Here is a 57,671-nt window from a genome sequence, read left to right on the forward strand (position 1 = left end):
ACGGGCCTGCCGGCGGGTACGACCTACTCGTACGCGTTGTTTGCCACTGACGGGCAAGGCAACTACGCCCCCGCAGCAACCGTCACCGTCACCACCGCCAAAGCGGTTGTCGCGGGGAGTCCGTTGTCGGCGGTGACGAATGTGACTGCGGTGCCGGAGGGCTCTTCAGGGGTGGCGTTGTCCTGGTCGAATCCAGCGACGTCGCTTTATAAAGGGGTGATGGTCCGGCGGAATAACGGGACGGTCGCGCCGAAGTCGGTCACGGAGGGCAGGATCGTGACGAACGCGTGGGCTCCGCGGACCACGGTGACCAATACGGGCCTGCCGGCGGGTACGACCTACTCGTACGCGTTGTTTGCCACTGACGGGCAAGGCAACTACGCCCCCGCAGCAACCGTCACCGTCACCACGACGGCAGATCCCAACGCGGTGCCCACGCTGAGTGATCAGAGAACCGTTCTCAGTGACAGAATTTCCGTCGCTAACCAGCAGTATGTCGATTCCCGTCCTTATGTCTCACTTCTTGCCCGCGCGGATGGATTGCAAGTAAAAGATGCAATTGCCGCTGGAATTGTCTCGCTGGAAGGGACTGCCGCGCTGGTAACTGCAGCGTCAACGCAGACTCTGATGACTGCTGCCGCGCAGGCGGTTAAAACCGAGAGCCTTCGTGCGGCTACCGTCAAGACCAGCGCAGAACAGCTCAAAATGACTAAGGACCTCAGGGGCATCCAGCAAGGAATAGCGACGACGGCTCTCACGGATTTGAATGCCGGACGAATCCCGCGAAGCACTTTTGAGGCGATTGAAACCCGCACTGCAGCGTTCACCACTCTGCTGGCCGCAGACACGGCAAGCCAGCTGAAGACGATCGGTGAAGCATTACCTGCTTCGGGGTTGCAAGCGCCGCAGTGGCGCGATGAGATGGAGACAGGCTCCGCGGCGGTTCCGGCTGCCCAAGGTTGGGTTGGCTTCTCAGGCGGCTGTGCGCTGCCGGTCGCAGAGGAAAAGTTCCTCCCGAAGTTACCGATCAGCGGGCCAGGAATCGCGACCAATAGCTCGCTGGTCGCCAGCGCCAACTCCCGCGGAGTTTCGAATCCCACGCTGTCAGGTATCCATGGGCAGATGTTGCGCGGCGCGACGGCGCAGGCAGCTGAGGTACTGACCCTTGAGCAGTTGCAAGGTAATTTCTCACCACGCGTCGCACGGCTAGGCTACGGCTGGCTCGAAGCGGCTGACACTAAAGCAGGCGATGCTTTGCGCGCCGACACCCATCGTGTGCTCGAAGCTGGTCCCGAATCCATGAACACCCTGACAGCTTCGCATCTGTTGCTCGCTGCAGCCACAGCAGCCGACTGGACGTCGTCGGAGGGTATGAAGGAAACGGTGCTAATCCGCTGGGTGGGTCCCCAAACCTGCCTTCAGGCGGATCGCGAAAATTTCGTAGATGCCCCTACCAACATTGCTGCGCTTCATAACTCGGCAACTTTCGTTGCCTCGGCGGTCTTCCTCGAGGATTCACCGGAGCAGGCAGCTGCACTCGCCAAGGAGTCCCTCGTTTCGATTCAGCCCGCACTCAACCTCATCACCGCTGATGGGGGGACAGGGGAGGGACCTGGCTACTGGACCTACCAGAGCCGCGCAATTGCTACTCTCTATTCAACGCTACCGAACGTCTATGAGACCAACCCGCTTCCCATGCCATCGCTGGCCGAAACGTCTGACTACGCGCTGAACAGTACTGGCCCTGACGGTCTGCCTACACCCTTTGCCGATGCCGAACCTAACGCCTTAAGCCCACTTATGCCTGCTTGGGACGCCTACGCGCGGAAGGACCCGGCTGTAGCCGCCTGGGTCTCGGACGAGCTGCAGAAAAAGCCCGATGCGTATCTGATGTGGTGGTGGACCGAGCCGGGCGCCCTGCCCGCCAAGCGCGACAGCCTGTACCCGCAGACGGGGCTTGCCGCCTTGCACTTGCCGAACGGAACGGCCACATTGAAGGGTGGGGACAACAGTGTCAACCACGCCCATCTGGATTTGGGCACAGTTTCCTTCTTCCGACGCGGCGTGCAGTGGGCGGTGGACCCCGGCGCGGAACTCAAAGCGCCAAGCGCGTACTACGGAGCCGCTACGCGTTGGAACTACTGGAAGCCCGGCACCAGCGCGCACTCCACGCTGACGGTGAATGGGGCCAATCAGCCGCTCACGGCGAAAGCGGCGACAACCTTGCCGTCGTCGTCGACCGCCGCCGTGAACATGGTCCAGGCGCTGCCGGGGGCAACTTCCGCCACCAGGACGGTCACCCACAACAGCGCAGACCTGATCGTCAAGGACTCCGTTCGTTCCAGTTCCGGTATGCAGCTGACCTGGCAATGGGTCACCGATGCCCGGGTGACAGTAGATGCCTCAACGAACCGGGCCGTCATGACGAAGAACGGGCAGACTGCAAATATGCGGTTCGACGGGGTTCCGCCAGGCTCCGTGCTTTCGGCTGTGACAGCCCCAGGAACAGGACCTGATGGCAGTGAGTTGACGGTCATCAAGCTGACCATGCCCGCAGTGACAAGTCTGGACCTTACCGCCACGATCCAGTAGCGGCCCGCTGCGTTGCTGTGCTCCCGTGCGGATTACAGCAACGCAGCATTTGTCAAGGTTTTCCTTCCCCCTGGCAATCAATAGGCTTAGTCTTGTGCCCAGTTGTCCGTGCCAGCGGACAGCTCCGCGGAGCCGCGCCACCGCACCGTACCAGCTACTGGCTTTGACCGAAGGATAAGACGATGTCGCCGCAGAACTCTCTTGATGCCCCACGGATGAAACGAATCGCCGCACTAGCACTCGCTGCGTCGATCAGCGTGGGTGCTGGCGTGGCGCCGGCCTATGCGAACCATGAAGATGGTGGCGCTGTACAAGAGCCGGGCGGCAACCAGTCCACCACGGATCCGCAGGCGGTCGAGGATGCAGTTGAGGACGCTGAGGAGGTGGTGGAAGAAGCGTTGGAGGAAACAGAAGAGCTACGGGACGAGCAAATAACTCCAGGACCAATCCCTTCGGAGACGCCTCCACCCCAGACTGAAGAGCCCGTCGAGGTGACCGTTCCCCCCACGGAGGCACCGGTTCCCGAGGTTGTACCAGCGGTTCCCGTTGAGCCTGCCCCTCCGTCCGAGCCGCCAGCACCGCCGCCACCAGCTCCCGTCGAGAACATTCCACCGCCCGCGCCCGTCCGGAACATCCCCGCCCCGCCGCCCGCGCCGGTGGTCAAGGCACCGCGACCGGTACCGGCAGTGGTACCGCAGAACGTCCTTCCTGCGCCGGCTCCCATCCCCGAGCCCCGCACGCCGCTTCCCGAACCTGTTCAACCCAAACCCCTTCTCGGCACCCTCTACGATCAGCCCCTGTTCGCGAGCCAGCCGGGGTTGGCCAACCAGGTGGTGCCGCAGGTAACGGGGGAGGCCGCACCGGAGGCGCAGGCCGGGCAGGTTCAGGCACAGGGGCAGTTGGAGCAGACATCCGGTCTGCAGCGGGGAACGCAGCTCATCCTCCTGGCAGCGGGTCTCATGCTGGCCAGCGCTGCTGGCGTCATCGGAGTTTCGCTGGCACGACGCCGGGCAGCGGGCAGCCGACAACATTAGGGCCGGCTTTCGGCGTGGTGCAACACTGTAACGCCTCCGCACGGAATGTCACCCTTACGCCCTACGGTGGAGGAATGCCCCTCACCGTCGGAGAACTCAGCGAATCCGCGCTGCTCAAGCGCATCTTCCCGCGCCTGCCGTCAGCTGCGAACACCCTCGTGGGGCCCGGTGACGACGCGGCCGTCGTCGCCGCCCCCGACGGGCGGACCGTCATTTCGATCGACACCCTCGTCCAGGACAAGGACTTCCGGCTGACACGGCCCAATGGATTCGTCACTACCGGGTACGACGTCGGCTGGAAGTCCGCGGCGCAGAACCTCAGCGACATCAATGCGATGGGCGGCAGGGCGACGGCAATGGTCGTGAGCCTTACACTGCCCTCCGAAACGCCGGTCGGCTGGGTTGAATCGCTTGCCGACGGGCTGGCCGCGGCGTGTTCCTACCTCGGCGCGGACGGTTGCGGCGTCGTTGGCGGCGATCTTGGCGGCGGCACCGAAATCGTCGTCACGGCGGCCGTTACCGGAAGCCTCGAGAGCCGGGCACCGATGCTGCGCTCGGGTGCTCGACCCGGCGACGTCGTCGCACTCGCCGGCACGGTGGGTTTCGCCGCTGCGGGGCTGGCCCTGCTGGAAGCGGTCGAGAACCTTGAGTCACTGGGCGACGGAGAGCTGGCGCTCATTGGAATCCAGTGCCGTCCTGAGCCGCCGCTTGAGGCAGGGCCGGCCGCGGCGGAAGCCGGAGCGACCGCGATGCTCGACGTTTCCGACGGCCTGGTACGTGATGCGGGGCGGATTGCCGAAGCCAGCGGCGTGCACGTCGACCTCGATCCCGAAGCGCTGCAGGCCTTCGCCGTTCCGCTGGAACAGGCCGCCCGTCTGCTCGACGCGGATCCGCTGCACTGGGTGCTCGGCGGCGGCGAGGACCACGGGCTGCTTGCCACGTTCGACCGAACCATTACCCTCCCGAACGGGTTTACTGCGATAGGCTCGGTAGCGGCAGGGACGCCTCACGTGACGCTTGGGTCACAGGCTCCGGCGTCCATTGGATGGGATCACTTTGCACATTAAGATCACCGCGAACGCAGCGGCGATGAAGCGGTGGTTGAGCAAAGCCGAAGAGTCCCTCGGCAACCATAGCGACCGCCTCAACGCCATCAACATCTTCCCCGTGGCCGACGGCGATACCGGAACCAACCTCTACCTGACCATGTGTGCTGCCTCCCGCGCGGCCCAGGAAGTGGAAAGCACCGACCTCGGGGAGCTCCTCGCAGTCGCCGGCCGCGCCGCAATGGAAGATGCCCGGGGCAACTCGGGAACGCTGTGCGCTGTGTTCCTCTCGGCACTCGCCGAGCCCCTGCACGGCGCCAACCGCCTCACCGCCAGGCTGCTGGCGTCGGCGCTGCACCGGGCCCAGATCCGCAGCTGGTCGGCCCTCAGCGACCCGGTACCCGGTACCATGCTCTCGGTCCTCGAGGCAGCCGCCAGGGGAGCGGGGGAAACCGCGGGCGCCCCGGAGAGCGATGACAGCAACCACGCCCTCGCGGAAACTCTGCACGCCGCAGTGGAGCACGCGCTCCAGGCCGTTATCCAGACCGAGAGCCAACTGGGTGCCCTGACGAAGGCGAAGATTGTGGACGCCGGCGGCGTGGGGTTCCTGCTCATCATGGACGCACTGCGTGCCTCATCACTGGGGGAGGAGCTCCAGGATGAACTGCTCGACGGGCTGCACGGCTACGACATCCAGGCCCCCCACCTCCACAACGGCGGTGACGCCGACGGCGTCGAGATCATGTGCACCATCGTCCTGAGTCCCCTCGACGCCGCGACCCTGCGTCTGCACCTCGACGAGCTGGGCGATTCGGTGATCATGAGCGCCGTCACCGAGGTCCCGGAAGGCTACCGCTGGCGGGTCCACGTCCATGTTCCGGACCCCGAGCCCGCGCTGAGACTCATCCACGAGGCCGGAGAACCGGTGAACATTTCGGTGACCCAGCTCGCCGCGCGCTTCCCGCAGGCGGAATCCGTCGGGGCGGGGGCACCCGCGCCTGAACGCTCCGGCGACCAGCGTGGCTGACAGCGCAGTGGCCGGCGTTTCGACGTCGGAGCTCGACGTGTCTCTCGAGCGGCACCTCGGACCTCCCGCCAAGCTCCTGGCGAAGCACCTGAACCTCCATACGGTGGGCCAGCTGCTCAACCACTTCCCGCGCAACTACCTGAAGCGTGGCGAGCTGACCCCCATCGCCGATGTGCCCGTGGACGAGGAGGTCACGCTGATCGCCCGGGTGCAGTCGGCCAACGCGCGCCGCATGCGCACCCGCAAGGGCATGCTCCTCGAGGTGATCATCACCGATGACGCCGCCGGCGGGATCGGACAGATGAACCTCACCTACTTCAACGGGTACGGCGCGGAGCGGGAGCTCCTGCCCGGAGTGCGCGCCATGTTCTCCGGCAAGGTCACCATGTACCGGGGGAAGCTCACGCTCACCAATCCGAAGTATGTGCTCCTCGACGACGACGATGACAACCCCGACTACGTGAACAAGCCGATCCCCGTGTACCCGGCGGTGGACAAGGTCAGCAGCGAGCGGATAGCCATGGCCGTGGGCATCATCCTCGACACCCTCGACCCCGCACACCTGATCGACCCGGTGCCCGAGGCCGTCGCCCGCCGGGACAAGCTGATGAGTCTCGCCCAGGCCTACGAACTCGTGCACCGCCCCGCCGTCGTGGAGGACGCCTACCGCGCGCAGCACCGGTTCCGCTACCAGGAAGCCTTCGTGCTTCAAGCCGCGCTCGCCCGCCGTCGGGCACTGACCGCGCGCGAGGAAGCGACGGCGCGTCCACCGCACCACGGCGGCCTGCTGGACCAGTTCGACGCCCGGCTACCCTTCACCCTGACGAACGGACAGCGGGAGGTCGGCGACGTCCTGGCCGCGGACCTGGCCGGGGACCATCCCATGAACCGGTTGCTGCAGGGCGAAGTTGGTTCCGGCAAAACCTTGGTGGCACTGCGCGCCATGCTGCAGGTGATCGACGCCGGGGGACAGGCGGCCCTGCTCGCACCCACGGAGGTGCTGGCTCTGCAGCACCACCAGTCGCTCACCCGCACCCTCGGCCCCCTCGCTGAGGGCGGGATGCTGGGAGGCGCGCTCGACGGCACACGGGTGGTGCTCCTCACCGGATCCATGAACACCGCCCAGCGCAAGAAGGCGTTGCTGGAGGCTGCCTCGGGCGACGCCGGCATCGTCATCGGCACCCACGCGCTGCTGTCCGAGAACGTCCGGTTCTTCGACCTCGGCCTGATCGTGGTGGACGAGCAGCACCGCTTCGGCGTCGAGCAGCGCGACCTGCTCCGCTCGAAAGCCGCCGCCTCACCGCACGTGCTGGTCATGACCGCGACACCGATTCCCCGGACCGTTGCCATGACGGTGTTCGGGGACCTCGAAATCTCGACCCTGACGGAACTCCCCGCCGGCAGGTCCCCCATCAGCACGCACGAAGTGGGGCTGGCCGAGCATCCCGCCTGGATCCAGCGCGTGTGGTCGCGGGCCCGGGAGGAGATCGACACCGGCCGGCAGGTGTACGTGGTGTGTCCGAAGATCGGCGACGAAGCGGGGACCGGAGGCGAGGACGGTTCGGCGCTGGAGCTGTACTCGCCGGACGTCCAGGCGGCGCCGTCGAAGCAGGAACTGACGAGCGTCGTCGAGCTCTACGGTTCCCTTGCTGAGGTTCCGCAGCTCGAGTCCGTGACGGCCGGGATGCTGCACGGGCGCATGGACCCGGCGGAGAAGGCATCGGTCATGGGCCGCTTCAACGACGGCGACCTCCAGCTCCTCGTTGCCACCACGGTGATCGAGGTGGGCGTGGACGTCCCGAACGCCACCCTGATGGTCATCATGGACGCCGACCGCTTCGGCATCTCGCAGCTGCACCAGTTGCGCGGGAGGGTGGGCCGCGGCGGTCATGCCGGCACCTGCCTGCTCGTCACCAGCCTCGAGGCCGACCACCCGAGCAGGGAACGGCTGGCCGCCGTCGCTTCCACCACCGACGGCTTCGAGCTCTCGCAGAAGGACCTCGAGCTGCGCCGCGAGGGCAACATCCTCGGCGCGTCGCAGTCCGGCGGCCGGTCGGCGCTGCGCTTCCTGAGGATCACCCAGCACGGCAAGATCATCGAGAAGGCGCGCAGCGACGCACAGGAGATCGTGGCGGGAGACCCGGAACTGGTCGGGTACCCCGGGTTGGTCAACGCCATCGAGCTGTACCTCAATCCCGAGAAGGAAGCCTTCCTGGAACGCGGCTGACTCCTCCGCGATCCGGCAGGTTCCTCCCCGATACAGTGGGAGGATGACGCGCATCATTGCCGGGGCTGCCGGCGGCACGACCCTGACGAGCGTTCCGGGATCAGGAACTCGACCCACCACCGACCGCGTCAAGGAAGCGTTGTTCTCGAGGCTCGACGCCTACAACGTGGTGCACGGTGCGCACGTTCTCGACCTCTTCGCCGGCTCCGGCTCGCTCGGCATCGAAAGCGCCAGCCGGGGAGCGGCCACCGTGGACCTCGTTGAGTCGGCGGACAAAGCCGCCGGGGTGGTCCAGAAAAACGCCGACGTGGTCAACAAGGTTCTCGGGTGGACCGCCGCACGGGTGCACCGTGCCAAGGTGGAGACCTACCTCACCCGTGCGGCGGACGACCTGAAATGGGACCTCGTCTTCCTTGATCCGCCCTACGACTTCGAAGAGACGCCGCTGATCGAGATCCTCGCGGCCCTCGTCCCGCGCCTTGCACCGGGCGCCGTCGTCGTTCTGGAGCGCTCGTCGCGGTCCGCCGAACCGCACTGGCCCGAGGGGCTGGAGCGGTTCGGTGACAAGAAGTACGGCGAGACGCGGCTGTGGTTCGCGGAGCCCTCAGCCCACTGACCACCGGCCGGCCGAACGCAGGAATGCGCTCGGCGTTTCGGCCCCGACGACGGACCCGCCGGACCCGGCGGGTCCGCTACGCCCGACGGGTCCGGACGAGCGCAGTGACGCCCGCGGCAAATCCGAGGAGTCCGGCCGCCAGGCCGGCCCAGCCTGCGGCGTTCGATCCGCCCGACACGGTGGATGGTGCCGGTTCGGAGCTGACGGCTTCGGCGCTTTCCCCGTCGGATGCTTCCTCCTCGGTGCCGTCCGCTGCGGCGGGTGCCGCCGCAGTGCCCCCGTGGTCGCTTTCTCCCTCTGCCGCCGTCGTCGTGGTGAAGGCCGGGGCGGGGCTCTCCGGTTCCTCCCCACCCTCCACCGTCGGCTCATCCCACGCGCGGACGGAGCCGTCCGTGTAGGACTGCACTGCCGGAAGGGTGACGACGGTGCCCGACTCGGGCAGGCGCCCCACGGAGATGGCGAACGTCTGGTACTCCTGCTGCGAGATCTCGGCTCCCTCTTCGGCGGTCCACACCACCGACAGCGGCGCGACGGTGACGGTGGCGCCGTCGGGCGTGGTGACGGGCTCGGGCAGGTCACCCGACACCACCTCGGCGGTCCATCCCTCGACCGGCTTGACGCGCACCGACGTGAACGGCGTCTCGGTCGGAAGCTGGACCTCGAGCTTGTTGGTGCCTGCCGTCTCCGACTCGTTGGGGACGCTGAAGGTGAGCTGCGAGTAGCTGTCCTCGGTGGTGGAGGCCGGAGCCACCGACACGTGTGCCGAGGCCGCGCCGACGCCGAGGGCCAGCAGGCCGACGGTGGTGATGCCGACCGCGCAGGTCGAGAGGGCGCGGCGGGCTGGGGTGTTCGAATTCATGGGATTGCCTTTCCGGGTGCGGCTCAGCTCCAGGAGGCTGAGCGCGCGAAATGATGGGTGGGTGCAGGAGATGCCCGCTGCACACCCCACCCTCGGACCGGTGTCCTCAGATCGGCAGTGCGCGCGGAAAGGAACGCTGCGGCGGCCCACGGAGCGCGGGTACAGCCGCATAGTGCCGGGGGAGGGGGATGAACACGGATCGTGACACCGTGCTGATGCGCGGAACGGGAACGACGACGGCGGGAGCCAGGCGCTGCGACAGCGGCCGGAGCCAGGCGCACAACAGCCCCAGTGCCGCTTCGCCGCGGGCCAGCATCAGGACCAGCACTGCGGTGGCGAGGAGGTGGGCAAGGAGCATCAGCAGCACGGTGGGCTCGTCGGCATGGATCGGAGCGGCCGCCGACGTCTGGCAGCTGATGGGTGCTGCTCCGTAGTGGCCCGTGTGCACGGGTCCGCTGGAGCAGACTGCGGCGGAGGAGAATGCGCTCAACCCTTCATGGAGGGCGAGCTGTCCTCCTCCCATCAGGGCGGCAAGCGAGGCGATGGGGCGGCGTCGAGTGGTGAGCGCGGCAACCGGGAGGAGGAGCAGTGCGCCCATCAGCAGCAGGATCGGCAGTGCGGGAAGGGTGCCCCCGGCAAGGACGTGAGACCCGATCCCCAGACACAGGATGATCGACGACACGGTGGTGCTGCGGAGAAAATGGGGAAGTCCCGGAGTGGACACGGAACCTCCTGAGGCTGGCTGATGGATGCCGGACCCGGTGAGTGGATCCCTATCAGGTTACTGCCAGGAGATGATCCTCGGGAGTGACCGCTGGTTATTCGCGGTGTGCCGCGGATCGGATTGCCCGATGGGCTGATGATTTTGCTGCGTTTCTTTCGGAATTCGTTCTGAGGCTGACATCGGAGCCGCTCCTTGACCCTGATGTCCTGCCCGTCCCCGCAGAGGGCTTTTCCCGCTTAGAGGCTTGCTGCCCGGTTGTCCGCGATCAGGACCGGAGCCTGAGCTCCGGCTGTTTCGTCATCCCGGCGGTCGAGTTCTTCCGTCAGTTCGGCCAGACGCGCCTCCGTTTCAGGATCGGGGAGCCCGTACTCGACGTATTCGACGTCCAGTTCGCGGTGGACCTTGCTGTTGAGAACTTCCACTTCAGTGCTGTCAAGGACGGTGAGGTCTTCCGGAAACTCTTCATCCGGCGTCAGGCAGCTCGATCTATTCATAGGTAACCCCTCTACTTCGACCCGTCACCGGAACCGCTTCACCCGCTCGTGCAGGCACCAGGATCCCGATGGCAGCGGCGATGGCCGCTTGTCCAATCAAACCATTTAGAAGTGGTTCCTGCCACCATTCCGGCCTCCATCCCTCAGGCGCCGGCCTGGAAGATTCTCAGGTCCGCGCCGGTCAGCACCGCGGCGGGGTGCGGACCCGCGGCGAGGAGCCGGTCCGTCCACTCGGCGGGCCATTCCCTGTTCGTCGCGGCGAGGACGATGTTCCCTGGGTGACTTCCCGAGAACATTTCGCGGTCCGCGAGCGCGGCGCCGTCGGCCGCAACGCTCGAGAGCTCGCTGCTCTGCTGCCGCGCGAAAGCCAGGGGAGGGTCGTCCCCCACATTGACCAGCACCACGCCGTCCGGACCGACCGTCCTCAGCAGTTCGCCGTAGAAGGCCGAATTGGCCAGGTGGCCCGGGGCATCGGCGCCGGCGAAGATGTCCAGCACGACGGCGTCGAAGCTCCCCGGGGCCATGGTGCCGGCTGCCGCACGGGCGTCGTCGAGAATGAGTTCGCACCGGGTTCCAGGGGTCAGCGGCATGTACTGGAGGACGAAGTCGAGGAGTTCGCGTTCGGATTCCGCTGCGGCCTGTTCGGAGCCGGGACGGGTTGCCTCGACGTAACGGACCAGTGTCAGGGCGCCGGCGCCGAGATGGAGCACCTTCAGGGGTTCGCCCGGTGGGCGCAGGAGGTCCAGTACGTTGGCGATCCGGCGAAGATACTCGTAGAACACCTGGTCCGGAGCGCGCAGGTTCACGTGGGACTGCTGTGCGCCTCCGATGCTGAGGATCAGCGCGCCTTCAATGAAGGCGTCCTCGTCGATCTCGGCCACGGTCCCGGCAGCCGCAAGCCACCGGGTGGGTACGGAGGCAGGGCTCACAGCTTCCCCTGCAGGGCGGAAAGGCGGGAGGCCGCCTCCTCCAGGACGTCGAACCTCTTGCAGAAAGCGAACCGCAGCAGGGAGCGAGTCCGTACCGCGCCGTCGGGGTGGCAGAACACCGGCACCGGGATGGCAGCCACGCCCGCCAGCTCCGGGAGCCGCCGGGCGAAGGCAACGGCGTCGGTGATACCGATGGCCGAGGTGTCGGCCGTGACGAAGTAGCCGCCCTGCGGCTGGTTGACGGTGAGGCCCGCGCTCAGCAGGCCCTCCGACAGCAGGTCCCGTTTGCGGCGGAGCGTCTCCGCGACGGAGGTGAAGAATTCATCGGGAAGCCCGAGGCCCAGGGCGACGGCTCCCTGGAAAGGGGAGCCCGAACTGTAGGTGAGGAAGGATTTCACCGTGCGCACGCGGGCCACGAGGTCAGCAGGGCCGCTGAGCCAGCCGATCTTCCAGCCGGTGAGGGAGAAGGTCTTGCCCGCTGACGAAATGGTCAGCGTCCGCTCCAGTGCGCCGGGAAGAGTGGCAATGGGAAGATGGGGAACCCCGAAGGTGAGGTGTTCGTAGACCTCGTCGGTGACGATCACGGCGTCGTACCGGGTGGCTAGCTCCACCACCTTCTCGAGCGCTTCCCGGCTGAACACAATGCCCAGGGGGTTGTGCGGGTTGTTGAGGACTACCACCCGCGTGCGCTCGCTGAACGAGTTCTCGAGGGCCGCGAGGTCCGGCTGCCAGTCCGGAGCGACCAGCGGGGCCGTGGTGTGCGTGGCCCCTGACAGGCCGATCACCGCTCCGTAGGAATCGTAGAAAGGCTCGAAGGTGAGCACTTCGTCGCCCGGCCCGGCGAAGGCGAGAATCGCCGAGGCGATGGCCTCAGTGGCACCGGTGCTGACGATGATGTCGGTCTCGGCATCGGGGGTGAGGCCGTAGAACCTCTCCTGGTGCCGGGCAATCGCCGTCCGGAGCACCGGCTGTCCCTTGCCGGGCGCGTACTGGTTCTCGCCGTTGCTGATCGCAGCCCGGGCGGCGTCGAGGATCTCCACGGGGCCGTCCTCGTCAGGGAAGCCCTGCCCGAGGTTGATGGCGCCGTGCTGCAGTGCCAGCCCGGTGATCTCCTCGAAGATGGTGACCCCCAGGTCGCCTCCCTCGGCGAGCAGGTTGGCGCCGCGGGCGGTGCGTTCCCACGGTTCCGGGACTGCGGAACGGGAGGTGCCGGCGGTTCGCGGGAGAAAGGTCATGCCTTAAAGTATTACTGCAATCGGCGCATCGGGGTGGAGGACAGTCCTGCGAGGTGGGTAGGTTAGGAGGATGCGCCGCGCCGTCTGCCCCGGATCCTTCGACCCCCTGCACAACGGCCACGTGGAGGTGATCACCCGGGCGGCCGGCCTCTTCGATGAGGTGGTGGTGGCGGTTTCGACGAACTATTCGAAGAAGTACCGGTTCGCCCTCGACGAGCGCCTGTCCATCGCGCGCGAAACCTTCACCTCCCGGCCGAACGTCTCGGTGGTCCCGATGGGCAGCGGGCTCCTCGCCGAATTCTGCAGGGAGCAGGGTGCCGGGGTGGTGGTCAAGGGACTCCGAACCGGCCGCGACTTCGAGTACGAGCTGCCGATGGCCATCATGAACCGGCAGCTGACCGGAGTCGAGACCGTCTTCATCCCGGGCGAGAGCAATTACCTGCACTTGTCCTCCACCCTTTTGAAGGAAGTGCAGTCCCTCGGTGGGGATATCGGGCAGTTCGTTCCAGAAGCGGTGTCGAGGCGGCTGACAGCAGACGACGGCGGCGCCTGAGTGCACTCCGTACTGGCCACGTTCAGATCGGGGAGGCACAGGCAGGCCGCAGCTGGGCCGCCGCGAGACCCACGGATTCCTCGACGAACCGGAAGAACCATTCCACGGGACCCAGGTCCGGCGCGGTCGGCACCATAAGAAAAGCCGCGTCCGAGCACTGTTGAAGATTGGTGAGCGATCGCACTGCATGGTAGCGGGACGTGACGACGAGGACTTTTTCCCAGCCGTAGTCCTGGGCGAGCCGAGCGACCGACCTGGCCTCGCCGCGCGTCGTCAGGGGTTCAGGGCTGAAGCAGATTCGAGAGGGTGCTGGGAGTCCGCACAGCTGATCGGCGTCGCTATTGCCGGGAAGCCCGGTCGACGAGAGAACGAGCAGCGGAGCGTAGCCCTCCTCCACGAGCCGTTTCCCTTCGGGTAGCCGTTCGGCCGACGCGCCGCCGAGGACCACGACGGCATCAGCGCGTTCCGGCTGCTGCACGGACGGGTTGTAGAAAAGGAAGTAGGCGGCGACGAACCAGAGCGTGGTGAGGATCAGGAGGAGTCCCAGTGCTGGCCGGACGAAGCGCCTGGGTCGACCGCTCCTGGCGCTCGGCGGGTCTGGACGTGTCACACGGCCGAGCCTACGCGGGGACCTTCCACGCAGGCTGGGAACTGCGGCACCATCCGTGCGTTTTGGGCTGGGCCGACAACTCAGGCTAAGATGATACGTCGGTCATATGTTCTACAGGAGTCACCATTAAAAGCGATCTCAGTTCGCCTTTGACATTCAGTGTCAGAGAGCTCGGGCGCAGCCCGGGCAGTATGCGGACAATCGAAGAACATGTTCCCGCGCCGAAGGATTTCTCAGTGGCGCTGATCGGTGTGCAGGAAGGTTCCGCAATGGACCTGAACCTACGCCTTGAAGCAGTCCACGAGGGAATCCTGGTGTCGGGAACCGCAGACGTCGAAGTTACCGGCGAGTGCGGCCGGTGCCTGGAGCCCCTCCGCTTTGACAGCGATGTGGACATCCAGGAGCTCTTCTACTACAGCGACTCAGAGTCGCTGTCGGCGGAAGAGGAAGAGGAACAGCACCGGGTCGAGAATGACGCGATCAACCTGGAGCCGGTGCTGAGGGACGCAGTGGTTACGTCGCTGCCGTTCCAGCCGGTGTGCCGGGAGGACTGCCAGGGTCTGTGTGCCGAATGCGGTGTGCAGCTGAATGACAATCCCGATCACCATCACGAGATTTTGGATCCTCGCTGGTCCGCCCTTTCGGGGCTGGCCGGCACTGCCGCTGAGAATGATGCGGCATCACGTAAAGAGTCGGACGAGAGAGAAGAGAGTTAGTCGTGGCTGTTCCAAAGCGGAAAATGTCCCGCGCGAATACACGTGCACGCAGGTCCCAGTGGAAGGCAACCGCCCCCAAACTGGTGAAGACCGTGGAGAACGGCCGCGTAACCTACAGCCTTTCCCACCAGGCCAAGGTCGTTTCTGACTCCGCCGGTACCCCGCTGTTCCTTGAGTACAAGGGCCGCAAGGTAGCCGACGTCTAATAACGGATCGCGGCGGCGGAAGGCCCTTCGGCCCTGGCTGCTGATCGCGCCTTATGCGGAAGCGTAAGTGAACGTGGCTGATACAACAGAACTGACCCAGCGTCTCGGCGTCGACATCGATGCCGGGACGCTTCGTCTTGCCCTGACCCATCGCTCCTATGCGTATGAGAAGGGCGGCATTCCCACGAATGAGCGGCTCGAGTTCCTGGGGGACTCGGTGCTCGGCCTGGCCGTGACGGACGCCCTGTACCGGGAGAACCCGGACCTGTCCGAGGGCGACCTCGCCAAGCGGCGGTCCGCCGTCGTCAGTACGCGCGCCCTCGCGGGTGTGGCGCGCAGCCTGGACCTCGGCCGGTACATCCTGCTCGGCCAGGGCGAAAAACTGACGAACGGGCGCGACAAGCCATCCATACTCGCGGACACCATGGAAGCGGTGATCGGTGCGGCGTACCTCAGCCACGGCATCGAGACTGCACGGGCCATGGTGATGAGGCTCATCGCGCCACTGCTGCAGGACTCGGACGTGCTCGGCGAAGGCACCGACTGGAAGACACGGATCCAGGAACTCGCGGCCGCGAGACGGCTCGGCGTCATCGACTACCGGGTGACAGGCACCGGGCCCGATCACGCGCGTTCCTTCGAGGCGCTGCTGGTGATCGGCGGCACGCCCTACGGTGCGGGGACCGGCAACTCGAAGAAGGAAGCCGAACAGGCTGCGGCGGAGGCGTCCCTCACCATGCTCCTCGGATCCACGAGCCTCGCCGACAGCAAGTAGGCCGGTTTGCCTGAGCTGCCCGAAGTCGAGGTGGTCCGGCGCGGCCTCGCCCGCTGGGTGACGGGGCGGAGAATCGACGACGTCGAGGTTCTCGACCCTCGGTCACTGAGGCGCCACGCGCTGGGGCCGGAGGATTTCCGGAGCAACCTCGCCGGCTACCGGGTCACCGATGTGGTCCGCCGCGGGAAATTCCTCTGGATGCCCCTGGGCGAACCCTCGCCGGACGCCGAGCCGGTGAACGGCGGATCACCGGTGGCACTCATGGCGCACCTCGGCATGAGCGGCCAGCTGCTCATCGAGGACCCCGGCGCGCCTGACGAAAAACATCTCAAGGTACGGCTCAGTCTGTGCACCGCCACGGACGACGACGGCAAAAGCCTGCCGGGCGAATTGCGCTTCATCGACCAGCGCATCTTCGGCGGGATGTTCGTCACGTCCCTGCAGCCCACCGCCGACGGCAAAGCCGGTGGACGAGGGAGCAGCGGACTTCCCCTGATCCCCCGGGAAGCTGCCCATATCGCCCGGGATCCTCTGGACCCTGCCTTCTCCTTCGAGAACTTCTTCGCGCGCGTCCGCGTCCGCCGGTCGGGAATCAAGAGAGCACTGCTCGACCAGGGGCTGATCTCCGGGATCGGCAACATCTACGCCGACGAAGCCCTGTGGGCGGCGAAGCTGCACTATGCGCGCGCCACCGACACGCTCCGCAGATCCGAGGCCCTCCGGCTCGTGAACGCCTGCCGGGACGTCATGACCCGCGCGCTCGACGCCGGAGGCACCAGCTTCGACTCCCTCTACGTCAACGTCAACGGAGCTTCCGGGTATTTCGAACGCTCCCTCGAGGCCTATGGGCGGACGGGTCGGCCCTGCCGGCGGTGTGCGCTCACAGGTAGGAAGTCACTGATCAGGCGGGACACCTTCATGAACCGTTCTTCTTTCAGCTGCCCCCGTTGCCAGCCGAAACCGCGCCCCCGCGCGTGAACTGACGGGTGAATCTGTGGCACAAGTTGCGCCGAACTTGAGGTAATCCGCGGGCATCCTGCGGGTTTCCGCAAGCCCTCAAACACTGCTGTGATCCAAATGTGACAATACCGTGTTCATTGGGTAATCTTTAGAGCGCGCCGGTCCAGAGGGACTGGTGCCCTTGGTCAGACTGCCTAACCCTGTCGGTGACCGAAGGAACCGTTCGTACACATCCGACAGGGGCGGGGGAACCGATAGCGGGCTTTCTCTGGAAAGCCCTAGGGGTAAAGACGCAGACGGAACACATCCACATGGGATGCGTTCCGAGACTTGTGTCCGGGTGTCCCACCCGAACCCGACAGCTAACTTCGTAGGCATTGGGAGAGGCACATCCATGTCCAAGAATCGTCATGTCGCGCGCCACAGGGCAACCCCCGAGCGCACCAACCACTTCAAATCCGCAACGCGTGCGGTATCAGCAGCAGGTCGCCCCGCAGCTGTAGTAGTCGCAGCTTCGGGCATCCTGCTCGGCGCAGCGCTTCCCGCTTCGGCTAGCGCAGTTGCCCCAGCAGCCCAGGCTGCAGCAGCAGGCTCCTACACCGTCCAGTCGGGTGACACCCTCGGAAGCATTGCTTCGGCTCACGGTGTCAGCCTCAGCGCAGTCTTCGCGGCCAACGGCCTCAACGGCTCGTCGGTCATCTACCCGGGCCAGAGCATCGCCCTCTCGGGCGGCGCAGCAGTTGCTGCAGCACCCCAGGCACAGGCCGCAGCATTCACTGCTCCCGCCGCCGTAGCCGCTCCCGCCGCGGCTCCTGCCATGAACTTCGCCGCTGCGAACACCGGCGTCTCGCTCCAGTCGGGCGGTATCACCCCGATCGGCGCAGCTTCGACGGCACCTGCGAGCTCGAAAGCAGCCACCATCGCTGCAGCAGCAAAGGCTCAGCTCGGCGTCTACCAGGACTGCACGATGCTTGTTACCAACTCGCTCAAGGCCGCCGGGATCAACTTCCACGACTGGCCAGCTGGCTACCTCAGCCTTGGAACCCAGGTGAGTGCTGCCGCAGCAGTACCGGGTGACCTCATCTACTACACCAACGGTGGCGCGGGAGTACCTCACATCGCCGTCTACATCGGGGGCGGTCAGGCCGTCCACGGTGGATTCAACGGCAACCAGACCGTTGTAGCACCGGCCGAGCTCGGCTCCGGTGGCGTCTACATCCGCGTGAGCTAGCATTACCTCTCGGGCTTCGGCTCTCCCAGTGGGACATTGATAAGGACCGGCAGATTCGTCTGCTGGTCCTTATCGTTTAATATGCTGCCCGTGAGGGCTTCTGCAACCGGCTGCGCTCAGCGCCGGTAGAACTCCTCGAGCTTCCGCAGGCCCTGGTCGATGGAGACCGCAGGCCGCCAATCGAGCAGTGCCCGGGTCTCGCGTTGGTCGAACCAGTGGGCGGTGGACAGTTGCTCGGCGAGGAACCGGGTCATGGGAGGTTCGTCGGTTGCCCCTGCAGCGGTCCACACCCGTTCGACGACGGAACCGGAGGTCCGAGCGAGCGCGCCGGGGACATTCCATCGAGGTGGTTCCACGCCTCCGGCTCGGCACATTCCGGCGATCAGCTCACCGACGGGACGCGGCTCACCGTTGGTGACCACCACCGCGCGGCCCTGCATGGAGTCGATCCTTCGGAGGCATGCGACGATTGCCGACGCCGCGTTGTCCACATACGTGGTGTCGATCAGCGCAGTACCGCCGGCAACGGTCGGCAGGCGCCCCGCCCGGGCGCGAGCGATGACCCGCTCCACGAGCTGGGTATCACCGGGACCCCACACGATGTGCGGACGCACCGCTGCGACCCGAAACTCCGGAGCGGACATTCCGAGCGCAAGCAGCTCCGCAAGCGCCTTCGACCGGGCATACTCACCGCGCGCTGTGGCAGGCTTGGCCGTCGTCGCTCCCAGGCCGACGATCGGTTGCCCAGTATGGGCGACCGACGGCGAGGACACGTAGACGACGTCGCGCACGCCTGCCCGGCGGGCCGCCTCGAGCAGATTCCGCGTGCCTTCGACGTTGACGGCCTCGAACTCGGAGCGGGGTCCCGTGAACGAGACCTTCGCCGCGAGGTGGATCACGGCGTCCATGCCGTCGACGGCTCGGCCCAGTGCTGCCCGGTCCGTCAGTGATCCCTCGCAGTCAGTGACGCCGGACAGCCCCGAGGGGCGGCGTTGCAGCGTACGCACCGACTCGCTGGCAGTGACCAGCAGGGCTGCTACGGCGCCGCCGAGCATCCCGCTTGCTCCGGTGACGAGTATTCTCACGGGATTCGGGAACCGCTGCCCGCAAGCACCGCGCCGGCCCGCTTCGCCACTTCGGAGCGGTCGATCTTCGCGTTGTGGCGGATGTCCACGGGCAGTCCCGGCACCGTCAGGACTGCCGCCAGTTCAATGCCGGCCGTTCGCGCCATGTTCCGGGCGCGTTCGGTCAGCACGGAATCGGCGAGTACGGGCTTCCGGCCTCGCCGACGGTTCCTGCCGGGTGCGGGATCGGGCTCGACGACGGCAACGATGGCCTGCGTGCCCGTCGGTCCCACTCCCACGACGGCGGCGAGGCGCACGCCCTCGAGCTTCTCAAGGGCCTGCTCGAGGCCGACCGGAGTCAGCACAGCGCCCGGTGTCGTGATGATATGGCCGAGCCGGCCTTCCACCCACAACCGGCCTGCTCCGTCGAAATGGCCGACATCGCCGGTGCGGTGCCAGGGGGCGGTGCGGGAGGAGATTCCCTCGGTACGCCACAGGCGGTGGTACCGGCTCTTGACGTGGGGGGCGTCCACCAGGATCTCACCGGTGATGCCTGGCTCCGTGGTGGGAGTGCCGTTGGGGACGCCGTCGTCGGACAGAGCGCTCACAGCAAGCCGTGCCCCCTGGACTGCATGGCCCACGCACACTCCGTTTCCCGCGCCGGGCATCGTTCCCGCGGCGTCCGCCTCGGCGGCCCGGATCCCTTCGAGGTCGATGTTCGAGACGGGCAGCGCCTCGGTCATGCCGTACGGGGTGTGGAGGGACGCGGCGGGCAGCAGTTCCTGCACCTGCTCGAGGAGGAGTGCCGGGACCGGCGCTCCAGCCGAAAGGACGGTGGTGACCCTGCCCAGGGCCTCCGCGCCGGAAGGGGTCAGGCCGCCCTTCGTCGCGACGAGGTTGCGCAGGGCGGCCGGGGCCGCGAAGACGGAAGTGGCATCGATGGCCCGGGCGGCGTCCGCCAGCGCCCGTGCCGTGAGGGTCCTGGGCGCGGTGACCTCCATGTCAGGGGTGACGGAGGCGGCTCCGAGTGCCGGTCCCAGCAGGGCGAACGGCGCAAAACCTGCAACAAGGGCACCTCCCGGACCGAGCCCGAAGGTCCCGCCGACGGTGTCGCGCATGCCGGAGAGCTGCCGGTGGGTGTACACCACGCCCTTGGCCGGTCCGGTGGAACCCGAGGTGAAGAGGATGGCGGCGTCGGCGTCGGGGTCTGGGTTCCCGAAGGATTCCGGGGGAGTGGTACGCAGCGTTTCAAGGGATGACTCGACCCGGAGGGCACGCTTCCCGGCCGAGAGTGTGCCAACACTGATCCGCCGCCCGGGCCAGCCGAAGAGCCTCGCCGCCAGGAGCGCGCGCTCGATGCCGATGACGACGTCGGGCACGCTGCCCTTAACCGCACGGGACAGGCCCTTCGTTCCGAGGCCCGCGTCGGCGACCACGATGACGGCGCCGATCCGCAGGCAGGCGTAGATCAGCACGGTCAGGTCAACACCGGGGGGGACCATCAGGCTGACGCGGCTTCCGGCGCCCACTCCGAGGCGGGCCAGGCCGGCCGCCACGGCGTCGACGTCGTCGGCCAGTTCCCGCCACGACAGCGAACGCCGGATGCCGTTCCTGCCCATTTCCGCCACGGCGAGCGAGTCCTGCTCAGCCCCCGCCGAGCGCTCCTGCAGCTGGTGCCACAAGAAGGTGTGGGAAGGAGCCGCAGGGGGCGGGGCCGAGGCCGTAGCTTCCCGGGATGTGGCAGGGAAGCGTTCGTCGAGCCAGCTGAAGATCGTTCCGGCAACATCGGCGTCCTCCTGGAGGAGGTGGCCGGCGTCCTCGAACCGGTGCACGTCGGCGGAGGGGAGCCGCCGGGTGAGGTCCTCGAGATAGGTGTCGGTGAAAATGGGGTCTCGAGGACCCCACACCATCAGGGACGGCACGTCGAGGGTGCGGATGCCCTCGGCGATGTCGGTCAGTGTCGCGTAGCTGGGGTGGGAGGGCTCCGCGGGGATGTCGGAGACGAAGTTGGCGATGCCTGCGCGGTCGGCGCGTGTCCGGTAGGGGGCGCGGAAGGCGGCATGGACGTCGCGCGGGAGCTTCGGGCGTGCAAGGGCATGCGTGACGTCGAGGAAGGCCGACGTGGTCTGCGTTCCGAGGCGGTGCACCCCGGGCAGGAGGGCCAGACGCAGCAGGGACGGGATGGGCTGCGTCGGCTCCTGGTGAATGGCGGTGTTCGTGAGGATGACGCCGGCGAGGTTCGACCGGTTACGGTGCGCGTACCCGAGGCTTACCACGCCGCCCCAGTCGTGGCCTACCGTGACGAGCGGTCCCTTAAGGGAGAGTGCTGCGGTGAAATCCTCGAGGTCGGTCACCCGGTCGGCGAGCCGGCGGAACGTCCGGGTGCGGCGGGAGAATCCCATGTCGAGCTGGTCGACCGCGACCACCCGCCAGCCCTCGGACACGCCCCGGGCCAGCAGGGTGCGCCACAGATAGGACCAGGTGGGATTGCCGTGGACGCACAGCAGCGTTCCCCGCACGGCGGTTCCGGCCTCGGAAAGCTGGGGCCCGTTGTCCAGGTAGTGCCACGAGTTGACCGTTCCCGGGTTGTCCGCCGCCGAGGTGGAGGGCACATCGGAATAGGTCGACCACGCCGGGTCGACCCCGGGCAGTGCTACCACGCAATCTCCATCATCGAGGTGTTGAGACCGGATCCGACGCCGAGGCAGAGTACACGGTCGCCCGGCGAGAGCGACTGCGCCTCCTGCGCGAGGGTCATCGGCAGGGACGCGGGACCGACGTTCCCCCAGTGGGGGAACGTGATGGGGACGCGTTCGCGGACGAGGTCGACCGCCTTGATGATGGCGTTGGTGTAGGAGTTGGACACCTGGTGGGTGACGTAGCGGTCCATGGCGTCCCACTTCCAGCCGTCGGCCTGCGCCTCGTGCCAGGCGGTCACCACGAGCTCCAGCCCGCCGTCGAGCAGTCCCTTGGTGTCGGTGTACATGCCGTCGATGCCACCGACGCACAGCTCATGGTGCTGGGTTCCCGCACGTGAGACGCCACCCAGGATGCGGTGGGAGCCGGGATGCTCGTCGGCCGGGCCGATCACTGCGGCGGCCGCACCTGAACCAAGTGTCAGGGTGGCGAACTCGCTGAGGAAGTCCTGGCGGGTGGAATCAGGCCGGTTGAGGCGCTTGAAGGTGGCTTCCTGGGTGCTCTGGGCATCCTCGCCTGCCACGATCAGGGCGTATTTGATCTGGCCCGAGTCGATCATGTTGGCGGCAAGGGTGATGCCGTTGACGAACCCGAGGCAGGCGTTCGCCAGGTCGAAGTTCATGGCCGACGACGGCAGGCCCAGGGTGTGGTGGATCTTGACGGCAACCGAGGGCTCGAGGTTTCGCCGCGTCACCGAGGTGTTGATCAGCAGTCCCACCTGGCTCGGCTCGATCCCCGCCTCGGCCATGGCCTTGGCTCCCGCCTCGATGGCGGCGTCGTCGAAATCGGATCCGGGTGACCACCAGCGCCGTTCGGTAACTCCGGCAACCCTCTCCAGGAGGCGCTTGGACAGCCGAAGCCGTTTGAGGCTCGGCGCCAGCCGTTCGTCGAACTCTGCGGAAGTGACGACTACCGGCGCCTCCACGCTCGTGACGGCCAGCAAAGCCGTGTTGTCATGTCGGAACGTCGCGTTACCGGTCAAATTTCCTGCCTCGTCAACTGTTCAGCACCATTGGCTGGCCACTGGAGTCCGCGGGGGATCCGGCCAAGGAGCTCTGGGATTCTGTCGAACCTTTTGCTAAGCCTACTTCTTAATTTCTGCGCTGGTCACACTTGTTTGTCCACAGGACTGCAGGGGATGCACGCCCGGGTCCGCCCAACCCAGTAGATTTGAAAGACCCAACCCCTCTGGAGAGCCTGACCATTGTGCATTTAAAGAGTCTAACCGTGCGAGGCTTCAAGTCTTTCGCTTCCGCGACGACTTTCGACTTCGAACCGGGCGTCACCGCTGTTGTGGGTCCGAACGGTTCGGGAAAGTCCAACGTGGTCGACGCCCTCGCCTGGGTGATGGGCGAACAGGGGGCGAAAACCCTCCGCGGCGGAAAGATGGAGGACGTGATTTTCGCCGGGACCTCGGGCAGGGCGCCGCTCGGCCGTGCGCAGGTATCGCTGACCATCGACAATGCCGACGGCGCGCTGCCCATCGAATATTCCGAGGTCACCATCTCCCGGACGCTGTTCCGTGCCGGCGGTTCGGAGTACGCAATCAACTCGAAAAGCTGCAGGCTCCTTGACATCCAGGAACTCCTGTCGGATACCGGCATGGGCCGCGAGATGCACGTCATCGTGGGACAGGGACAGCTCGACCGGGTGCTTTCCGCAACGGCCGAGGAGCGCCGGGGTTTCATCGAGGAGGCAGCCGGCATCCTCAAGCACCGGAGGCGGCGTGAGAAGACGGTGCGGAAGCTGGACGCGATGCAGGCCAACCTCACCAGGCTCACCGACCTGACGGGGGAGCTCCGCCAGCAGTTGACCCCGCTGGGCAAACAGGCCGAGGTGGCACGGCGGGCGCAGCAGGTCCAGTTCGAGGTCCGCGACGCGCGCGCCCGGCTTTTCGCCGACGACCTCTTCCGCCTCACCGAAGCCCTCGCCAGGGAGGAAGCCGACGAAACGGCGCTGCGGGAGCGCCGGGCGGAAGTCGAGCAACGCCTGCAGGCAGGCAGGGCACGCCAGGCCGAACTCGAGCAACTCGCTGCGGCGGCCACGCCCACCCTCAACGCGCTGCGGGATGCCTGGTACGCGCTGTCCTCCTCCCGCGAGCGGATCCGCTCCCTGAAAACCGTGGCCGAGGAACGACGACGATTGCTGGGCAGCGCCGACACCAGCGCCGATACGGGCCGCGACCCCTCAGAACTCGGGCGTTCGGCGGAACGCGTGCGCGGCGAGGAGCGCACGCTCGCCGGGCGGGTCGACGGGCTCCGCACCGCGCTGGATACCGCCATCGGGCATCGCAGGGCCGCCGAGGATTCGGCAACAGCAGAGGAGAAGCGCCTTGCCTCGCTGCTCCGTGCGGCAGCCGACCGGAGGGAAGGCGCAGCACGGCTGACCGGTTCGGTGGGGGCGGCGAGGTCGCGCGTCGAAGCCGCAGTCGCCGAGCTGGGCCGGCTCCGCACCTCGATCGCCGCCGCCGGCGAGCGCCGGCAGGCCGCCGGCCAGGAATTCACCGCTCTCGAGACTCAGGTTGCAGGCGTGGAGCAGGGGGAGGAGGGGCTCGACGCCGACTATGAGAAGGCCTCTGCGGCGCTCGAGGCCGTTCGGGAGGCGATAACGGCCATTGCCGGCGAGGAGCGGACCGCGGATCGGGAGCGGGGTGCCCTTGCCGCACGGCTCGAGGTGCTGCGGGAGGGCCTGAAGCGGCGCGACGGCTCGCAGGTGCTGCTCGATTCGGGGCTCGACGGCGTCCTCGGCCCCCTCGCCGCGTCCCTCCGCATCGCTCCGGGGTGGGAGAGCGCAGTCTCTGCGGCCCTCGCCGCAGTGGCCGACGCCGTCGTGGTGCGGGACGGCGGCGCGGCGACGGCGGCGCTGCTGCGGATGAAGCACGACGACGCCGGGCAGGTGGTGCTCGTGATCCAGGGCACCGGAGAACAGGGCATGGGAGAACCGGGCTCCGGAGAACCGGGCTCCGGTGAACCGGACGCACCAGCTGGGGACCAGCCATCGGCTTTCCTTCAGGAGCAGGACGTCCGGCCCGCGATGTCCCTTCTCGAGTGCAGCCGGGAACTGACGGCTCCGCTGACGGCCCTGCTGCACGGAATCGTCATGGTGGAGGACCTCGAGGCCGCGGAGGCCGTCCTGGAAGGTGCAGGGCAGAATCAGAATCAGAATCAGGATCGGGACAGCAGCCGGGATGGCAGTCCGGCCCCGGTGGCCGTAGTGACCCGGAACGGGGACGTCGTCTCCCGCCATCACGCCCGCGGAGGTACCCCCGGCGCGCCCGGCATCCTCGAGGTGCAGGCCGCCGTCGACGACACCGCCGCGCGGCTCGCCGACACCACTGCCCGCCTCGAGCAGGCAAGGTTCCGACGGGCGGGTGCCGAGGGGGAGCGGCAGCGAGCTCAGGAACGCGCTGACTCGGCCCTCCAGCGTCTCCACGAATCGGACGCGCGCCATGCGGCGGTCGCCGAGCGGCTCGGGCACCTCGGTGCGTCGTTGCGTTCCGCGGTCGGTGAGACGGACCGCCTTGCCCAGCTGGCAGCGGCTGCCGAGGTGAACCTCGCGGTCGAGGAGGAAAAGCTGGGAGTGGCCGCCGGACGGCTCGCTGCCGTCCAGAACCTTCCCGAGGAGGCCGAGCCGTCCACCTCGGACCGGGACCGGCTCGACGCGGCCGCGGTGCAGGCGCGCTCGGCCGAGATGGAGGCGCGCCTTCAGCTGCGCAGTGCCGAGGAGCGACTGAGCGCGCTGGCCAACCGGGCAGCGTCCCTCGAACGGGCTGCGGCCGCGGAACGCCAGGCGAGGCTGCAGGCCGCCGAACGCGCACGGCTGCGGCAGGTGCAGGCGGACAAAGCGCTCGCCGTGGCACGTGCTGCCCACCGGGTGCTCCAGTTCCTTGCGGTGTCCCTGGATGAGGCAGCAAGGCAGCGCGACGCCGCGGAAGAGGTGCGGGCCACGAGGGACGTCGAGTTGGCGGGCATCCGCACCACGAATGACGACTTCGCCGCCGAACTGGCGCGCCTCACCGACTCGGTGCACCGTGACGAACTGGCCCGCGCTGAGCAGCGGCTGCGCATCGAAGCACTCGAGAACCGCTCCATCGAGGAACTGGGCCTCACTCCCGAACATCTCCTGGCCGAATACGGCCCCCACCTGCCCGTGCCCTCGAGAACGGCGAGCACCGACAAGTGGGCGGAGCTGCGTGCTCCGGTGGACGGGGAGGGCAAGGTCCTGCCGCAGGGCATCCCCTTCGTTCGGGAGGAACAGGAGAAGCGCCTGCGGAAAGCACAGCGCGACCTGTCGGCGCTGGGCAGGGTCAACCCGCTGGCCCTCGAGGAGTTCGCAGCTCTCGAGGAGCGCCACCAGTTCCTCAGCTCCCAGCTGGCTGACCTGAAGGCCACGCGGAAGGACCTGCTGGACATCATCCGGGAGGTCGACGAACGCGTGGAGCAGGTCTTCACCGCCGCGTTCGAGGACACCGCGGTGCAGTTCGAGCGCGTGTTCGGCAGGCTCTTCCCGGGCGGTGAGGGGCGGCTGGTGTTGGCGGACCCCTCGGACCTGCTCACCACCGGCATCGAGGTCGAAGCGAGGCCCGCCGGGAAGAGGATCAAGCGGCTCTCGCTGCTGTCCGGTGGCGAGCGTTCGTTGACCGCCATCGCCCTGCTCATCGCGATCTTCAAGGCACGGCCGTCGCCGTTCTATGTGATGGACGAGGTGGAGGCGGCGCTCGACGACACCAACCTCGGGCGGCTGATCAGCATCCTCGAGGAGCTGCGGGAATCGAGCCAGCTGATCATCATCACGCACCAGAAGCGCACCATGGAGGTGGCGGACGCCCTCTACGGGGTCACGATGAGAGGCGACGGCGTGTCCACCGTGATCAGCCAGCGTCTCGTGGAGGCCTGAGGCGACTGCCGGTCCCGGGCTACGCGGGTTCCCCGGCGTCGCGGGCCGGAAGGGTTTCCCGGGCCTTCAGCCACAGGAGGCCGGCCCACGCGGCGAGCAGGCCGGAAATCGAGAACGCCATGCCGAAGGATCCGAAGACGAAGTAGTCGACGATCAGGCCGGCCAGTACCGGTCCCAGGATGGCGCCGAGGTCCGAGCTCATCTGGAATCCCGCGAGTACCTTTCCACCACTGCGGCCGTTCCCGACGACGTCCGCCACAGCCGCCTGCTGCGCCGGATTGAGGAGCCCGGTGCCCAGGCCGCCGATGGCACAGACTGCGAGGAACACCGGCACGCTGCCGCTGAAGCCGAGCGCCACCATGGCAGCGCCGTTCACTGCGAGGCCCACCAGCACCAGTGGCCGCCGTCCCCAGGAATCCGCCAGCCGTCCTGAGAAGGTCAGGGCAAGGGCGGTGCCCGCTGCGAAGCACGCCAGGGAGATGCCCGCTATTTCCGGGCCCGCGCCGAGGACCGCCGTCGCGAACAGCGGGACGAGCGCCATGCGCACCCCGAAGGAGGACCAGCCGTTGGCGAAGCTCGAGACCAGGGCGGCACGGTACGCCGAATCCCCGTAGGCCTCCCGCACCGACAGCACGGGCAGCGGGGCCGCCTTCTTCCGGTCTCCCAGCGGAGTGTCCTTGAGCTGGAAGAACACGACGGCGGACGCCACGAGCAGGGCGCCGGCGTACACCAGGAACGGCACACGGAGGCCGTACCCCGCGAGCAGGCCTCCCACCAGCGGACCGCCGATGCTGCCGAGGAGGAACGCCGACGCATAGGCACTCGAGACCCGTCCCCGGATCCCCGGCGGTGCAAGGCGCACGATCAGGCCCATCGCCGAAACGGTGAACATCGTGGATCCGATCCCACCGAGGCCGCGGAAGACCAGCAGCTGCCAGTAGTTTCCCGCGAACGCGCACGCCGCGGTGGACAGCGCGACGATCAGCAGCCCCAGGATGTACACCGGCCGTTCCCCGAGCCGCTCGATCAGGTGCCCGCCGGCCGGCGCGAAGACCAGCCGTGTGAAGGCGAAGGCGCTCACGATCACCGAGGAAGCGGTCACGCCGACGTCGAAACTCTGGGCGAACTGGGGCAGCACGGGCGCCACGAGGCCGAAGCCGATGGCGATCACGAAGGCGGCGGCGATCAGGACCCGGATCTCGCGGGGAATGCGCTGGACGGCAACCGAATCCGTCGTGCGGCGGCGCTTCTGCAGGCGGGGGATTCGAATCATAGTGAGCAAAGTCTTTCACTACCGGCGGAGGTTCCTTAATCGGGTGGTGTGAGAAGGTGGAATGGTGAACGAGACCCTCCAGATCGTAATCTTCGTCGTCCTTGCCATCGCTGTCCTCGGCTCCCTCGCAGTAGTCCTCCTCAAGGGGCGCCGCACCCCTCCGGGGCTGTACACCTCGCAGCGCGACGACGACGACACCCCCGGCTTGCGGGGGCACGGGTCCACGTCCACCGACCTGCTCGACCGCACCTCGGGAACTGACGCTGGGACCGATACCGCGCCCGATGTCGTCGTGCCCGATGACCTCAGCGGGCTCGACCAATCCACCACGACGGTGCCGCTCGACACCCCGGACACCGTGCAGGGCCGGCTCGCCCGGCTCCGGGCGCGGCTCGTGCGCTCCAACAACGCACTGGGCAAGGGACTGCTGGCCCTGCTGTCGAGGGACAGGATCGACGAGGACGTGTGGGACGAGGTCGAGGAGACCCTCCTGATGGCCGACCTCGGCACCGAACCGTCGATGGAGCTTGTCGACGCGCTGCGCGAGCGCGTGAAGGTCGCCGGCAGCCGGGATCCCGCCGAGGTCACGGCAATGCTCCGTGAGGAGCTCATCAAACTGGTGGACCCCACCATGGACCGTTCCCTGGCGACCCAGCGCCACGCCGACCGGCCCGCGATCGTGCTGGTGGTCGGCGTCAACGGCGTCGGCAAGACGACGACGGTGGGAAAGCTCGCGCGCGTCCTCGTGTCCGAGGACAAGGACGTCCTCCTGGGGGCGGCGGACACGTTCCGTGCCGCCGCAGCCGAGCAGCTCGCCACCTGGGGTGAGCGTGTGGGCGTCGCCACGGTGAGGTCAGACGTCGACGGCGCCGATCCCGCCTCCGTCGCGTTCGAGGCCGTGAAGGCCGGAATAGATCAGGAGGTCGACGTCGTCCTGATCGACACCGCGGGCCGCCTGCAGAACAAGGTGGGCCTGATGGACCAGCTCGGCAAGCTCAAGCGCGTCATCGAGAAGCAGGGCACCGTCGACGAGGTACTCCTGGTCCTCGACGCCACCACCGGCCAGAACGGCCTGAACCAGGCGAAGGTCTTCTCCGAGGTCGTCAACATCACCGGCATCGTCCTGACCAAGCTCGACGGGACAGCGAAGGGCGGCATCGTCGTCGCCATCCAGCGCAGCCTCGGCGTTCCCGTGAAGCTCGTGGGCATCGGAGAGGGCGCCGATGACCTGGCGCCCTTCGACGCCGAAAGCTTCGTCGACGCGCTCCTGACCTGAGCGAACCCGGCCGGCGACCCCAAAACACTCCTGAAACACGACCGTCACGATCCTTTTACACCGGTGAGGCTTCTGTAACCTCCCGGTAACGAACCGCCTCAGGTGGCGAAACACCGGCCCGGCACTCTTGAAGTGCGGGAAGTGCCCGCCTTCTTCGAGAGGATCGTGCTGATGGATCTGACAGCAGGTCACGTCTGGGTAATGATTTCGGCGGCCATGGTGCTCCTTATGACTCCAGGCCTGGCATTTTTCTATGGCGGGATGACCCGCGCCAAAGCTGCACTGAACATGATGATGATGAGTTTCGTCGCCGTAGGGCTCGTCGGGATCGTCTGGGTTCTCTGGGGCTACTCCATGACCGGTGGCGAGGGGATCGCCCAGCTGTTCGGCAATCCGTTCGCTTCCTTCGGCCTCACGGGCCTGATCGGCACCGAGGACATGATCGGAGCCGGCTACGGGGCGACCTTCGCGATCATCACCGTCGCGCTCATCAGCGGGGCCATCGCGGACCGCGCCAAGTTCGGTGCCTGGACGCTCTTCGTTCCCATCTGGGTCACCCTGGTCTACTGCCCACTGGCCTTCATGGTGTGGGGCGGTGGACTCCTCAGCGCCGACGGCGCCGTGGGCAGCGCCGTGGGCGAGGCCATCGACTTCGCGGGCGGCACCGTCGTCCACATCAGCGCAGGCGTCGCCGCACTGGTCCTCGCCCTCATCCTCGGCAAGCGCCAGGGTTTCGGCAAGGATCCCGCGCAGCGCCCCCACAACATCCCCCTGGTCATGCTGGGTGCCGCCCTCCTGTGGTTCGGCTGGTTCGGTTTCAACGGCGGCGCAGCAGGCACGGCGGAAGAGGCAGGACTCATCTGGGTCAACACCATGGCGGCCCCGGCGGCGGCCATGGTCGGCTGGATCCTCACCGAACGCTTCCGTGACGGCCGCCCCACCTCGCTCGGAGCGGCCTCGGGCATCGTCGCAGGACTGGTGGCCATCACCCCCGCATGCGCCAACGTCAGCCCGGTGGGCGCGGTGTGCCTCGGACTCGTGTCCGGCGCGGTGTGTGCGCTCGCGGTCGGCATCAAGTACCGGCTCGGCTTCGATGACTCGCTCGACGTCGTCGCCGTCCATCTGGTGGCCGGCATCACCGGCACCCTTGCCCTCGGTTTCATCGCCCTGCCCGTGGACGGCGCAGGTGGCGGACTCTTCTACGGAGGAGGTGCGGGCCAGCTGCTCGCCCAGACGGTGGCGGCAGTCGTGGCGATCGCGCTCTCGGCGATCATGACGGCGATCATCGGGCTGGGGATCCACAAGACCATCGGCTTCAGGATCACCCCTGATGACGAGGTGTCCGGCGTCGATCTCTCCGAGCACGCCGAAACCGCCTATGAGTTCGGCGGACTGGGCGTCGGAGGTTCCTTCCACCCCTTTGCAGAGCAGGCTAAGACCAAGCAGAACGTCCCGGAGGCCGTGAATTCATGAAACTCGTTACAGCAATCGTCCGCCCGGACAAGCTCGACAGTGTACGGGGCGCCCTTGAGAACTACGGGGTCCAGGGACTGACCGTGAGCCAGGCCAGCGGCTACGGCCGCCAGCGGGGCCATACCGAGGTGTACCGCGGGGCCGAATACACGGTGGACCTGCTGCAGAAGGCCCGGGTGGAAATCCTCGTAGCCGATGCGTGGGTCGTGGACATCGTCGACGTCCTCGTGTCCACCGCGAATACCGGTCGGGCAGGCGACGGGAAGGTGTGGGTCACCGCGATCGAGGACGCCGTCCGCGTCCGTACCGGAGAGCGTGGCGACGCCGCGCTGTAGGAGGAGGCGGCGCGTTCGCTACCGGTGTTTCCGCTGGTTGACGTGCCGCCCGAGTAGTCAGCTGGTAGGCGCTGCTCCCCAGGAAGCGGGACCGGGGGAGCCGGCCCTGTACTCCTCGAGGGGGACCTCGTCCGAGGCCCAGGCGGCGAGGACCGGCTCCACGATCCGCCAGCAGTCCTCGGCGGTGTCACCGCGGACGGACAGCGTCGGATCCCCGGCCAGGACGCCGTCGAGCACCTCACCGTAGGGCAGCAGGTCGGTGGCATTGAGGTTGGCGCTCAGGACCGCGCGGTCGAGCGAAAACATGTCGCCCGGGCCGTTGACGTCGAGCTCGAGCTGCAGGGTGTCCGGACCGAATCCGATGCGCAGGCGGGTCGGCGCATCCTGGCCGGTGAACCCGGTGGGCACATGGCTGACCGGTTTGAAGGTGATGATGGCTTCCTTGCGCTTGGCACCTAGTGCCTTGCCCGAGCGAAGGATGAAGGGGACACCGGCCCAGCGTTCGTTGTTGATCGATACCACGACCTCGGCGAGGGTCTCTGTTCCCTTCGAGGGATCCACGCCCGGCTCCGCTGTGTAGTCCGGGACCGACCGGCCCGCGATATCTCCGGCGGTGTACCTCGCGCGCCGGCTGCTGGCCGGATTACCGAGATCCACAGTGCTCGCCCTCAGGACGGAACCGATGTGGTCGCGCAAGTCACGTTCATGGAGCGTGGACGGCGCGTTGAGGGCGAGCAGCGCCATGACGTGGAGAAGATGGCTCTGGATCATGTCGCGGAGGGCGCCGGCGCCGTCGTAGTACCGGGCGCGGTTCTCCAGCGACAGGTCCTCGTCGAAGATCACTTCCACCTTCTCGATGTGCAGGCTGTTCCACACCGGTTCGAGGATGCGGTTGGCGAAGCGAAGGCCGAGGATGTTGAAGACTGTGGCCTTGCCGAGGAAGTGGTCCACCCGGTGGATGTTCTGCTCCGGCACCAGGGCGGCGAGCTTGGTGTTGAGGGCATGGGCCGAGGCCTGGTCGGTGCCGAAGGGCTTTTCCATCACCAGGCGCGTGCTCTTCGGGAGCGCACCCGCAGACAGCGCCGAGCAGGCCTTCTGGCTCACCGCCGGAGGGAGGGCGAAGTAGATGGCCACCGGCCCCTCGAGACCCGCGACGAGGGTCGCAAGGGCACCCTGCTTCGTCACGTCGAGGCAGGTGTACGTGCTGCCTTTCCGGACGTCCTCGAGGGCGGCCCGACCGGCGTCGTCCGCGCTCTCCCTGGCCCCGGCGAAGGAGGAGTCGATTCTCTCCTGCCACTGTTCATCCGACCACTCGTCGGAGCCGGCGCCGACGAGTTTCAGGCCGTCCGCGCGGCCCAGACGGATCAGGCGCGCAAGTCCCGGCAGGAGAAGGCGACCCGTGAGGTCGCCCGATGCACCGAGGATCAGCAGGGTCCGAACGCGGGTGTCGGCGTCGGCCGGAATGGTGGTGTGCTCGGCAAGGGATTCGGCAAGCGAAGAAGTATCCACTCCTCCACACTGCCACTTTCCGAAGGAGCTGTCTTTCGGCCCGGCAGTCCTGCAGGCTGGAGTACCCGGGGAAGGCGAGTTGATACCCTAGGGAGTTGAGTCCGCAAATCTTCCGATGAAAGTAGTTTCCGGCACGTGTTCAATTCACTCTCCGACCGGCTGACAGCAACCTTCAAGAACCTCCGCGGCAAGGGCCGCCTGACCGAAGCCGACATCGACGCCACCGTCCGCGAGATCCGCCGGGCCCTGCTCGATGCGGACGTGGCCGTTTCAGTGGTGCGTGCCTTCACCGCACGGGTCAAGGAACGCGCGCTGGGGCTCGAGGTGTCGCAGGCGCTCAACCCGGGCCAACAGATCGTCAAGATCGTCAACGAGGAGCTCGTCGGCATCCTCGGCGGCGAAACGCGCCGGATCCGCCTCGCCAAGAACCCGCCGACCGTCATCATGCTCGCAGGGCTGCAGGGCGCGGGAAAGACGACGCTCGCCGGCAAGCTCTCGAAGTGGCTCAAGGGGCAGGGACACAGTCCCCTCCTCGTCGCGTGTGACCTCCAGCGGCCGAACGCGGTCAAGCAGCTCCAGGTCAACGGCGAGCGTGCCGGCGTGCCGGTCTTCGCACCCCATCCCGGTGTCAGCTCCGAGTTCGAATCAGCCACCGGCGATCCCGTCGCCGTCGCCCGCCAGGGCGTGGCCGAGGCACGGGCGCGGCTCCACGACGTCGTCATCGTCGACACCGCCGGCCGGCTCGGCGTGGACGCCGAGCTCATGCAGCAGGCCGCAGACATCCGCGAGGCCATCAACCCCGACGAAGTGCTGTTCGTGATCGACGCCATGATCGGCCAGGACGCCGTCAACACGGCCCTGGCCTTCGACGAGGGCGTCAACTTCACGGGCGTGGTGCTGACCAAGCTCGACGGCGATGCCCGCGGCGGCGCGGCGTTGTCCGTCGCCTCGGTGACCGGCAAGCCCGTGATGTTCGCCTCGACGGGTGAGGGCCTCAACGATTTCGAACTGTTCCACCCGGACCGCATGGCTTCGCGCATCCTCGACATGGGCGACATCCTCACCCTGATCGAGCAGGCCGAGAAGTCGTGGGACTCGGACGAGGCCGCCCGGATGGCGAAGAAGTTCGCCGACCAGGAAGACTTCACCCTCGACGATTTCCTCGCCCAAATGCAGCAGATCCGCAACATGGGCTCCATGAAGAAGATGCTCATGATGATGCCCGGGGCCGCGGGCATGCGTGAGCAGCTCGAGAATTTCGACGAGCGTGAGATCGACCGCGTCGAGGCGATCGTGCGGTCGATGACCCCCCACGAACGCGTGGCTCCGAAAATCCTCAACGGCTCGAGGCGCGCCCGCATCGCCAAGGGCTCGGGTGTGCACGTCTCCGAGGTCAACGGCCTGCTGGAGCGTTTCAGCCAGGCCCAGAAGATGATGCGGAAGATGGCCGCGGGCGGCGGGATGCCCGGAATGCCGGGGATGGCCGGACCCAACGGATTCCAGGGTGCACGGAAGACGAAGGCTGCGGCCAAGGGGAAGAAGAAGCCCCGCTCGGGCAACCCGGCGAAGGCCGCGCAGGAACTCCAGGAGGCGGAGGCACGGCGGATTGCCGCTCGTTCCGCCGCCCCGACGGGCGCCGCGTTCGGTGGGCAGGGCGACTTCGATCCGTCATCGCTCAACCTGCCCAAGGGGTTCGACAAGTTCCTCGGCAAGTAGGGGCGACGGCAGGAAAATCGGCAGCATGACGCAGGAACGCATCGTCTTCGTCCACGGCGGCGGTTCATTCGGGGCTGCCGCCTGGCCCCGGCAGCACGGACTGTCCCTCGACCATGACTGTCTGTTCCTCCGGAGGTACGGCTTCGATGCCGATGCTGAGCCGCTGCCCACGGACCACGCCGAGGACGAGCGCATCATCACCGAGGCGCTCGGCGGTGGGGGTCACCTCGTGGCGCATTCACAGGGGGCCGTCTCTGCGATGCTGACGGCGGTCGAACGGCCTGACCTGATCCGTTCGCTGACGCTGGTGGAGCCCGCCTGCCTGTCGCTCACTGCCGACCTGCCCGCCACCGCGGCCCACATCGATCTCGTGGCCCCGCTGTTCGCGCGGCAGGACACCCTCACCGATGAAGAGTTCCTCCAGCGGTTCGTCCGGCTGACCCTTTCCTCCGAGGCGGAGCCTCCGACCACCTCGGAGGCACGGCGGAACGCACGGCGTCTTCGCCTGCAGGCACCGCCGTGGACGGCCCCGCTGCACATCGTGCCGGGTATTCCGACGCTCGTCCTGACGGGCGGGTGGGAGCCGCTGTACGAGGAGGTTGCCGAGTACCTCGCCGGGACTGGCGCACAACACCGCATCACCGCGGGTGGGCACCGCCCGCACGACACGGCGGAGGGCGACGCCGTCGTCCGCGGTTTCATCCGGGGCACCCCGTCCGGCACCTCCCTCCCGGAATAAGTTGAACCTTCAAGTAGTTGACCCAGGAACAGGGGGAAACCGACTACACGAGGGGCTCGCCATGCAGCAGGAATCCGATTTGTTGCCATCCGCCACGGGGATGGGAACCGTCACACTGAAGGTCGACAGCATCGCGACGATGGCTGCGTACTACCAGGCCGGCCTCGGGCTCGAGGTGCTTGCGGAATCCGCCGAAGGGGTCGACCTCGGGCGGAAGAATGCGCCGCTGATCCGTCTCCAACCGGCCGCCGGCCTGCGGCTGCCGTCCCAGGGCGAGGCCGGGCTCTTCCACACGGCGCTGCTCTTCGAGAACCGCGCCGACCTCGCGGCCACCGTGCTGAGCGCGGCGCAGGCATCCGCCGGAACCTTCGTGGGCAGCGCGGACCACCTTGTCAGTGAAGCGTTCTATTTCGCCGACCCGGAGGGCAACGGGATCGAGCTCTACTTCGACAAGCCGCGGGACACCTGGCAGTGGACGGGGTCGGGGGCGCAGAAGTCGGTGGTCATGGACAACGTCGCACTGCCGGCACGGACCTACCTCGAGGACTACCTGACCGAGGATGCAGTGACCGGACAGACCCAGGCTGCGGCCGGCGTCGGGCACGTGCACCTCCAGGTGGGTGACGTGCCGACAGCGGAGGCCTTCTACGTGGGCATCCTCGGTTTCGAGCGCACTGCGGGATGGCACGGCCAGGCGCTCTTCGTCTCGGCCGGCGGGTACCACCACCACATGGCCATGAATGTCTGGAACAGCAGGGGGGCCGGTCCGCGCAAGGACACCCTCGGGCTCGGCGAAGTCCTCATCCACGTGCCCGCACCCGACGAGGTCGATGCGCTGGCGGCACGGCTCGCAGCAGCGGGAATCGACCGGCATTCCACCGGAGCGGAACTGTGCTTCGAGGACCCCTGGAAGAACCGGATCCGGGTCCGCGCGGGCTCGCCGGGCGCTGGAATCGCGCAACCGGCCTAGGTCTGGCACAATAGAGGCGTACTCGATCCGGGCAGCCCCTCTCTCTGCGCGTGAATTGTGTCCTTTGAACCCTTCCTCATGGCCCGCCCCACGGGAGCAGAAGGTCTGGGTTCGCCCCTTTCATCATCAAGGAGTGACCACACAAGTGGCCGTAAAGATTCGCCTGAAGCGCATGGGAAAAATCCGTGCACCTTTCTACCGTGTCGTCGTCATGGACGCACGCGCCAAGCGTGATGGCCGTGCCCTCGAGGAAATCGGTAAGTACAACCCCACCGAGGAGCCCTCGTTCATCGAGATCAACTCCGAGCGCGCCCAGTACTGGCTCGGAGTCGGCGCACAGCCCACCGAGCAGGTCTCCGCGCTGCTGAAGATCACCGGTGACTGGCAGAAGTACAAGAACATCGAGGGCCAGGAAGGCACTCTGAGGACCAAGGCACCCAAGGAAGCATTCGTTGCTCCCGACAAGGGCTCGGTCATCGTTCCTGAGGCCATCACCAAGAAGTCCAAGAAGACTGACGACGCCGCTGCGGAAGCAACCGAGGCTGAGTAAGTTGCTTGCCGAAGCGCTTGAGCACCTCGTGCGCGGAATTGTCGACAACCCGGACGACGTCCGGGTTGCGGCAAAGAACAACCGCCGCGGCGAGACCCTGGAGGTGCGCGTCCACCAGGAAGACCTGGGACGCGTCATCGGCCGGCAGGGCCGGACCGCACGGGCGCTCCGCACCGTGGTCTCGGCGCTCGCCAACGGCGAGCCGGTCCGCGTCGACGTCGTGGACACGGACCGCCGTCGGGCCTAGCCCTGGGCGCCAGGCGCTTCTCGTTTCCTGTTCGGCCCCGCACCAGATTCTGGAGTGGGGCCGAACTCGTTTTTCCATCCCCATCCACTCGCCAGCCACTCGCCGCAGGAGCAGCACCATGGAAGTACTCGTAGCCCGGATCGGCAAGCCGCACGGTATCAAGGGAGAGGTCACCGTCCAGCTCTTCACCGATGCTCCCGAGGACCGCTTCGAACCCGGTGCGGTCTTCCGTGCCGAAGGTGCGCCCACGGCTGAGCTGACCGTGACGAAGGCTCGCTGGAACAAGGACATCCTCATCGTGGGGTTCGAGCAGATCCCCGACCGCAACCGGGCGGAGACGCTGCGGGGCGCCAGCCTGTTCATCGACAGTGACACCACCGAGGACGACGAAGAGGACGCCTGGTACGAGCACGAGCTCGTGGGCCTCTATGCCCGGGTCGACGGCGAGACGGTCGGCAAGGTCACGGCGCTGCGGACCATGGCCGTCCAGGACCTCCTCGTGGTCGAGCTGACCGGCGGGCACGAAGCACTGGTGCCGTTCGTCGGGAAGATCGTTCCCGAGGTAAATCCCGAGGGCGGCTACGTGTCCATTCTTCCTCCCGCCGGGCTGTTCGACCTCAACACCCCCGGCTCCAATCAGGCGCCCGACGACGGCGACGACGTTTCCGGAACGCTTCCGGGTACCTTGCCGGGCACCGGTGACAGTGACGCTGACAGTGATGCTGCGGGCCGGACCGACTCCTAGTGCGGATCGACGTCGTCACCATCTTTCCGGAGTACCTGGCGGCCCTCGAACTCTCGCTGATCGGCAAGGCGCGCCAGGACGGGCTCCTGGACGTTCGCGTCCACGACCTCCGAGCGTTCACCACGGACCGGCACCGGACCGTCGATGATACCCCGTACGGCGGCGGGGCCGGAATGGTGATGAAGCCCGAGCCGTGGGCGCTTGCCCTTGAGTCGATTGCGGCGGAATCGACCGTGCGCCCTACCCTTGTGGTCCCGTCTCCCGCCGGCGAGGTCTTTCGTCAGGCGACGGCCTCCGAATTCGCCACGCTCGACCACCTCGTGTTCGCCTGCGGACGCTACGAGGGTATCGACGAGCGGGCGATCGAATGGGCGGAGGAGTCCTTCGAGGTACGTCCCGTCAGCCTGGGGGACTATGTGCTGAACGGCGGTGAGGTGGCAGTGCTCGCCATGGTCGAGGCCGTGGGGCGGCTCATCCCGGGTGTCGTGGGAAATCCGGAGTCCCTGGTGGAGGAATCCCACGCTGACGGACTGCTCGAATACCCCGTGTACACCAAGCCGTCGTCGTGGCGTGGCCGGGACATCCCGGAGGTCCTGCTCAGCGGGAACCACGCCAGAATTGCTCAGTTCCGCCGCACGGAGCAGTACCGGCGCACCGCGCTCCGCCGTCCTGACCTGCTCGCGTCGGTCGAGGCCGGGTCGCTGACCGGAACCGACCTCACGGCTCTCAGCGGGGCCGGCTTCGTGGTCGTCGACGGGGTTCTGGTGCGCAGGGATCCCGCCGGCTCCTGAAGGGCGCCTCGGCCCTCCGGGGGAAACACGCTAGCTGCGATTCGCCGCTGTGCCGCAGGTATGGAATACTTGGTGCTTGTGTCTGCTGGGCTGGACCCTGCCACAGGGGGTGTGCGGCCAACAGTTCTACACACCGGCGTCCGGAGATCCGAACCGCCGGTACACCTTTTTCGGCGGGAATTGCTGCGCTCCCCGCGAGCCGGCCTTGACCGCCGTGACCCACGTGAATGACCTGTGGCGTTCACCAGGAGAAGCACCATGCATATTCTCGACTCCGTCGATGCGGCCTCAGCCCGCACCGACATCCCGGCGTTCCGCGCCGGGGACACCGTCAATGTCCACGTGAACATCATTGAAGGCAAGAACACCCGTGTCCAGATCTTCAAGGGCTTCGTCCTTGGACGCCAGGGCGACGGCATCCGCGAAACCTTCACGGTCCGCAAGGTCAGCTTCGGCGTCGGCGTGGAGCGTACCTTCCCGGTGCACTCCCCGGTCCTCGAGAAGATCGAGCTGGTCTCGAAGGGCGACGTTCGCCGCGCGAAGCTTTACTACATGCGCGAACTCCGCGGCAAGGCAGCCAAGATCAAGGAAAAGCGCGACCCCAAGACGGTCAAGTAACCTTCACGGGTGCCTGAAACATCCGCTTCCCCTCCTACGGCTGGGAAGCACACTCAACGCCGGTCCGCGATTACGGGCTGGCGTTTCGTGTTCTCCGCCGTGCTTTTCGCCGTCCTGGTGGTCGGCGTCGTGCGGGCTCTGCTCGTCGATGTCTACTACATACCGTCGGGCTCCATGGAACCGCTCCTCGAGGAGGGTGACCGCGTGGTGGTCAGCAAGACCGGGAACGCTGCAGAGCGAATCGAGCGGGGCGACGTTGTCGTTTTCAACGGTCGGGGATCCTTCGATCCCATTCATGATGACCGCAGCGTGCCCGTGCGCGTAGTGGACGCCGTCGGGCAGTGGCTGGGCCTGAACGGCAGCGAGACGGTGTATGTGAAGCGGGTGGTCGGCGTGCCGGGGGACCGGGTGGCCTGCTGCGCCGACGACGGCAGGGTCACCGTGAACGGCGACGCGCTGGATGAGCCGTATCTGTTCCCGTCCGACGCTCCCAGCGAAACGGAGTTCGATGTCGAGGTCCCGGAGGGTAGGTTGTGGTTGTTGGGCGATCACCGGTCCGTTTCGATGGACTCGCGGTCGCTGCTGGGGGCACCGGGCGGCGGGTTGGTGGCCGCTGATCGCGTGATCGGCGAGGTGGTGCACCTCGTCTGGCCGCCGGATCGGGCCGGTCGGATCGGGCCGTCCGCCCGGGATTGACACAGAGTCCTGAACCGCCTGTAAGAACCTTCTGAACGAGAGCAAACGCGGTGGCCGTATGACCGGCACCGGAACGACATTGAGGAATGCAGCAGATGCCACGAAACTTCCGTCGGAAGCCCGGTAACCACGCGGGCGGTCCGCTGCCCTCGAATGCTTCACGGACGGATGCTCCCGGATCCGATGGGACCCCGGGCACCCAGGACATCACCGCTTCCGGAGCGGATCCCCGGCATCCGGAGGCGCCGGACCTATCCGTGAGAGGCCGCGGACGCCGAGGTGCCCCGAAGGAGCAGGACCGCAGTTTCGCGGGCTGGCTCAAGGAGATCGCGACAATCGTCGTGATTGCGCTCGTCCTGTCCTTCCTGATCAAGACGTTCCTGTTCCGCGCCTTCTACATTCCCTCCGGGTCCATGGAGACCACCCTCCAGATCGACGACCGCATCTTCGTGAACCAACTCGTTCCCCAGCCGTTCGCGCTCGAGCGCGGGGACATCGTGGTGTTCAGCGATACCGAAGGCTGGCTCACGCCCGGCCAGCAGGTCGACAACAACTGGGTCAAGGATGCGCTGATCTTCGTGGGCCTCGCGCCCGATGACTCGCAGCAGCACCTCGTCAAGCGGGTCATCGGCATGGAAGGTGACCGCGTGATCTGCTGCGACGCCGAGGGACGTATCACGGTCAACGGCGAACCGCTGGTCGAGCCCTATCTGTTCCCCGGTGCCGCGCCGTCGGACACGCCCTTCGACGTCGTCGTACCCGAAGGGAAGGTCTGGGTGATGGGGGATCACCGCAATGCCTCGGCTGATTCCCGAGCGAACACCGACAGGCCCGGCCAGGGCTTCATCGATGTCGACGACATCGAGGGGAAGGCTGCGGTGATCGCCTGGCCACTCAACCACATGGGCTTCCTGGGCAACTATCCCGAGGTCTTCGAGGGGATCCCCGAACCGGCGGCCGCGGGTGCACCGGAGGGCAGGTGACCGCAGCGCGCCGGAAGCGCTCCGCTGCGCCCACCCTGGTCTTCGAGCGGTCCTTCTCCACCGGCGGCCACCGCTACATCGCGGGCTGCGACGAGGTCGGCAGGGGAGCGCTGGCGGGCCCGGTCTCGGTGGGAATCGTCGTCGTCGACCTCGAGGCGGGAAAGGGTCTGCGCGGGGTGCGGGACAGCAAGCTGCTCTCACCCGCCGAGCGTGAGGCGCTGGTGCCGCGCATCCGGAAGTGGTCGCTCGCTTACGGGGTGGGCCACGCGAGTTCCGCGGAGATCGACGACGTGGGCCTGATGGCTGCGCTGCAGGCTGCGGGAAACCGCGCCTGGGAACAGGTGGTCGCGACGGTGCGTCCCGACGTCGTCATCCTCGACGGAAACCATGACTGGCTCTCCTCCCGGCGGCAGGATTCCCTTTTCGACGACGCCGGAGCGGGCCCCGGAGACACAATGGTCTCCGGCTGCGATGCGCCCGTGCATACGAGGATCAAGGCCGACCTGCAGTGTCTCAGTGTTGCGGCCGCAAGCGTCCTTGCGAAGGTCGAGCGTGACGCACTGATGACGTCGCTCGCCGCCGACCACCCGGCGTACCGGTGGGACGTGAACAAGGGCTATGCGACGGCACTGCATCGGGCCGCCATCGACGCTCGAGGATCCAGTGACTACCACCGGCGGTCCTGGCGCCTGGGAAGTCCCGCACAGCCCGGAATGACCGGCCCCGAGATTGGGGCAGAATGGGATCATGAGCGCCGAAGATCTTGAGAACTATGAAACCGACATGGAGCTCCAGCTCTACCGGGAGTACCGCGACGTCGTAGGGCTCTTCAGCTACGTGGTGGAGACGGAACGGCGGTTCTACCTTGCGAACAATGTGGACCTCCAGGCGAAGTCGGCCGACGGCGAGGTCTACTTCGATCTGACGCTGCAGGACGCCTGGGTCTGGGACGTGTACCGTTCGGCCCGTTTCGTGAAGAACGTCCGGGTGATCACCTTCAAGGACGTGAATGTCGAGGAGCTGTCGAAGTCGGATGACATCGCGCTGCCCAAGGATGGGGCGCTGGGGAACTAGCTTCAACTGTCGGCTGGCGCTACCGGCCGGCGAACCGCGGTTCGCCGGGGAAAAAGCGCCGGAAGGCCTGCTTCAGTCGTCGTCCACGTCCTGGAAGTCCCCGTCGTCGAAGTCGACGTCGGCGGCTCCGTGCGGGAATCCGTCCTCGCCGTCGTCGGCTGTTTCAACTGCCTGCTCCAGGCGGTCGGCCTCGGATCCCCCCGTACCCTCACCCAGCGCCGGTCCGGCAGCGGAATCATCCGGTGTTGCCGGCGTCAGCTGTTCGAGGCGGTCGGCCTCGCTTCCGCCGGGCACGAGATCGTTGCTCGAAGCCATGGAAACCCCTCATGTAGTCGAATCGCGTACCCGTTCGCGTTGTTCCCTCATTGTCGCCGTTGGGACCCTGTTCCTCAACCGGTACCGGGCATAGCCCTTGTTCAGTGCGACCCCGATTCTTCCTCCACAGGCGGCCAGAGGGTCGACTTGCCCACATAGCGGTGCCTGCCGGCCGCCGCTGTTCCTCGTGCCCGCAGGCTTGGGATGGAGGTGGTGGACATGTTGGCGAAGGACCAGCTGGGGCGGCGCGGAGAGGCGACTGCTGCGGAGTTCCTGGAGCGGTCCGGGTTGCGGATCGTGGACCGGAACTGGCGGTGCAGTGCGGGGGAGATAGACCTGGTGGCGGTGGACGGAACCACGCTGGTGATCGTCGAGGTGAAGACGCGCAGTTCGGAGGATTTCGGGCATCCGCTGGAGGCGATCACGGCGGGCAAGCTGGAGCGGTTGTACCTGCTGGCTTCGAAGTGGGCGCGTGCTCACAACTGTCGGTTCTCCGGGTTCCGGGTGGATGCGGTTTCGGTGCTCGACGACGGCTCCGGGAATCCGCGCATCGAGCATTTGCGGGCAGTTCTCTGATGGCGCTGGGACGTACCTATTCGGTCTCCCTCGTGGGGTTGAACGGGCACATCGTCGAGGTCGAAGCCGACATCGGTCAGACCTTGCCCGCGTTCGTGCTGCTGGGGTTGCCGGATGCGTCACTGAACGAGGCGAAGGACCGCATCCGGGCTGCGGCGCGTAACGCGGGCGTCCCGCTCAGCCGGCGGAAGATCACCGTCAACCTGATTCCGGCGTCCCTTCCGAAACGCGGCTCCGGGTTCGACCTCGCGATTGTCATGGCTGCCCTTGCGGCCGCCGGGGACGTCCGCAATTGTGGGGCGATCGTCTTCCTCGCCGAGCTCGGCCTGGACGGGCAGCTGCGTCCGGTCCGCGGGGTCCTTCCGGCGGTCATGGCCGCCGTCCAGGCCGGCCACGTGCGCGTGGTCGTGGCGGAAGGCAACCGCGCCGAAGCCGCCCTGGTGCCGAACGCTGAAGTCTCCGGGTTCGCCTCCCTTGCCGAGGTGGCCCTGGCTTTCGGTGCCGACGCCTCGAAGGTGCAGCTCCCACTTCCGACGGACGCCGCCGGCCAGGAACCGACGAATACCCAGCAGTCGAGTGGTCTCTCCAGCGATATGGCCGACATCGCCGGTCAGGCGGAGGCGCGCTTCGCCGTCGAGGTGGCAGCGGCGGGTGCGCATCACCTGATGATGGTGGGGCCACCAGGGGCAGGCAAGACGATGTTGGCGGAGCGGCTGCCCGGGATCCTCCCGGACCTCACGGATGACCACGCCATGGAGGTGACGGCGATCCATTCGTTGGGTAGCGAGCATTCCTGCGCCGAGCTGCGGAGGAGGCCGCCATTCGAGAGCCCCCACCACACGTCCACCGCGGCGGCGATCATCGGCGGGGGCAGCGGCATACCGCGTCCCGGAGCCGCATCCCGGGCGCACCGCGGCGTCCTGTTCCTCGACGAGGCGCCGGAATACGAGAGACGCGTCCTCGAAGCCCTCCGCGAACCGCTTGAAAGCGGAACCCTCGTCCTGCACCGTTCGGCCGGTACCGCCTCCTACCCCGCCCGCTTCCAACTGGTCCTCGCACTCAACCCGTGCCCGTGCGGTCTCGCCAACGGAAAGGGAATCGACTGCATGTGCACGGCGCAGCAGCGGAGGCGTTACTTCAACCGGCTCTCGGGGCCGCTCCTGGACCGCGTCGACCTCCAACTCACCGTGCAGCGGGTAGCGCTGCACGACTACGTCGGCGGGGCGACAGCCGAAACCACGGCCACGGTAGCGCGGCGGGTCGCACGTGCACGGCAGGCCCAGGCCGCCCGCCTCATCCCCTGGGGATACTCCACCAATTCCGAGGTGCAGGGAAAAATCCTCCGGGAAGAACTCCGACTGCCTCGCACCGTCACCGCAGCACTGGACCGGGCGCTCGACCGGAACCTCATCAGCGCACGTGGCTGGGACCGTACGCTTCGCGTTGCCTGGACCGTCGCGGACCTGCAGGGCCACACGCAGCCGGAGGCCGACGACGTCGTTCTGGCGCTCGGCTTCCGACTTCAGGAGCGTGCGGCATGAGTAGCGTCCCAGCGGATGTACTCCTGTCCCGAGCGGCGCTGTCCCGCTTGTTCGAGCCATCGGATGCGGTGGGACTGGCTCTCACTGTGGCCGCAGGACCCGTGGACGCGCTGCGGATCGCTACTGGGTCGCTCAAGGCCGGTGCACAGCTCCACCACGAGGTGGCGGGCCGCCTCGACCTGGACTCCGGCCCGCACGATGTCCTGGCTGAGGCCCTTGAGCGGTGGGCACCGCGGCTGAAGGACCTCGCCCCTGAACGTGACCTCGCAACGATGGGCCGGTTGGGCGGAAGGCTCGTGGTGCCGGAGTCTCCGGACTGGCCCGCGGCGCTCGGTGACCTGCAGCTGGCTGCACCCCTGTGCCTCTGGGTCCGAGGTCCCGGAGAACTCCCGACGCTGAAGCGGGTGGTGGCTCTCGTCGGATCGAGGGACAGCACGAACTATGGAAACGCCGTCACCGGGGACCTCGCATCCGGCCTGGTGGGACGAGGCTTCACTATTATCTCCGGAGGGGCTTACGGTATCGACGCCCAGGCACACCGGGCCGCGCTCGCGGTCGGTGGGGGCTGGGAGGGCACCCCGACGCTAGCGGTGATGGCCTGCGGCGTCGACCGTTACTATCCCGCGGGGAACGAGGAACTGCTCCGTGCAATAGCTGGGCAGGGATTCCTGGTTTCCGAAATCCCTCCCGGCTCCTCGCCCACCCGGTGGAGGTTCCTCCAGCGCAACCGGCTCATCGCGGCCCTGAGCGCGGTGACGGTGGTCGTGGAGGCGCGCTGGAGGTCCGGAGCGCTCAACACGGCGCATCATGCGGCCGGCCTCGGTCGACCGGTCGGAGCCGTACCCGGGTCGGTACATTCCGCCAATTCGGCCGGTTGCCACCGTCTGCTGCGGGATGGCAGCGCGGTCTGCGTCACGGATGCGGCGGAAGTCGCGGAAATGGCGGGGCCGATCGGCTCGGAACCCGAAGTGGAGCCGGCGGTGCCCGTACTGGATCATGACGGGCTCCCCGTGCAGGACATCCTGCTTCTTGATGCGCTACCCGTCCGGGCAACGTCCACAGTGGACAAACTGGCGTCCGTCGCAGGATTGAGCACCCGTGAAGTCATCGCGGGGTTGTCCCGCCTGGAGATCGAAGGGCTGGCTGCGCGAGCGAATGACGGCTGGCGTCGGGCGAAGAAGCCTTGAAGCGCCGTTCATCCAACCAGGGAGGTCAGGAACCGTGAGATATCACTCCGCCATCAACAGCCGTATCGGGGGCCTTATCCTCGTAGAGGAGGACGCGGAGCTCGTGGGCGTCTACCATGCCGACCACAGTCCCTATCCGTCCCCGGCGAAGCTCGGCACCCCTTTCGGCCTGGCTGCCGGGGGAGGGCAGCCGCCCCGCCAGTCAGCAGTCGGACAAGCGGAAGTGCAGCTGGGCCAGTACTTCGCCGGGGACCGGAAGTCCTTCGATGTCCACCTCGGAATCGTCGGCACTGCGTTCCAGCTGCGGGTGTGGAAAACCGTGATGGAGATTCCCTGCGGGGAGACGCGCAGTTACCGGGACATCGCGAGCGAGTTGGGGAACCCGGCCATGGGCCGGGCGATCGGTGCGGCGATCCGGGCGAACCCGCTTTCGATCTTCATCCCCGGGCATCGGGTGGTGGCCGGTAATGGGGCCGTGACCGGATATGCCGCTGGTGTGGAGATGAAGCAGTTCCTGCTCGACCTCGAAGGCGGCGCCGGCATGCTGCCGTCATAGCATCCGAAGGACGACGGACCCGGCTCGTCCGGTGTGCCGCCTTGGCCCTGCGCACCCGGAAGTGCACAGTAGGAGAATAAGGACCGAGGCAGGAAGGAGCATGATGGCAGAGGAAGCCGAGGTACCTGTTCCCTGGGACGGCCGTGACACCGTCGGCCATGCCATGGACTTCGACGGCGCGTTGGACCGTTACCGTCTCTACCTGACGGCGGAGCGGAACCGTTCCACCCATACGGTCCGTGCCTACCTCGCTGACCTCGAATTCCTCTTCGCTTTCGTCCAGGGACAGGGCATCCACCGGCTCGACAAGCTGGAGCTCCGGCACTTCAGGGCCTGGCTCGGAGCGCTTGATGCTTCAGGCCTTGCCAGGTCAACCATCGCCCGGCGGGCGGCCACGGCACGCACCTTCATGGAGTGGGCCGTTCGGGAAGAACTCGTCGTTGCGAATCCTTCCCTACGCCTACGCGCTCCGAAACGGCAAAAGACCCTGCCGCAGGTGGTGAGCCGCGGGCAGCTGGACACGCTGTTCGCCTCGCTGGCCGAAGCTGCCGCCGAAGGGGATGCTGGAGCACTCCAGCTGAGAGCCATGGTGGAGATCCTGTATGGCACCGGGGTCCGGGTGGGGGAGCTGGTGGGGCTGGACATCGACGACCTCGACCTGGAACGCCGAACGCTACGGGTGCTGGGCAAAGGCAACAAGGAAAGAACCGTTCCCTTCGGCGTGCCGGCAGCCCATGCGCTCGACGACTGGCTTCGCCGTGGAAGGCCCGCCTTCAGAACGCCCGCCAGCGGAGCCGCGGTGTTCCTGGGACGGCGTGGGGGCAGGATCGACCAGCGGACCGTCCGCGCCGGCGTGCAGAAGATTCTCGCCGAGCTGGGCGATACCGCAGCGTCAGGGCCGCACGCCCTCCGGCACAGCGCTGCCACGCATCTTCTGGACGGTGGCGCCGACCTTCGGGCAGTGCAGGAAATACTCGGACACTCCAGCCTCGCCACAACGCAGCTGTACACCCATGTGTCAGTGGACAGGCTCCGCCGCAGTTACGAGCAAGCCCACCCCAGAGCCTGAAGAACGCCTCGGATCGAGTAGGCCTACTTGGGCTACCGAAAAAAAGCAAGTAATACCAGTGGCGCAATCAGCCCGGGTGCGGCAGAATGTTCCCTAGTTCACAACCTGCAGCAACTCCTGTGGGCAGTGGCCGGAAAGCACCAGCAAATCAGCAGTTTTCATCACCTTGAAGGTCGTTGGGGAAGACGTACCTACAGCTATGGAGGATGGAATGTCTGTTGTGATGGCGCGCGGTGTTTTGTACGTGCACTCGGCCCCTTCTGCGCTGTGCCCTCATGTCGAGTGGGCGATCGGCTCGGTCCTCGACAAGCGCACAGACCTTGAGTGGACCCCTCAGCCTGCCGCGCCCGGAATGTTCCGCGCCGAGCTCTCCTGGGTAGGTCCGCAGGGTTCGGGCGCGCAACTGGCGTCCGCGCTGCGCGGCTGGGCTCATCTTCGCTACGAGGTCACCGAGGAACAGAGTACGGGCGCCGACGGCGGGCGCTGGTCCCACACGCCCGAGCTCGGGATCTTCCACGCCACCACGGACGTCCACGGCAATATCATGGTCTCGGAGGATCGCATCCGCTACGCCTATGAAGCAGGTGCCGGAAACCCGGCCGCCGTCTACCACGAATTGTCCCTCGCGCTGGGCGAATCCTGGGACGAGGAACTCGAACCGTTCCGGCATGCTGCCGAGGGTGCGCCGGTGCGCTGGTTGCATCAGGTCGGTTGAGCCGCCCGCCCGCCATGAAGCTCCGATGATCGGCGCTGTGCAGAGCCTGCCCGCATGCGTGGTAGCCGCCGCGTCCGTCCCTTCCCGCAGGGTTCCGTAGCCGCGTCCGCGGGATCATCCCACATCGGTGCGAGCCCGGTCCGGCACTGGGCCGGACCGGGCGTTCCGCCGGGGGCTGCGTCCCGCCGGGTGCAGCGTCGGGTGTTGCTCCTAGACGTTCTTCACGGCGATGACGGCGTTGTGCCCGCCGAAGCCGAAGGAATTGCTGATGGCCACGATGTCGCCCGCGGGCAGCTTCCGCTCCGAGGTGACCACGTCGAGGGGGATCTCGGGGTCCTGGTTGTCGAGGTTGATCGTCACGGGCACCGTGCGTTCGTAGACGGCAAGGACCGTCATGACGGCCTCAACAGCGCCGGATGCTCCGAGCAGGTGCCCTGTCTGGGACTTGGTGGCAGATACCGCAACGTTGTCCAGCTGGGAGCCGAGGGCGGCCCTCAGTGCCACGTACTCCGGCTTGTCTCCCACCGGGGTGGACGTGGCGTGGGCGTTGACGTGCACCACGTCGGAGGCCTGGACACGTGCGTCGAACAGTGCTGCCTTCAGTGCGCGCGTGGCCCCGAGGCCACCGGGATCGGGGGCGGTGATGTGATAGGCGTCAGCAGTGACCGAGGTACCCGCGAGTTCGCCGTAGATACGCGCACCGCGGGCGAGGGCATGCTCCTCTGCCTCGATGACCAGGGCGCCGGCACCCTCGCCCATGACGAAGCCGTTCCGGGCGAGGTCGTAGGGGCGCGAGGCCAGTTCGGGCTCGTCGTTACGCCGGGACAGTGCCTGCATGGACGCAAAAGCGGCAATGGGCATGGGGTGGATGGCCGCCTCGGCGCCACCGCACATGACGACGTCGGCCTTGCCCGACCGGATGAGGTCCAGGCCGAGGTGCAGTGCCTCGGTCCCCGACGCGCACGCGGAGACCGGCGTGTGTGCACCGGCACGTGCACCGAGGTCGAGGCTCACCGCCGCCGCGGGGCCGTTCGGCATGAGCATGGGAACGGTCATCGGGAGGACACGGCGGGGACCCTTCGCCTGCAGGGTGTCCCATGCGTCGAGGAGTGTCCAGACACCGCCGATCCCTGTGGCGAAGGCCACCGCGAGCCGGTCATGATCGACGTCCTCGATGCCGGAATCACGCCATGCCTCGCGGGATGCGATGACGGCGAACTGGGTCGAGGGGTCCATCCGCTTGGCCTCGACGCGGGACAGGACCTCGCTCGCCGGTGTCGTCGCCTGCGCGGCGAACGTGACAGGAAGCTCGTACTTCTGCACCCAGTCGGCCTCGATGGTGCGGGCGCCCGAGACTCCCTTGAGGGAGTTCGCCCACATGGTGGGGACGTCCCCGCCGATCGGCGTGGTTGCTCCAAGGCCGGTGATGACTACTTTGCGTGGCATTCTGTCACTCTTTCAAAGCTAGGCTGCGGCCCGGGCAACCCGGGGCACGTGGTGAAAAGGCGGCCGCCCGTGGACAGAATGCCGAAGGCGGCCGCCGGACTCCCGAGGGAGCAGAACCGATGGAACTAGGACTGCGCGCCGGAGATGAAGTTCACGGCGTCGCCCACGGTCTTGAGGTTCTTGACTTCCTCATCGGGGATACGGACGCCGAACTTCTCTTCGGCGTTGACCACGATGGTCATCATCGAGATGGAATCGATGTCGAGGTCATCGGTGAAGGACTTGTCCATTTCGACCGACTCGGGCGCAAGGCCCGTTTCCTCGTTGACGATTTCAGCCAGACCGGCCAGGATCTCTTCGTTGCTAGCCATGGTGGCTCCTTTTCTGTTGATGCCGGTGTTTCCCGGCGTGGTTGGTCAAACCGCGCTGACGCGGTTTGGGTTTGGAAAACTAGGGGAGTACTACAACCTGCGCGCCGAAGACGAGACCGGCTCCGAACCCGATCTGCAGGGCGAGCCCGCCGCTCAGGGCCGGCTGCTCCTTCAGCAGGCGGTGCATGGCCAGCGGGATGGACGCCGCCGATGTGTTTCCGGCGTCGACGATGTCGCGTGCCACCTGCACGTGTCCAGGCAATTTCAGCTGCTTCACCATTTCATCGATGATACGGATGTTTGCCTGGTGCGGCACGAAAGCTACGAGGTCGGACGAGGTGATTCCCGCGGCGTCGAGCGCCTGCTGGGCAACCTTCGCCATCTCCCAGACCGCCCAGCGGAAAACTGTCTGGCCGTCCTGGCGCATCGTGGGCCACAGCGCTGCCTGTGCCTCGGCGTCTTCCGCCGGAGCACCCTCCCGGCCTGCTGCGGCAGCGAGTGAGTAGTCGCGGATCTCGAGAAGCGAATGGCTCATGCGGATCGCGCCGTGCTTGCTGCCGTCCGAACCCCATACCGAGGGCCCGATACCCGGGGAGTCGGACGGCCCGATGACGACAGCGCCTGCCCCGTCACCGAGGATGAAGGAGATGGTGCGGTCGCTGTTGTCGATGAAGTCCGACAGTTTCTCGACCCCCACCACGAGGACATATTCGGCGCTCCCCGCGTGGACCAGGGCATCCGCCTGCGCGATCCCGTAGCAGTATCCGGCGCAGGCCGCCGAGATGTCGAAGGCGGGTGCGGGGGTGGCTCCCAGGCGGTCGGTCAACTGCGCCGCGGCGGACGGCGTTGCGTGCGGGTGGGTGACGGTGGAGACCAGCACTGCACCGAGCTGCGAGGCCTGGATACCGGCGTCGGCCAGTGCCTCGCGTGCCGCCGCTTCGGCCATATCGACCACACTGACGTCCCGGGGCGCACGACGGCGCGTCACGATGCCGGTGCGCTGGCGGATCCATTCATCGGAGGAATCGATCCACTGGCAGACATCCTCGTTGGTCACGACGACACTGGGACGGTAGATGCCCAACCCGTGGATACGCGTGTGCTCGCGGAGGGCTGCCTGCTTGATGACGGGAGTGCTCACGAAAGTCCTTCTGCGGTAAGGGCTGGATCCAGGTCCGGAGTGCGGGAATGCTCGACGATGAATGTGCGAGCCGCCTCGAGGTCCTCAGGAGATTTTACGGCCAACGCCGCCGTACCGCGCATTCCGCGCTTGGCAAGACCGGTCAGGGTGCCTGCTGGGGCGAGTTCGACCATGCCGGTCACACCCATCGATTGCATCGACGCCATGCAGAGGTCCCAGCGGACCGGCCGCGAAACCTGTGCTATCAGGCTGTCGAGGTTCGCCTCGCCCGTGCTCACGGGGCGGCCGTCGAAGTTCGAAAGCAGCGTGCCCACCGGTTCCGACGGCGCGAGCGTCGGGCGGAGTGTCTCGAGCGCCATGACGGCGGGGGACATGTGGCCCGTATGGAACGCACCCGCGACCTTGAGCGGGATGACCCGCGCCTTGGCGGGAGGTGCAGCGGCCAGCGCCGCCAACTGCTCGAGGGTCCCCGCTGCCACCACCTGCCCGCCTCCGTTGGCATTCGCCGCAGTGAGCCCCACCCCGGCCAGTACCCGGGCGACGTCGTCGGGATCGCCTCCCAGCACCGCGCTCATCCCGGTGGGCGTGGCGGCGGCGGCGGAGGCCATGGCGTTTGCACGCACCCGGACGAAGGCGACGGCGTCGGCCTCGCTGAGGGCGCCGGCGATTGCCGAGGCGGTGAGCTCGCCCACCGAGTGGCCCGCCACCACTGTTCCGGCAGTGAGGGGACGTTCCTCGAGGAGTACCCGTCCCGCCACGAGTCCCGCGGCGACGATCAGCGGCTGCGCCACCGCGGTGTCCTTGATGGTGTCCTCGTCCGAGACGGTTCCATGCCGGATGAGGTCAACCCCGGCCTGCTCACTCAGGGCAGCAAGGTGGTCGGCCACTCCGGGCAACTCGAGCCACGGGTTGAGGAATCCTGGCGTCTGGGACCCCTGGCCGGGGCAGGCGATTGCAAGCACGTTTCCAGCTTTCCAAAGGACGGTCACTTTTCCGGGTGTTCGGCTGTACGAAGCTGTCCAAGCCGCTTTGTAGGAAGTCTACAAGGTACGAAGGTCCGCAGACCGCTGGGGGAGCCGCTCCGCCGGGGGTTTGACCGACTGGTAGAGCCGTCCCACCACCAGGGCGGTGTGGAGCACGTAGGCCTCACGGGGGAGCAACGGATCCCAGCCGGTGACATCGCATACCCGTCGCAACCGGTAGCGGACGGTATTGGCGTGGACGAAGAGTTCACGCGAGGTCGCCTCGAGGGAATGTCCGAGGGTGAGGTACGCGGACAGGGTTTCCTCCAGGCCGTTCGAGGCGCTCTGCAACGGTCGGTAGATGGAATGGACGAGTGACTTCCGCGCGGTGTCGTCGCCGGCGAAAACACGCTCGGGCCAGAGGTCCTCGGCAGAGACCGGGCGCGGCGCACCGGGCCAGGCAGCAGCGGCGGTCAGTCCGGCGAAGGCAGCCTGCGCTGAACTGCTCGCAGCGACCAGTGACTCCGCCTCCGGACCGTACACCACAGGACCTGCGCCGAAAAGTTCGCTGATCCGGCGGTAGGAGGAATCGCGCTCCCGCACGCCGCCGAGCACGAGGATGAGCCGTTCCCCCTGGATGCCGACGAGGGTGTCCTCCGCGAGCCTGCCCGTCACCCGGCGCAGTTCCCCCAGGAAAGCGGCGTTCGGTTCCGGGGGAGAGCTGCCCACCATGACCGTGATCCGCGCCTGCGACTTCCAGCCGACCGCGGCGATCCGGGACCGCAGGGCGTCCGAACTCTCACCGCGCAGGATTGCGTCGACGACGAGTGCTTCGAGGCGGGTGTCCCAGGAACCCCGCGTCTCGGCGGCGCGCGCGTAGACGTCGGCCGCCGCGAAGGCCACTTCACGCGAGTAGCGGAGGACGGCTTCGCGCAGCGGCCCCTGATCGGCGGCCGGCGCAAGGAAGGGCACCTGGTCCTCGACCACCTGGACCACCACCCGGATCAGCTGCAGCGCTTTCTGGAGGCTGATGGAACGGGTGAGCTCGGTGGGCGCGGTTCCGAACACGTCACTGAGTACCCAGGCAGGGGAGACCGGCCGCTGGTACCAGCTGACGAAGGATGCGATGCCCTTCTGCGCCACGAGCCCCAGGGCCGAGCGTTCGTCGGGTCGGAGCCCGCGGTACCAGGGCAGGTCGGCGTCGAGCTGCTTGAGCGTCGCCGTCGAGAGCGAACCGATCTTCGACCGCAGCTTCTCCACAGTGTCAGGATCGGGCGGTACCTGCCCGTTGTTCCGGCTACCGTTCCGCGGGACGCTGGAGGGGACTTCTGGCGACGGCATGGTCCGAGCATACGTTTTTCGAGGACCAACCTCCATTTGTGGGATGGCTACAAAATACGACGACGACGGGCGGGCCTTGGTAGGCCTGCCCGTCGTCGTCTTCAGTTGCGTGGAGGGATGGTGTTAGCTTTCGCCTCCGGTGTTGCCGGTGGTACCGGCGTTGATGTCGTGCAGTGAGTACTTCTCGATGGCCTCCCGGGGGGCGTCGGCGTCCACTTCGCCGCGTCGGGCGAGCATCTCCAGGGCGCGGACCACGACTGAGTGGCTGTCGATCTTGAAGTAGCGGCGGGCTGCGGCACGGGTATCGGAGAAACCGAAGCCGTCAGCGCCCAGGGTCGCGAACTCGTTGGGCAGGAACTGACGGATCTGATCAGGGACGGCTTTCATGAAGTCACTGACCGCCACGATAGGACCGGTTGCACCCTCGAGTTGCTGGGTGATGAAGGGCTTGCGGGGTTCGGCGTCGGGGTTCAGGAACGCTTCCTCCTCAGCATCCAGTCCGTCGCGGCGTAGTTCGTTCCACGAGGTGACGGACCAGACATCGGCGGAGACACCCCAGTCCTCGGCGAGGATCCGTTGGGCATCGATCGCCCACGGCACTGCGACACCTGAGGCCAGCAGTTGGGTGCGTGGCCCGTCGATCTTCGCCGGAGCGGCCAGGTAGATGCCCTTGAGCAGGCCCTCGACATCGAGCCCTTCCGGTTCCGGTGGCTGGACGAACGGCTCGTTGTAGACGGTGATGTAGTACATGACGTTGCGGAACGACTCGGGTCGGTCCCCGATGTCCCCGTACATCCGGTTCAGGCCGTCGCGCATGATATGCCCGATCTCGTAGCCGAAAGCCGGATCATAGGTGATGACCGCCGGGTTGGTGGAGGCCAGGATCGGGGAGTGTCCGTCCGCGTGCTGGAGTCCCTCGCCGGTGAGCGTGGTGCGTCCGGCGGTGGCCCCGATGATGAACCCGCGGGTCATCTGATCCGCCGCGGCCCAGATCGAGTCCCCGGTGCGCTGGAATCCGAACATCGAGTAGAACACGTAGATCGGGATCAGCGGCTCGCCGTGCGTGGCGTAGGCAGTGCCTGCAGCGGTGAACGCTGCCATCGAGCCGGCCTCGTTGATTCCGGCGTGGAGGATCTGCCCGCTGGTGGATTCTTTGTACGCCAGGACCAGGTCCCGGTCGACGGACAGGTAGTTCTGGCCCTTGGGGTTGTAGATCTTCGCGGTCGGGAAGAACGAGTCCATGCCGAAGGTCCGCGCCTCGTCCGGGACGATCGGCACCACCCGGGTACCGAAGCCCTTGTCGCGCATCAGCTCCTTGAGGACCCGGACGAACGCCATGGTCGTGGCGGCCTGCTGCTTACCCGAGCCCCGCTTGGCGACCTCATAGGCTGCATCGCCCGGCAGGGTCACCTCGGTGTGCTTGGTGCGCCGTTCGGGCACGAACCCGCCCAGCTCCCGCCGGCGCTCCATCAGGTACTTGATTTCCGGTGCGTCCATGCCCGGGTGGTAGTACGGAGGGTTGTACAGATCATCATCGATCTGCTCATCGGTGACCGGAATCCGCAGGTGGTCCCGGAACGCCTTCAGATCCTCCAGGGTCAGTTTCTTCATCTGGTGGGTCGCGTTGCGTCCCTCGAAGTGCGGTCCCAGGCCGTAGCCCTTGACCGTCTTGGCGAGGATGACCGTGGGTTTGCCCTTGAATTCGGTGGCTGCCTTGTACGCCGCGTAGACCTTGCGGTAGTCATGCCCGCCGCGCTTGAGGTTCCAGATCTCGGCGTCGGTGAGATCCTCCACCATGGCCTTGGTCTCCGGGGACTTGCCGAAGAAGTGATCCCGCACGAACCCGCCGGACTCGGCCTTGTAGGTCTGGTAGTCGCCGTCGGGAGTCTGGTTCATGATGTCCACCAGCGCACCCTGGCGGTCCTTCTCCAGCAGGTCATCCCACTCGCGGCCCCACACCACCTTGATGACGTTCCACCCCGCACCGCGGAAGAACGCCTCCAGCTCCTGCATGATCTTGCCGTTACCGCGCACCGGTCCGTCGAGGCGCTGCAGATTGCAGTTGATCACGAAGTTCAGGTTGTCCAGGCCCTCGTTCGCGGCGAGCTGCAACAAGCCCCGCGATTCGGGTTCGTCCATCTCTCCATCACCGAGGAATGCCCACACCTGCTGCCCGGAGGTGTCCTTCAGGCCGCGGTTGGCGAGGTACCGGTTCGACTGCGCCTGGTAGATCGCGTTCATCGGCCCGATGCCCATCGACACGGTGGGGAACTCCCAGAACCCGGGCATCAGCCGTGGGTGCGGATACGAGGAAAGCGCGGAGCCTTCCTTCGACTTCTCCTGCCGGAACCCGTTGAGGTCATCCTCGCTCAACCGGCCCTCGAGGAACGCCCGCGCATACATGCCCGGCGAGGCGTGGCCCTGGAAGAAGACATGATCTCCACCGCTGGGATGGTCCTTGCCCTTGAAGAAGTGGTTGTAGCCGACCTCATACAGGGTTGCGGCACCGGCGTACGTGGAGATATGGCCACCCACCCCGATATCCGAACGCTGGGCGCGGTGCACCATCACCGCGGCGTTCCACCGCATCCACGCACGGTATTTCCGCTCGATCTCCTCATCTCCGGGAAACTCGGGCTCCTGGTCCGCCGGAATCGTGTTGACGTAATCAGTAGTGGTCACCATCGGCACGCCGACGCTCTGCGCACCCGCCCGCTGCAGCAGGGAACGCATGATGAACTGCGCACGCTCCGTACCCTGGGACCGGATCAACTCGTCAAGGGATTCGATCCACTCAGCCGTCTCCTCAGGATCACCATCGGGCTTGCCCACGGTCAAACCACTCAGAATATCCGCCGTACCTTCTTCTGCAGCCACGCGAAACCTCTCCACTTACACAGATTCTGTCTGCGACGCTTATGACTTTTGCTCCGGAGAGATATCTCCGAGAATTGATGCGTAGCCTTGCGGTGGTTATGCCGCGGCCATCTAACCAATCACTCTATCTCCGCCGCGGCGATCCTGCGTAGCCGGGAAGCAGGGCCGGCGAGGATTACGCCTAGGGCGTCGCTTCGACTCCTATTACTGCCGGTTACAGGCCACTATGGCGCCGGTTTGGTCGTGCTGGCTTGAAGCGTGGCGTATAAAGGTGTTGGCTGGTAATAATGCACGACTACCCAGGGAGCGCGTCAGTTGACCGCCCCGGTGTTCTCAGGAGGAATCAAGTGAGTGAGGCCGAAGCCGCCACTGCAGTGAATGTGGCGGGCAAGTTGGGATTCAAGGCGGGGGATCTTGTCCAGGAACTCGGCTATGACGAGGACGTCGACTTCGATTTCCGCGACCACCTCGAGGCAGGCCTTGAATCGGACCTCCTTACTGAGGACGACCAGGAAGTTGTCGACGGCGTCATCATGTGGTGGCGGGGCGGCGATGGTGACCTTGTCGACGCCCTGGTCGACTCGCTGACCTCGCTCGGTCCGGGCGGGGTGGTGTGGCTCCTGACGCCCAAGCATGGGCGGGACGGCTACGTACCGCCGGCCGACGTGCAGGAGGCGGCTCCGACGGCCGGCCTCCACTCGACGTCGACCGCGGGTGTGTCCCGTGAATGGCTGGCCACACGACTCGTCAGCCGCCGGAAACAGTAGCGTGGCGGGGCTCCCTCTTCCAGGTGAGCCGGCGCCTCGCTTCACGCTGACGAACCAGTACGGTGAAACCGTCAGCTCGGGGGGCCTGACAGGGCAGGCGGCTGCCCTTGTCTTCTTTCCTTTCGCCTTCTCGCGTGTCTGCACCGATGAAATGACCGCGCTGCAGGCCAACTCCTCGCTCTTCTCATCGAACGGTGTCCGTCTTCTCGCCGTCTCTACCGATCATCGGTATGCTTTGCGCGCCTGGGCTGACTCCCTGGGGCTTCAGTTCGACCTGTTGTCCGACTTCTGGCCCCACGGTGCCGCGTCCCGCGGGTTCGGCGCCTTCGACGAGTTGACCGGTCATGCGGGGCGGTTCACGTTCTTCATCTCAAGCGACGGAACCGTTGCGTCGGTGGTTCGATCCGCGCCGGGGGAAAGCCGGAGCATGGCCGACTACGCCCGGTCCCTTCAAGCCCTGGCGTCGGTGTGACCAGCGACGCCGGGGAGCAGCACCCGCAGCACAATCCGCGCCTCGGTCTCACCGGATTCGCCAGTAAGGAACCTGCCGGTGGGCTCGCCGCCCTCCGCGCCTCCGAAATAGCGCAGCTCGACGCGGCGGTGGAAATACTGGGTGGTCAGAGAATTGCCGTGCTCACCGGCGCGGGACTGAGCACCGACTCCGGCATCCCCGACTATCGCGGGCCCACCTCGGTGCCCCGCAACCCGATGACGTATCAGCAGTTCGTGGGCGACGAGACCCTGCGGCGCCGGTACTGGGCGCGCAACCACGTCGGCTGGCGACATCTGCGCCACGCCGACCCGAATGCCGGACACACCGCCGTCGCGCGCATGGAGCACCGAGGCCTGCTCACCGGAGTGATCACCCAGAACGTGGACCGGCTCCACTCCTCCGCTGGAAGCCGGCAGGTCATCGACCTCCATGGCACCTTCGACCGCGTCATCTGTCTCCAGTGCGCCAGCGCCTTCCCGCGCCAGGCCATCGCGGTTCTTCTCGAGGCCCTGAACCCGGGCTACCTCGAGCGCGAGTCCGATGCCGGTGACGTGGCCCCCGACGCCGATGCCGACGTCAACGACACCGCCGGTTTCGTGATGGCACCGTGTCCCGCCTGCGGGGGAATGCTCAAACCGGACTTCGTGTATTTCGGGGAGAACGTGCCGAGGGACCGGGTGGCCGACGCCTACCGGATGGTCGACGACGCCAAATCCCTCCTTGTGGCAGGTTCCTCACTGACAGTGATGAGCGGCCTTCGTTTTGTCCGGCATGCCTTCAAGGCACAGAAGCCCGTGGTCATCATCAACCGGGGACAGACGCGGGGCG

The 57,671-nt window shown here is 66.8% G+C and carries 55 protein-coding genes and 1 riboswitch (1 of these 56 running past the window's edge); of the genes, 37 read left to right on the forward strand and 18 right to left on the reverse strand.

Annotated elements, in window-relative coordinates; genetic code table 11:
* Positions 1-36 precede the first annotated feature (36 nt).
* The 6 genes from IWX75_RS09690 (at position 37) to rsmD (ending at position 8,542) form a co-directional block, all read left to right on the forward strand.
* Positions 37-2,592, forward strand: a complete 2,556-nt coding sequence (locus tag IWX75_RS09690; RefSeq protein WP_196822069.1) for a heparinase II/III domain-containing protein — start codon at positions 37-39, stop codon at positions 2,590-2,592.
* Positions 2,593-2,774: 182 nt separating this feature from the next.
* Entirely contained in the window at positions 2,775-3,626 is an 852-nt protein-coding gene (locus tag IWX75_RS09695; protein ID WP_196822070.1) for a hypothetical protein, read from the forward strand.
* Between the two features lie 74 nt (positions 3,627-3,700).
* Positions 3,701-4,693: a thiamine-phosphate kinase gene (locus tag IWX75_RS09700; protein WP_196822071.1), complete on the forward strand. Its 993-nt coding sequence runs from the start codon at positions 3,701-3,703 to the stop codon at positions 4,691-4,693.
* Positions 4,694-4,715: 22 nt separating this feature from the next.
* Entirely contained in the window at positions 4,716-5,699 is a 984-nt protein-coding gene (locus IWX75_RS09705; RefSeq protein WP_196822272.1) for a DAK2 domain-containing protein, read from the forward strand.
* Positions 5,692-7,926, forward strand: a complete 2,235-nt coding sequence (locus IWX75_RS09710) for an ATP-dependent DNA helicase RecG (protein WP_334684241.1) — start codon at positions 5,692-5,694, stop codon at positions 7,924-7,926. Before IWX75_RS09705 ends, IWX75_RS09710 begins: the two co-directional genes overlap by 8 nt.
* 43 nt (positions 7,927-7,969) lie before the next feature.
* Entirely contained in the window at positions 7,970-8,542 is a 573-nt protein-coding gene (rsmD, locus tag IWX75_RS09715) for a 16S rRNA (guanine(966)-N(2))-methyltransferase RsmD (protein WP_196822072.1), read from the forward strand.
* A gap of 76 nt (positions 8,543-8,618) precedes the next feature.
* Here the strand turns inward: rsmD and IWX75_RS09720 are convergent, their stop codons facing one another.
* The 5 genes from IWX75_RS09720 to IWX75_RS09740 form a co-directional block, all read right to left on the reverse strand.
* Complete coding sequence (locus IWX75_RS09720) at positions 8,619-9,401, reverse strand: YcnI family copper-binding membrane protein (protein WP_196822073.1); 783 nt, start codon at positions 9,399-9,401, stop codon at positions 8,619-8,621.
* Between the two features lie 106 nt (positions 9,402-9,507).
* Positions 9,508-10,125, reverse strand: a complete 618-nt coding sequence (locus IWX75_RS09725; RefSeq protein WP_196822074.1) for a hypothetical protein — start codon at positions 10,123-10,125, stop codon at positions 9,508-9,510.
* 236 nt (positions 10,126-10,361) lie between these two features.
* Positions 10,362-10,619: a hypothetical protein gene (locus IWX75_RS09730; protein WP_196822075.1), complete on the reverse strand. Its 258-nt coding sequence runs from the start codon at positions 10,617-10,619 to the stop codon at positions 10,362-10,364.
* 143 nt (positions 10,620-10,762) lie between these two features.
* Entirely contained in the window at positions 10,763-11,548 is a 786-nt protein-coding gene (locus tag IWX75_RS09735) for a spermidine synthase (protein ID WP_196822076.1), read from the reverse strand.
* A complete protein-coding gene (locus IWX75_RS09740; RefSeq protein WP_196822077.1) occupies positions 11,545-12,783 on the reverse strand; it encodes an aminotransferase class I/II-fold pyridoxal phosphate-dependent enzyme in 1,239 nt (412 codons plus the stop codon). The genes IWX75_RS09735 and IWX75_RS09740 overlap by 4 nt, the downstream gene beginning before the upstream one ends.
* A gap of 70 nt (positions 12,784-12,853) precedes the next feature.
* On the opposite strand from IWX75_RS09740, the gene coaD reads away from it, so the two are divergent.
* Positions 12,854-13,336: a pantetheine-phosphate adenylyltransferase gene (gene coaD / locus IWX75_RS09745; RefSeq protein WP_196822078.1), complete on the forward strand. Its 483-nt coding sequence runs from the start codon at positions 12,854-12,856 to the stop codon at positions 13,334-13,336.
* 22 nt (positions 13,337-13,358) lie between these two features.
* Here coaD and IWX75_RS09750 read toward each other — a convergent pair whose 3' ends face one another.
* Positions 13,359-13,946 (reverse strand): YdcF family protein, encoded by a 588-nt coding sequence (locus IWX75_RS09750; protein WP_334684242.1) that lies wholly within the window; start codon positions 13,944-13,946, stop codon positions 13,359-13,361.
* Positions 13,947-14,137: 191 nt separating this feature from the next.
* On the opposite strand from IWX75_RS09750, the gene IWX75_RS09755 reads away from it, so the two are divergent.
* The 5 genes from IWX75_RS09755 to IWX75_RS09775 all read left to right on the forward strand — a co-directional run bounded on the left by IWX75_RS09755 (position 14,138) and on the right by IWX75_RS09775 (position 17,834).
* Complete coding sequence (locus IWX75_RS09755; RefSeq protein ID WP_442858965.1) at positions 14,138-14,662, forward strand: YceD family protein; 525 nt, start codon at positions 14,138-14,140, stop codon at positions 14,660-14,662.
* 2 nt (positions 14,663-14,664) lie between these two features.
* Positions 14,665-14,868 carry a 50S ribosomal protein L32 gene (gene rpmF, locus IWX75_RS09760; RefSeq protein WP_026532986.1) on the forward strand — a complete coding sequence of 68 codons (204 nt, stop codon included), beginning with the start codon at positions 14,665-14,667 and terminating at the stop codon, positions 14,866-14,868.
* Positions 14,869-14,941: 73 nt separating this feature from the next.
* Positions 14,942-15,643 (forward strand): ribonuclease III, encoded by a 702-nt coding sequence (rnc, locus tag IWX75_RS09765; protein WP_196822080.1) that lies wholly within the window; start codon positions 14,942-14,944, stop codon positions 15,641-15,643.
* 6 nt (positions 15,644-15,649) lie between these two features.
* Positions 15,650-16,621, forward strand: coding sequence for a bifunctional DNA-formamidopyrimidine glycosylase/DNA-(apurinic or apyrimidinic site) lyase (gene mutM, locus IWX75_RS09770; protein WP_196822081.1), 972 nt, complete (start codon positions 15,650-15,652; stop codon positions 16,619-16,621).
* A gap of 163 nt (positions 16,622-16,784) precedes the next feature.
* A riboswitch (cyclic di-AMP (ydaO/yuaA leader) is annotated at positions 16,785-16,994 on the forward strand.
* A 3-nt stretch (positions 16,995-16,997) separates the two neighbouring features.
* Complete coding sequence (locus IWX75_RS09775) at positions 16,998-17,834, forward strand: LysM peptidoglycan-binding domain-containing protein (RefSeq protein WP_196822082.1); 837 nt, start codon at positions 16,998-17,000, stop codon at positions 17,832-17,834.
* A 116-nt stretch (positions 17,835-17,950) separates the two neighbouring features.
* On the opposite strand, the gene IWX75_RS09780 is transcribed toward IWX75_RS09775, so the two are convergent.
* The 3 genes from IWX75_RS09780 to IWX75_RS09790 are packed head-to-tail and all read right to left on the reverse strand — an operon-like array spanning position 17,951 to position 22,577.
* Positions 17,951-18,919, reverse strand: coding sequence for an NAD-dependent epimerase/dehydratase family protein (locus IWX75_RS09780; protein ID WP_196822083.1), 969 nt, complete (start codon positions 18,917-18,919; stop codon positions 17,951-17,953).
* A complete protein-coding gene (locus IWX75_RS09785) occupies positions 18,916-21,558 on the reverse strand; it encodes an alpha/beta fold hydrolase (protein WP_196822084.1) in 2,643 nt (880 codons plus the stop codon). The genes IWX75_RS09780 and IWX75_RS09785 overlap by 4 nt, the downstream gene beginning before the upstream one ends.
* Positions 21,552-22,577 (reverse strand): 3-oxoacyl-ACP synthase III, encoded by a 1,026-nt coding sequence (locus IWX75_RS09790; RefSeq protein ID WP_196822085.1) that lies wholly within the window; start codon positions 22,575-22,577, stop codon positions 21,552-21,554. The genes IWX75_RS09785 and IWX75_RS09790 overlap by 7 nt, the downstream gene beginning before the upstream one ends.
* A 224-nt stretch (positions 22,578-22,801) precedes the next feature.
* Between IWX75_RS09790 and smc the strand changes: the two genes are divergently transcribed.
* Entirely contained in the window at positions 22,802-26,491 is a 3,690-nt protein-coding gene (gene smc / locus IWX75_RS09795) for a chromosome segregation protein SMC (RefSeq protein ID WP_196822086.1), read from the forward strand.
* 19 nt (positions 26,492-26,510) lie between these two features.
* Here the strand turns inward: smc and IWX75_RS09800 are convergent, their stop codons facing one another.
* Positions 26,511-27,764, reverse strand: coding sequence for an MFS transporter (locus IWX75_RS09800; RefSeq protein ID WP_196822087.1), 1,254 nt, complete (start codon positions 27,762-27,764; stop codon positions 26,511-26,513).
* Positions 27,765-27,828: 64 nt separating this feature from the next.
* Here IWX75_RS09800 and ftsY point away from each other — a divergent pair, with 64 nt between their 5' ends.
* The 3 genes from ftsY (at position 27,829) to IWX75_RS09815 (ending at position 30,848) form a co-directional block, all read left to right on the forward strand.
* Positions 27,829-29,040: a signal recognition particle-docking protein FtsY gene (gene ftsY / locus IWX75_RS09805; RefSeq protein WP_196822275.1), complete on the forward strand. Its 1,212-nt coding sequence runs from the start codon at positions 27,829-27,831 to the stop codon at positions 29,038-29,040.
* A gap of 171 nt (positions 29,041-29,211) precedes the next feature.
* Positions 29,212-30,513, forward strand: coding sequence for an ammonium transporter (locus IWX75_RS09810; protein WP_196822088.1), 1,302 nt, complete (start codon positions 29,212-29,214; stop codon positions 30,511-30,513).
* Positions 30,510-30,848, forward strand: coding sequence for a P-II family nitrogen regulator (locus IWX75_RS09815; RefSeq protein ID WP_196822089.1), 339 nt, complete (start codon positions 30,510-30,512; stop codon positions 30,846-30,848). The genes IWX75_RS09810 and IWX75_RS09815 overlap by 4 nt, the downstream gene beginning before the upstream one ends.
* Before the next feature lie 57 nt (positions 30,849-30,905).
* Here the strand turns inward: IWX75_RS09815 and IWX75_RS09820 are convergent, their stop codons facing one another.
* Positions 30,906-32,357, reverse strand: coding sequence for a glucose-6-phosphate dehydrogenase (locus tag IWX75_RS09820; RefSeq protein WP_334684243.1), 1,452 nt, complete (start codon positions 32,355-32,357; stop codon positions 30,906-30,908).
* A 135-nt stretch (positions 32,358-32,492) separates the two neighbouring features.
* Between IWX75_RS09820 and ffh the strand changes: the two genes are divergently transcribed.
* The 12 genes from ffh to IWX75_RS09880 all read left to right on the forward strand — a co-directional run bounded on the left by ffh (position 32,493) and on the right by IWX75_RS09880 (position 41,486).
* Entirely contained in the window at positions 32,493-34,073 is a 1,581-nt protein-coding gene (gene ffh / locus IWX75_RS09825) for a signal recognition particle protein (protein WP_196822090.1), read from the forward strand.
* Between the two features lie 25 nt (positions 34,074-34,098).
* Positions 34,099-34,812 (forward strand): alpha/beta fold hydrolase, encoded by a 714-nt coding sequence (locus tag IWX75_RS09830; protein ID WP_196822091.1) that lies wholly within the window; start codon positions 34,099-34,101, stop codon positions 34,810-34,812.
* Positions 34,813-34,873: 61 nt separating this feature from the next.
* Positions 34,874-35,782, forward strand: a complete 909-nt coding sequence (locus tag IWX75_RS09835) for a VOC family protein (RefSeq protein ID WP_196822092.1) — start codon at positions 34,874-34,876, stop codon at positions 35,780-35,782.
* A gap of 145 nt (positions 35,783-35,927) precedes the next feature.
* Positions 35,928-36,332 (forward strand): 30S ribosomal protein S16, encoded by a 405-nt coding sequence (rpsP, locus tag IWX75_RS09840; RefSeq protein ID WP_196822093.1) that lies wholly within the window; start codon positions 35,928-35,930, stop codon positions 36,330-36,332.
* Position 36,333: 1 nt separating this feature from the next.
* Positions 36,334-36,579 (forward strand): RNA-binding protein, encoded by a 246-nt coding sequence (locus IWX75_RS09845; protein WP_026532846.1) that lies wholly within the window; start codon positions 36,334-36,336, stop codon positions 36,577-36,579.
* A 118-nt stretch (positions 36,580-36,697) separates the two neighbouring features.
* Positions 36,698-37,324 (forward strand): ribosome maturation factor RimM, encoded by a 627-nt coding sequence (rimM, locus tag IWX75_RS09850; protein ID WP_196822094.1) that lies wholly within the window; start codon positions 36,698-36,700, stop codon positions 37,322-37,324.
* Positions 37,324-38,115 (forward strand): tRNA (guanosine(37)-N1)-methyltransferase TrmD, encoded by a 792-nt coding sequence (trmD, locus tag IWX75_RS09855; protein ID WP_196822095.1) that lies wholly within the window; start codon positions 37,324-37,326, stop codon positions 38,113-38,115. Before rimM ends, trmD begins: the two co-directional genes overlap by 1 nt.
* Before the next feature lie 258 nt (positions 38,116-38,373).
* Positions 38,374-38,733, forward strand: a complete 360-nt coding sequence (gene rplS, locus IWX75_RS09860; RefSeq protein WP_026532848.1) for a 50S ribosomal protein L19 — start codon at positions 38,374-38,376, stop codon at positions 38,731-38,733.
* Positions 38,734-38,742: 9 nt separating this feature from the next.
* Positions 38,743-39,429 carry a signal peptidase I gene (lepB, locus tag IWX75_RS09865; RefSeq protein ID WP_334684244.1) on the forward strand — a complete coding sequence of 229 codons (687 nt, stop codon included), beginning with the start codon at positions 38,743-38,745 and terminating at the stop codon, positions 39,427-39,429.
* 95 nt (positions 39,430-39,524) lie between these two features.
* Positions 39,525-40,412: a signal peptidase I gene (gene lepB / locus IWX75_RS09870; RefSeq protein WP_196822096.1), complete on the forward strand. Its 888-nt coding sequence runs from the start codon at positions 39,525-39,527 to the stop codon at positions 40,410-40,412.
* On the forward strand, positions 40,409-41,179 hold the full coding sequence (locus IWX75_RS09875; RefSeq protein WP_334684245.1) for a ribonuclease HII: 771 nt from the start codon (positions 40,409-40,411) through the stop codon (positions 41,177-41,179). Before lepB (IWX75_RS09870) ends, IWX75_RS09875 begins: the two co-directional genes overlap by 4 nt.
* Complete coding sequence (locus tag IWX75_RS09880; protein ID WP_026532850.1) at positions 41,160-41,486, forward strand: DUF2469 domain-containing protein; 327 nt, start codon at positions 41,160-41,162, stop codon at positions 41,484-41,486. The genes IWX75_RS09875 and IWX75_RS09880 overlap by 20 nt, the downstream gene beginning before the upstream one ends.
* Positions 41,487-41,558: 72 nt before the next feature.
* On the opposite strand, the gene IWX75_RS09885 is transcribed toward IWX75_RS09880, so the two are convergent.
* Complete coding sequence (locus IWX75_RS09885) at positions 41,559-41,801, reverse strand: hypothetical protein (RefSeq protein ID WP_196822097.1); 243 nt, start codon at positions 41,799-41,801, stop codon at positions 41,559-41,561.
* A gap of 210 nt (positions 41,802-42,011) precedes the next feature.
* Between IWX75_RS09885 and IWX75_RS09890 the strand changes: the two genes are divergently transcribed.
* The 6 genes from IWX75_RS09890 to IWX75_RS09915 all read left to right on the forward strand — a co-directional run bounded on the left by IWX75_RS09890 (position 42,012) and on the right by IWX75_RS09915 (position 47,445).
* Positions 42,012-42,377 (forward strand): YraN family protein, encoded by a 366-nt coding sequence (locus IWX75_RS09890; RefSeq protein ID WP_196822279.1) that lies wholly within the window; start codon positions 42,012-42,014, stop codon positions 42,375-42,377.
* A complete protein-coding gene (locus IWX75_RS09895) occupies positions 42,377-43,918 on the forward strand; it encodes a YifB family Mg chelatase-like AAA ATPase (protein WP_196822098.1) in 1,542 nt (513 codons plus the stop codon). Before IWX75_RS09890 ends, IWX75_RS09895 begins: the two co-directional genes overlap by 1 nt.
* Positions 43,915-45,105 carry a DNA-processing protein DprA gene (gene dprA / locus IWX75_RS09900; protein ID WP_196822099.1) on the forward strand — a complete coding sequence of 397 codons (1,191 nt, stop codon included), beginning with the start codon at positions 43,915-43,917 and terminating at the stop codon, positions 45,103-45,105. Before IWX75_RS09895 ends, dprA begins: the two co-directional genes overlap by 4 nt.
* 34 nt (positions 45,106-45,139) lie before the next feature.
* Positions 45,140-45,661 carry a methylated-DNA--[protein]-cysteine S-methyltransferase gene (locus IWX75_RS09905; protein ID WP_196822100.1) on the forward strand — a complete coding sequence of 174 codons (522 nt, stop codon included), beginning with the start codon at positions 45,140-45,142 and terminating at the stop codon, positions 45,659-45,661.
* Between the two features lie 163 nt (positions 45,662-45,824).
* Positions 45,825-46,730 (forward strand): tyrosine recombinase XerC, encoded by a 906-nt coding sequence (locus IWX75_RS09910; RefSeq protein WP_196822280.1) that lies wholly within the window; start codon positions 45,825-45,827, stop codon positions 46,728-46,730.
* Between the two features lie 211 nt (positions 46,731-46,941).
* Positions 46,942-47,445: a DUF3145 domain-containing protein gene (locus IWX75_RS09915; RefSeq protein WP_196822101.1), complete on the forward strand. Its 504-nt coding sequence runs from the start codon at positions 46,942-46,944 to the stop codon at positions 47,443-47,445.
* A 210-nt stretch (positions 47,446-47,655) separates the two neighbouring features.
* Here the strand turns inward: IWX75_RS09915 and IWX75_RS09920 are convergent, their stop codons facing one another.
* The 6 genes from IWX75_RS09920 to aceE all read right to left on the reverse strand — a co-directional run bounded on the left by IWX75_RS09920 (position 47,656) and on the right by aceE (position 55,583).
* Entirely contained in the window at positions 47,656-48,891 is a 1,236-nt protein-coding gene (locus IWX75_RS09920) for a beta-ketoacyl-[acyl-carrier-protein] synthase family protein (RefSeq protein WP_196822102.1), read from the reverse strand.
* Between the two features lie 125 nt (positions 48,892-49,016).
* Complete coding sequence (locus IWX75_RS09925) at positions 49,017-49,262, reverse strand: acyl carrier protein (protein WP_026532858.1); 246 nt, start codon at positions 49,260-49,262, stop codon at positions 49,017-49,019.
* A gap of 79 nt (positions 49,263-49,341) precedes the next feature.
* Complete coding sequence (locus tag IWX75_RS09930) at positions 49,342-50,403, reverse strand: beta-ketoacyl-ACP synthase III (RefSeq protein ID WP_196822103.1); 1,062 nt, start codon at positions 50,401-50,403, stop codon at positions 49,342-49,344.
* Positions 50,400-51,365: an ACP S-malonyltransferase gene (locus tag IWX75_RS09935; RefSeq protein ID WP_196822104.1), complete on the reverse strand. Its 966-nt coding sequence runs from the start codon at positions 51,363-51,365 to the stop codon at positions 50,400-50,402. Before IWX75_RS09935 ends, IWX75_RS09930 begins: the two co-directional genes overlap by 4 nt.
* A 78-nt stretch (positions 51,366-51,443) precedes the next feature.
* On the reverse strand, positions 51,444-52,706 hold the full coding sequence (locus tag IWX75_RS09940) for a PucR family transcriptional regulator (protein ID WP_196822105.1): 1,263 nt from the start codon (positions 52,704-52,706) through the stop codon (positions 51,444-51,446).
* Between the two features lie 123 nt (positions 52,707-52,829).
* Positions 52,830-55,583 carry a pyruvate dehydrogenase (acetyl-transferring), homodimeric type gene (gene aceE / locus IWX75_RS09945; protein ID WP_196822106.1) on the reverse strand — a complete coding sequence of 918 codons (2,754 nt, stop codon included), beginning with the start codon at positions 55,581-55,583 and terminating at the stop codon, positions 52,830-52,832.
* Between the two features lie 347 nt (positions 55,584-55,930).
* Here aceE and IWX75_RS09950 point away from each other — a divergent pair, with 347 nt between their 5' ends.
* The 3 genes in view from IWX75_RS09950 to IWX75_RS09960 are tightly spaced (at most 1 nt apart) and all read left to right on the forward strand, a layout consistent with a single transcriptional unit that may run on beyond the window.
* Positions 55,931-56,350: a DUF3052 domain-containing protein gene (locus tag IWX75_RS09950; protein ID WP_196822107.1), complete on the forward strand. Its 420-nt coding sequence runs from the start codon at positions 55,931-55,933 to the stop codon at positions 56,348-56,350.
* A gap of 1 nt (position 56,351) precedes the next feature.
* Positions 56,352-56,822: a redoxin domain-containing protein gene (locus IWX75_RS09955; RefSeq protein WP_196822108.1), complete on the forward strand. Its 471-nt coding sequence runs from the start codon at positions 56,352-56,354 to the stop codon at positions 56,820-56,822.
* Positions 56,819-57,671: the 5' portion of an NAD-dependent protein deacetylase gene (locus IWX75_RS09960; RefSeq protein WP_196822109.1), read on the forward strand. It continues 80 nt past the right edge of the window; only the first 853 of its 933 coding nucleotides appear in the window; the start codon lies at positions 56,819-56,821; its stop codon lies off the right edge, out of view. Before IWX75_RS09955 ends, IWX75_RS09960 begins: the two co-directional genes overlap by 4 nt.

This window comes from Arthrobacter sp. CAN_A6, assembly GCF_015751715.1.
Taxonomy (GTDB): Bacteria; Actinomycetota; Actinomycetes; order Actinomycetales; family Micrococcaceae; genus Arthrobacter_D.

Excerpts from the sequence above, each read along its gene's own strand:
- IWX75_RS09925 (WP_026532858.1), bottom strand. The coding sequence starts at position 49,262 with ATGGCTAGCAACGAAGAGATCCTGGCCGGTCTGGCTGAAATCGTCAAC.
- dprA (WP_196822099.1), top strand. The coding sequence starts at position 43,915 with ATGAGTAGCGTCCCAGCGGATGTACTCCTGTCCCGAGCGGCGCTGTCC.
- IWX75_RS09810 (WP_196822088.1), top strand. The coding sequence starts at position 29,212 with ATGGATCTGACAGCAGGTCACGTCTGGGTAATGATTTCGGCGGCCATG.
- IWX75_RS09920 (WP_196822102.1), bottom strand. The coding sequence starts at position 48,891 with ATGCCACGCAAAGTAGTCATCACCGGCCTTGGAGCAACCACGCCGATC.
- IWX75_RS09705 (WP_196822272.1), top strand. The coding sequence starts at position 4,716 with ATGAAGCGGTGGTTGAGCAAAGCCGAAGAGTCCCTCGGCAACCATAGC.
- coaD (WP_196822078.1), top strand. The coding sequence starts at position 12,854 with ATGCGCCGCGCCGTCTGCCCCGGATCCTTCGACCCCCTGCACAACGGC.
- IWX75_RS09910 (WP_196822280.1), top strand. The coding sequence starts at position 45,825 with ATGGACTTCGACGGCGCGTTGGACCGTTACCGTCTCTACCTGACGGCG.
- IWX75_RS09895 (WP_196822098.1), top strand. The coding sequence starts at position 42,377 with ATGGCGCTGGGACGTACCTATTCGGTCTCCCTCGTGGGGTTGAACGGG.
- IWX75_RS09800 (WP_196822087.1), bottom strand. The coding sequence starts at position 27,764 with ATGATTCGAATCCCCCGCCTGCAGAAGCGCCGCCGCACGACGGATTCG.
- IWX75_RS09775 (WP_196822082.1), top strand. The coding sequence starts at position 16,998 with ATGTCCAAGAATCGTCATGTCGCGCGCCACAGGGCAACCCCCGAGCGC.
- IWX75_RS09830 (WP_196822091.1), top strand. The coding sequence starts at position 34,099 with ATGACGCAGGAACGCATCGTCTTCGTCCACGGCGGCGGTTCATTCGGG.
- IWX75_RS09740 (WP_196822077.1), bottom strand. The coding sequence starts at position 12,783 with ATGACCTTTCTCCCGCGAACCGCCGGCACCTCCCGTTCCGCAGTCCCG.
- IWX75_RS09880 (WP_026532850.1), top strand. The coding sequence starts at position 41,160 with ATGAGCGCCGAAGATCTTGAGAACTATGAAACCGACATGGAGCTCCAG.
- rplS (WP_026532848.1), top strand. The coding sequence starts at position 38,374 with ATGCATATTCTCGACTCCGTCGATGCGGCCTCAGCCCGCACCGACATC.
- IWX75_RS09940 (WP_196822105.1), bottom strand. The coding sequence starts at position 52,706 with ATGCCGTCGCCAGAAGTCCCCTCCAGCGTCCCGCGGAACGGTAGCCGG.
- IWX75_RS09695 (WP_196822070.1), top strand. The coding sequence starts at position 2,775 with ATGTCGCCGCAGAACTCTCTTGATGCCCCACGGATGAAACGAATCGCC.
- IWX75_RS09730 (WP_196822075.1), bottom strand. The coding sequence starts at position 10,619 with ATGAATAGATCGAGCTGCCTGACGCCGGATGAAGAGTTTCCGGAAGAC.
- IWX75_RS09755 (WP_442858965.1), top strand. The coding sequence starts at position 14,138 with ATGCGGACAATCGAAGAACATGTTCCCGCGCCGAAGGATTTCTCAGTG.
- IWX75_RS09720 (WP_196822073.1), bottom strand. The coding sequence starts at position 9,401 with ATGAATTCGAACACCCCAGCCCGCCGCGCCCTCTCGACCTGCGCGGTC.
- IWX75_RS09700 (WP_196822071.1), top strand. The coding sequence starts at position 3,701 with ATGCCCCTCACCGTCGGAGAACTCAGCGAATCCGCGCTGCTCAAGCGC.
- IWX75_RS09915 (WP_196822101.1), top strand. The coding sequence starts at position 46,942 with ATGTCTGTTGTGATGGCGCGCGGTGTTTTGTACGTGCACTCGGCCCCT.
- rsmD (WP_196822072.1), top strand. The coding sequence starts at position 7,970 with ATGACGCGCATCATTGCCGGGGCTGCCGGCGGCACGACCCTGACGAGC.
- rimM (WP_196822094.1), top strand. The coding sequence starts at position 36,698 with ATGGAAGTACTCGTAGCCCGGATCGGCAAGCCGCACGGTATCAAGGGA.
- IWX75_RS09835 (WP_196822092.1), top strand. The coding sequence starts at position 34,874 with ATGCAGCAGGAATCCGATTTGTTGCCATCCGCCACGGGGATGGGAACC.
- lepB (WP_196822096.1), top strand. The coding sequence starts at position 39,525 with ATGCCACGAAACTTCCGTCGGAAGCCCGGTAACCACGCGGGCGGTCCG.
- IWX75_RS09885 (WP_196822097.1), bottom strand. The coding sequence starts at position 41,801 with ATGGCTTCGAGCAACGATCTCGTGCCCGGCGGAAGCGAGGCCGACCGC.
- IWX75_RS09815 (WP_196822089.1), top strand. The coding sequence starts at position 30,510 with ATGAAACTCGTTACAGCAATCGTCCGCCCGGACAAGCTCGACAGTGTA.